Origin of the sequence: Pseudoalteromonas sp. NGC95 (assembly GCF_015864705.1) — a bacterium.
Classification (GTDB): domain Bacteria; phylum Pseudomonadota; class Gammaproteobacteria; order Enterobacterales; family Alteromonadaceae; genus Pseudoalteromonas; species Pseudoalteromonas arctica.
This window is the reverse complement of sequence record NZ_JADYWR010000014.1, coordinates 57,672-112,726: the sequence shown is the minus strand read 5'-3', so window position 1 is coordinate 112,726 and position 55,055 is coordinate 57,672. Positions and strand designations below refer to the sequence as shown.

Sequence of the window (55,055 nt, the reverse complement as noted above, 5' to 3'; positions counted from 1 at the left end):
GTATGTTCGTTAATCATAATGTGCCCTCAAACAAGATTTGAAGATCTGATCATGACATTGAGATTTAGTTCAAAAAAATCCCCGCTAATTTCTTAGCAGGGATTTGTGTATAAGAGACAGCCAATTGGCGCCTTTATTTTTTTGTGTTGTTATAAGCAGTTAGTAACTCTGATTGCTAAAGCAGTTTGCTTTTATGATATTGGTGATTATTTGTTGTGATGGTTTTATTTTTTCCATCGCTAAAAACTCATCAGGCTGATGCGCTTGGTTAATTGAGCCTGGGCCCATTACGATTGTTTCACAACCGAGTTGCTGGATAAACGGCGCTTCAGTGCAATAATTTACCGCGACCGCTTTTTGCCCCGCTATTTTTTCAGCCATTTTAACTAAAGCACTGTCGGTGCTACCACTAAATGCCGGGATTGGTTCATGTAAATCAATAACGCTCACCGCATTTGGGTATTGCTGATTTATCTCTTTTGTTGCATCAAGCACTAATGCTTGTAGTTCTTGTACACTTAAACCTGGTAATGGGCGCATGTCTATATGCATTTCACAGCAACCACAAATTCTATTCGCATTATCGCCACCATGAATATTACCTAAGTTTAATGTTGGATAAGGAATTTCAAAGTGATTTATTGAATACTTATGCTTTAATTGCTCTTTTAAGATCATCAATTTTGTAATCACTTTATGCATTACTTCAATGGCGTTAAGGCCACGTTCGGGATCTGAGCTATGCCCAGAGCGACCAACCACTCTTATTGCTGTACTCATATGGCCCTTGTGCATAAATACTGGCGTCATATCAGTAGGTTCGCCAATTATACAGCGTGCAGGTTTTAAATTAGGGTGATTACATATTTGCTGTGCACCTGCCATAGTTGTTTCTTCATCGGCAGTGGCGAGTATTAAAATAGGTTGAGTTTGCTGCTTTTCATCAAGTTCACTAATCGCTTGTAATACAAAAGCAAAAAAACCTTTCATATCAATGCTTCCTAGCCCGTACAATTTATTGTCGAGTTCGGTAAGTTTAAACGGATTGTGGTTCCAGCGGCTGTCATCAAAAGGCACTGTATCAGTGTGGCCCGCAAGCATTAAACCGCCATCGCCTTTTCCACGCTTTGCTAATAAATTAAAGCGGCCCTTACCTCCTTCTAATTCAATAATTTCACACGTAAAACCGAGTGTTTCGCACCACCTCGCAAGGAGTTCAATTACGTTTTTATTGCTCATACACAAGCTGTCTTCAATTGCACTAATAGAGGGGGCTGCAATCAATTGTTGATACATAGAAATAAACGAAGGCAAAGGCATAAAAAAATCCAAAATTATTATTCAATTTAATTGCATAACAATATAAAAGTATTTATGATGAATATCAATTCACTTTTTAAGCATAAATATATTAAAGTAAAGCTATGAAAATAATGCGACGATAATCTACAAATTCATTAAATTAAGTCTTAATTTAGCGTCTTAGCTAGTTTAAGCGAACAACATATATATTTAGCAGTAAATTTTAAAATAACGAGTAATCAATGAATGTAGTTATTATTGGCGCAAGCGGTTATAGCGGCGCAGAGTTAGCAAGCTTAGTTGCTAATCATCCAAACCTTACCTTAACAGGCTGTTATGTATCTGAGGGTAGCTTAGATAAAAATAAATTACTAAGTGATTTATACCCAGAGCACCTTGGCTTACTAGATTGTCCTTTACTTCCTCTTAGTGCATCAGCTTTTGATGACATTCAAAGTGATGCTGACTATGTGTGTTTATGTACCGATCACAAAGTAAGTGTTGATTTAGCGCCTCAATTTTTAGCTATGGGTAAAAAAGTATTTGATTTATCTGGTGGCTATCGCCTAGCAAATAATGATGATTACGTTACTTATTATGGTTTTGAGCATCAACACCCAGAGCTTTTAAATGAAGCGGCTTACGGTTTAGCTGAGTGGAACCATGATGCTATTGCTAACGCAAAGCTAATTGCTGTTGCAGGCTGTTACCCAACAGCGGCGCTCAATGCACTTAAACCGCTTAAACAAGCAGGCTTATTGAGCAGCGAAAGTATTATTATTAATGCCGTTTCGGGTGTTACGGGTGCCGGGCGTAAAGCTAGTGTAGGAACACATTTTTGTGAGGTATCGCTTGCACCTTATGGTTTGTTTAACCATCGCCACGGTCCTGAAATTGAACAACACCTTGGCCACAAAGTATTATTTACACCGCATCTAGGTAGCTTTGCGCGCGGTATTTTAGAAACTATTTATGTACAACTTAAGCCTGGCGTTACCAAGGAAAACGTTGCATCTGCTTATCAAGTGCTTGCTAACGAGCCATTAATTCGTTTGTTAGGCGATAAAATACCTTCAATTAAAGGTGTTGCTAAGCAACCATTTGTTGATATTGGTTGGCAGCAACAAGGCACGCAGTTAATTGTAATGTCTGCCATTGATAACTTATTAAAAGGCGCTGCTGGACAAGCTTTGCAGTGTATTAATATTTCTATGAATTTAGATCACACTACGGGCTTAAAAGGAGCGTTTTAAATGAGTAAAAAAACGTGGGTTATTAAACTCGGTGGTGCAGTACTTAATACAGAAAATGCAGCAAAAGCGTTATTTGACGTGCTAAGCGAGCAAAAAAATGATGAGTTTGTCATTGTTCATGGCGGTGGTTCTTTAGTAGATACATGGCTAAAGCAAGCGGGCTTTGCTAGTGCTAAACACCAAGGTTTACGTATTAGTCCAGCAGAGCAAATGCCTTATATAGTGGGTGCGCTTGCAGGTTGCGCTAATAAACAATTAATGACTCAAGCTATAAGCGCAGGGCATAAGCCTGTTGGCTTAAGTCTTTTTGAGGCGGGTGTGACTGCAACCCAAAAATTAAAAGCGCTTTGCTTAGTGGGTAAATGCACAAGTAACGACGATTCTATCATCAATGATTTACTTAGAATTTCTCGTTTACCTATTGTTAGCTCTATCGGCTTTGATGAACAAGGCTTGTGGTACAACGTAAATGCAGATGAAGCTGCAGCGGCTATTGCCAGTAATTTAAATGCAGAACTAATTTTTATGACGGATGTAGAAGCGGTACTTGACGCAAATAAACAACCGTTACATCAACTTGACACAAAACACATTGATACTTTAATTACAGATGGAGTAATTGTGGGCGGGATGGAGGTCAAAGTTAAGACCAGCCTTCACGCTGCCCAACATTTACGACGCGGTGTGTATATTTCCAGCTGGCAAAAGCCAGAAAATTTAACTGCTCTGCTGCAAGGCGAGCATGTCGGAACAAAGATTACACCATAGGTTTATTATGTTTGAGAATTTTTTAACGGGTTTAGAATTAGACCAAGAAGGCGCACTTAATTTATTAAAGTTAGCGCAAGATATAAAAGCAAAGCCAGAAAAATACAGCCAAGTATTATCGGGTAAATCAATCGTAACATTGTTTGAAAAGCAAAGTTTACGTACACGTTTATCGTTTGATATAGGTATTAATCGCCTTGGTGGTCATGCTGTTTATTTAGATCAGCAAAATGGCGCTATGGGTGCACGTGAATCAATTAAAGATTTTGCACTTAATATTTCTACTTGGGCCGACGGTATTGTGGCGCGTGTAAATCAGCACAGCACATTAACCACGTTAGGTGAATATTCATCGGTACCTGTGGTAAATAGCTTGTGTGACTTGTACCACCCGTGCCAAGCGCTTGCTGATTTTTTAACACTTCAAGAAGTACATGGCGATGTGAGTCAGCTTAAAGTAGCTTACTTAGGTGAGGGCAATAACGTGACTCATTCATTGATGTTACTTGCCGCAACGCTAGGTACTGACTTTGTTGCTGTAACACCAAAAGGGTGTTCGCCAGATTCACAAATACTTAAAAAAGCAGAGCAAATTGCAGCAATGAATGGCGCATCAGTCATGGTGAGCGATAGAGTTGAAGCTGCGGTTGGTGCAAACGTTGTATACGCAGATACATGGGTATCAATGGGTGATACAACGCCGCTTGAGCAAGTAAAAGAAAAATACATGCCTTATCAATTAAACCAGGCATTGCTAGATCAAACAGGTGCGACTACGGTATTACATTGCCAACCGGCACACCGTGAATTTGAAATTACCTCTGAGGTAATGGATGGTCCAGCATCAAAAATCATTCAACAAGCAGAGAATCGCATGCATGCGCAAAATGCTCTGCTAGTTACATTACTAAATCCAAATTTTGTTAAGGAACACCTATGAGTTCAATTAAAAAAGTCGTTTTAGCCTATTCTGGTGGTCTTGATACGTCGGCTATCGTGCCATGGTTAAAAGAAAACTACGGCTGTGAAGTAATCGCGTTTGTTGCAGATGTAGGTCAAGGCGCTGAAGAACTTGAAGGCGTAGAAGCTAAAGCAATTGCCTCTGGTGCATCTGAATGTTACGTAGTTGACTTAAAAGATGAAATGGTAAGTGATTACATTTACCCAACGCTTAAAACGGGCTCAATTTACGAAGGTACTTATTTATTAGGTACTTCTATGGCGCGCCCAATTATTGCTAAAGCACAAGTTGAAATTGCACGTAAAGTAGGTGCTGATGCACTTTCTCATGGTTGTACTGGTAAAGGTAATGACCAAGTTCGTTTTGAATCATGTTTTGCAGCACTAGCCCCTGATTTAAAAGTAATTGCGCCATGGCGTGAGTGGGACTTATCGAGCCGTGAATCATTACTTGATTACTTAGCAGAGCGTGACATTCCGTGTTCAGCATCTGCTACAAAAATTTATAGCCGTGATGCTAACGCATGGCATATTTCGCACGAAGGTGGTGAGCTTGAAGACCCATGGTGTCAACCAACTGAACAAGTATGGACTTGGACTAATTCTCCAGAGCAAGCACCAGATAAATCAGAACTAGTAACATTAAAAGTTGTTGAAGGCGAAGTGGTTGCTGTAAATGGCGTAGAGCTTAAACCTTATGATTGTTTGGTTAAATTAAACGATATTGCATCGCCTCATGGTGTTGGACGTGTTGATATTGTAGAAAACCGTTTAGTTGGCATGAAGTCACGCGGTTGTTATGAAACGCCAGGCGGCACAGTCATTATGGCAGCACTTCAAGCCATTGACGAGCTAGTGCTTGATAAAGCAAGCCGTAAGTGGAAAGAAGTACTCGGTGGTGAGTTTTCACATTTAGTATACGACGGCCGTTGGTTTACGCCTCTTAAAGATTCTATTTTAGCCGGTGCTGAAGCACTTTCTAAAGTGGCAACAGGTGAAGTGGTACTTAAGCTATACAAAGGCCAAGTAACTGCAGTTCAAAAGCAGTCACCAAATAGCTTATACAGCGAAGCATTTGCTACATTTGGCGAAGATGATGTGTACGACCAATCACACGCTGAAGGCTTTATTCGTTTATTCTCGCTTTCAAGCAGAATTTCAGCACTCGCTAAAAAGTAATTTATTACGCCCCTTATAAAAGGGGCACTACAGGGTTTGGAGAGATTTCATGGCATTATGGGGCGGACGTTTTTCTACGGGTCCAGATGAGGCGTTTAAGCAATTTAACGACTCTCTTCCCTTTGACTACCAGTTAGCAGAGCAAGATATTATTGGCTCTGTGGCATGGGCTGGTGCACTAGAGCAGGTAAGTGTACTTTCAAGTGACGAGCACACAAAATTAGTGGCTGCATTAAATGAGCTGCTTGAAGAAGTTAAAGCAGATCCACAAGCGGTAGCTACTTCAGGTGCAGAGGATATTCATTCACATGTTGAAGCAGCTCTAATTGAAAAAGTAGGTGATTTAGCTAAAAAATTACATACAGGCCGAAGCCGTAATGACCAAGTTGCCACCGACTTTAGATTATGGTGCCGTGATACGGCTGACCATTTACTAGATGCTATTGCACAGCTTAAAGGCGAGTTTGTAGCGCTTGCAGAGCGAGAGCTTGGCACAATATTACCAGGTTACACGCACTTACAGCGCGCACAACCAGTATTATTTAGCCACTGGTGTATGGCGTATGTAGAGATGCTAGAGCGTGATGAAAGCCGCCTGCAAGATGCTAAAGCGCGCATGAATTTTTGCCCATTAGGCAGTGGTGCATTAGCAGGTACAGCTTATCCGATTGATCGCCAAGCATTAGCACACGGATTAGGCTTTACAGCGGCTACAAAAAATAGCCTTGATGGCGTATCTGATCGTGATTTTGTGTTAGATCTTTTAAGTTGTGCGTCTATTTCGATGATTCACTTATCTCGTATGTCAGAGGATCTGATTTTTTATAATTCGGGTGAAGCCGGATTTATAGAGCTTGCTGATAACGTAACATCAGGCTCATCGCTCATGCCTCAGAAAAAAAATCCTGATGCACTCGAGCTTATTCGCGGTAAAACCGGACGTGTATTTGGTGCATTTAGCGCTATGATGATGACGTTAAAAGCGCTGCCACTTGCCTATAATAAAGATATGCAAGAAGACAAAGAAGGCCTGTTCGACGCTATGCCAACATGGCTTGCATGTATTCATATGGCGCAAGCATGTATTAAAGGCGTTAAAGTAAACGGTGATAAGACACTTGCTGCAGCAAAAGGAGGGCATGCAAACGCCACCGAACTTGCTGATTACTTAGTTGCTAAAGGTGTGCCATTTAGAGAAGGGCATCACATTGTAGGTGTACTTGTACAGCTTGCGATTAGCGAAGGTAAAACGCTTGAAGAGCTATCGCTTGAACAGTACAAATCAGTAAACACNAGCTATCGCTTGAACAGTACAAATCAGTAAACACTGTATTTGAAGACGATGTTTACCCAGTACTTGAAATTGATGCATGTATAAAAGCACGTAAAGCCCTTGGTGGGACGTCTATTGAACAAGTAACGAATGCTGTTAAAGAAGCCAAAAAAAAACAGCAAATAACGGTACGTGATGCAAATTTAGATGATGTAGAAGCAATTGCCACGCTTATACAGCATTGGGCAACGGTAGGTGAAAACCTGCCTCGTGCAAAAAGCGATATGGTGCACTCTATTAACGAGTTTGCAGTAACAGAAATAAATGGAAAAGTGTCGGGCTGTGCGTCGTTATACATTTACGATACCGGCCTTGCTGAAATACGCTCATTGGGTATAGACCCAAAAAGTAAAGTGTCGGGGCAGGGTAGACAGCTTGTAGATCATCTACTTACTAAAGCCAAAAAATTGGCACTTAACCGAGTTATTGTATTAACACGTGTACCAGATTTTTTTGAACAACAACGTTTTACTTTTTGTAGCAAAGACTCTTTGCCTGAAAAAGTAATGAAAGATTGTGAACTTTGCCTTCGTAAAGAAAATTGCGACGAAGTAGCAATGGAATATATTTTGAAGCTAAGTACACGTGCGGAGATCCCGTGTAAATACGTAGCTTAAACTCCCTGGATACAAAAAACGTACGGTTATCCCTGTGCGTTTTTTTATGTTTGTAGTAAACTGGTCGGAGCTGTTTGGTTTGATTATATAAATATGTTTTGAGTGAGTTTTAAGGTGTCAAAAAAAGTTGGCACATTGGTTGCTTTGTATAAAGTAGATAGCAAAATAGCTATCACTACTTTAAACAGGTGATGCATTTATCTACATAATAATGTGGTTAAAAGTTGCACCAAATATAATTAAAACTTTTATAAGGATCAATCACATGCAAGTTTCAGCTAATAGCCAAGTACAAATGCAAGCATACAACAAAACACAACAATTAAAGCCTGCAATGGAACAAACTGCTAGCCCTAAAACCCTGCAATCTGATACAGTAAGCTTCTCTCAAGAAGCGATGGCTGCTGCGAGTACTGATCTAGAACGTGGTGGTGTGATACTTTATCCCCCAAATAAACCAAAATAATTAATGAAGGTAATGAATGTTTTTAACTGAGTTTTTTGGTTTTTTTTCGCTATCAGCTTTTGCCTCGTGGGGTTTTTTGATGGCATTTTTTTTTAATGTTTTTGTTTTTTCATTAGGCATAAAAAGAAATACAACCTTATTGCTCAGTTCTTTCATTATGATGTTTTCTTATTCTACTTCAGACTATTTTTTCTCATGGTTATCAGTTGAAAGCTCACTTTATCTTGATTGGGCACTTTATGATTATGCTACTGTGGGTGCCTTATTATCAGTTTATTTACTATTAAAAAAAACAACTCCCTCATTTATGTATTTATTAATAGGCCTTATAGTTAATTCATTATTGAGTTTGTGTATGTACTTAGATATGTATGTTTACAATAACAGGGAACCTTGGTTTTTGTGGGATTTGTATACATTTTCAGTCAATATAATCGATCTTATAATGATTGTTATTTTGATTGTAGATAGAGACTTACTTGGTCTTCATAAGTTAAAAAACAAAACCCTCAGCTACTTCAAATCAAACGATACCGACAAAGTAACCTAGCTTAAATGTATGTTACTGAACCCCTAATGGTTTATATGCAAGCTTTCACTCAATGGGGCTTTTTAATGGCCTTCCTGTATTGTTTGGCCTCTACTATAAATAAAGAAAATAAGTCTCCTGTTTATTTATCTGCGCTTATGCTCTGCTCATATGTTTCTAGTGGTTATATAGACTTATTAGAAGGTTTATATTTAAACTCGGTGCTCTACGATTTTGTTACAATTTTAGCTTTGTTAATTTTAGAGTACTTTAAAGTACTTCACCGCTCTATAGCTTTTCACTTCATCATCTTTGCGTTAATAATAAATGCTGTGCTTACCTTAATATTACATTACGATCTATACGTCTTATATAACTATGAGCCTTGGTGGTATTGGAGTGTTTATTCTGTTGGCGTTAATATGTTCGATGTTTTAATGTTTCTGTCACTAGTATTCAATAAAAATACCATTTTTAAAAGAGGGGTTGCATTGAACTTTAAAAATTTGAAAAATATTGAATGAACTTTTAATTAGCCCAACAGTTTCTCTGTACATAGGTGCATTTGTACAATGGGGATTTCTTATGGCTTTTTTGTACTCCCTTGCTCATTCGATTAATAAGCCTAATAAAGAAAGAGTGTATTTGTCTTTGGTTATGAGTGTTTCATATTCGTTTAGTATATTTACAAATATGGATACGGTAACTTATCTAGATTTTTTGTTTTCCGATATTTTAACTCTCCTAGTTATTATTTCCCTTAGGCGGCTCTGGCATGATGGTATTGCCTATTTATATATTATAACTGGTTTAGCTATAAACTCAGCTCTACACTTTCTCATGCACTACGACATCTATATATCAAATAACACAAGCTACTGGTTTTGGAATGCTTACGCGATAGGGGTCAACGCTGCTGATTTTATAATGGTAGCTATATTTTTTATAAACAAAGATTTTTTATACTTGATGAAATTTAAAAATGGTTTGATTACTAGTTTGAAAAGGACAGTTGATGGCTGACATACTTTGGGCTCTAGTAGATTTAGGATATAACGTAGCAATACTATTTACATGGTTCTTCCTAATCGCATTTTTATATAACCTATCAGCGAGTATTAATAAAAATGATAAAAGTAGAACGCATCTTTCATTTATAATGATGGTCTCATATATATCTAGTCTTTTCATGGATCCACTTATTGAAAATCCTCACCTAAATTACTTCTATTATGATCTTGCTACTATTAGCGCCCTGATACTTTGGCGATTTATATATAAAAAATTAGTACCAATTGCTTTCTCCTATTTAATTGTAGGCCTTTTTATTAATGCATGTTTATTTTTAGGTATGCACTACGATATTGAAATTGCAGGTACTCTTTACTATTGGTGGTTTTGGACTGTTTATATTTTTGGAATGTATTTTGTCGACTTTACAATGGCATTGGTATTAATCATCAATAAGGATTTTTTAGGCTTAAACAAGCTTTTAAGATGTGTTAGAAAGTTAAGTTTAGATCGCTGAGGCAGTAAAGCTTAACTTAAAAGAAGAGTGATTTTGTGCCTTTATTTGATGTTGCCGTAATATGTAAAGCGGTATAATAATTTTTTATCTAGTGTTGGAGTAAAATGGTTGAGCTACTTTTAAATACAAATATCTCTTTTTATATAGGTATTTTTGTACAATGGGGCTTTTTGATGGCTTTTTTATATTCTTTAGCAAGTTCGATAAATAGCGCAGATAAAAGCATTGTTTGGCTATCTTTCATCATGGCACTTTCTTACTCTTCTAGTATGCTTATTGATATGGACGCGATTACTTACTTCGATTTTTTCTTATTCGATATTATTACTCTATTTGTTATTATTTTATCTGGTTTTTTTATAAAGATTAGCAGCGTATACATTTATTTATTATTTGGTTTAGGTATAAACACCTCACTATTTTTTGCAATGTATATAGATAATGATGTTATGCACCATTATGAATTTTGGTGGTTCTGGTGGGTGTACATAGTAGGTATAAATCTTACAGATTTGACCATGGTTTTAGTTTTCTTTATAGGTAAAGATGTTTTAAAACTTGCTTGGTTAGAAGGAAAGCTAAATAAAGTGTTTAATAAAGGGGCCTATTAGTAATAGATTTCAGTGCTAACAGGCCTTATTTATTATTAACTGGCACCACAGCCCAATTTAGTTTTTAGCGCTTTAACAATTACAGGGTCTACAAACTCGCTTACATCACCATTGTGGCGAGCTACTTCTTTAACGAGTGTTGATGAAATAAATGAATTTCGCTCTGCGGGTGTTAAAAATACACTTTCTAAGTCGGGGTTCAGGCGGCGGTTCATGTTAGCTAATTGAAATTCATAGTCAAAATCAGATACAGCTCTAATACCGCGAATAAGCACATTAGCATTGTGCTCGCGCGCAAGGTCAGCCAATAAACCAGAAAAACCAATCACCTTAACATTATCTATGTGGCTTAAAATAGAGTTTGCAAGCTCAACACGTTCTTCAAGGTTAAAGCAGGGTTTTTTACTTGGGTTATTAGCAACCGCAACTAATACAGTATCAAACATTTTAGCTGCACGTTGAATAAGGTCTGTGTGCCCATTAGTTAGTGGATCAAAGGTGCCAGGGTAAATTGCAATAACTTTCATAATGTTCACTATTTATTATTTTAGCGCTAGTTTAACAGTGTTTATGCCACAAAGCAGCCTAGCTAAAAAAGCATATAAACACTTACTTTCTTTAAACAGGTCAGTCCATGGTTGGAGTGTTTTAATGATTCATATTTGTTTATACTGTTTACCTCTTTTGAGTGTAATGTAGCCTATAGATAATTTGAGTATTAGCATATGAATACCAAGGATAAAATAATACACACCAGTATTTTGTTGTTTAACGAAAATGGTGAGCGTGCAATAACGACAAATCATATTGCATCAAACTTAGGGATGAGCCCGGGTAATCTTTATTATCATTTTAAAAATAAAGAAGACATTATCCGTCATATTTTTGCGCTGTATCGCGATCATTTAAATACTCACTTTAAACCTATTAATAAAGATGATGATGCATTTAATCATTTAACGGCTTACCTAGATTCGTTATTTGAGCTGATGTGGCGCTATCATTTTTTTTACGATAATCTCGGGGATATTCTCTCTAGAGATGCTGATTTAAAACAAGCTTATATTGATTTTCAGTTAGAGTTGTTAGAGCAAGTTCGTAAAATTATTTTAGGACTTCGCGACAGTGAAATGATTGCTATTGATGAGCAAGATGTCATTGATTTAGCACATACACTAAAGTTAACGGTTAGTTTTTGGACGCCTTATATTAAAGCCCGTAGGCCAAGTGGTACGCTTGCTGAGCAAGATATATATCATGGCATTTTAAAAGTACTTACATTATTTAGAGCGTACAGTACTGATAAAAGCATTGATAAAATGAACCTGCTACGTGAAAAATATACTGAATTAGCGCAACAAGCCCCAACAGTAGTTTAATCGATAGTAATAGGCTGTTTCCTAGGCGCTGAATTTTTTGCTATAATCCCGCGCCAAATGCCTGGGAGCGCGAATTCCCGCAGTCTAAGAGTGAACTATGCTTAAATTTATCGTCAAACTACATCCTGAAATAGCCATTAAAAGCCGTTCAGTCCGTAAACGCTTTACTAAAGTGTTAGAAAATAACATTAAAATTGTATTGCGCCGTGTTGACGAAAAAGTACAAGTAAGAAATAACTGGGATAACATTTCAGTTGTTACAAAGCTTGAAGACGCGCAAGTTCGCCTTGATTTTATCGATAGCCTTAAACGCATCCCTGGCATTGTTCAATTTATTGAAGTAACCGAAACACAATTCGAAACTCTTGATGATATTTATCAAAAAACCATCGCTTTAGTTGGTCATACTATTGTAGGTAAAACCTTTTGCGTTCGTGCTAAGCGCATAGGGCAACACGATTTTACCTCAACTGATTTAGAGCGTTATGTTGGTGGTGGATTAAATCAACATATTGAAGGCGCAAGCGTAAAGCTTAGCCGCCCAGAAGTAACAATACGCCTAGAAGTAAAAGACGATAAAGCTTACATTGTTTCTCATACGCATTTTGGTATGGCTGGTTTTCCTCTGCCAACTCAAGAAGATGTGCTTTCGCTTATGTCTGGTGGTTTTGACTCTGGCGTAGCAAGTTACCAAATGATTCGTAAAGGCGCACGCACACACTTTTTATTCTTTAATCTAGGTGGCGCAGCGCACGAAATTGGCGTTAAGCAAGCAAGCTACTACTTATGGAAAAAATACAGCTCTACACATAAAGTTAAATTTGTAACGGTTGATTTTGAACCTGTTGTTGCTGAAATTTTAGAAAACGTTGAAAACAGCCAAATGGGTGTTGTACTTAAACGTATGATGATGCGCGCAGGGAGTGTGGTTGCGCAAAAGTTAAACATTCAAGCACTTGTTACTGGCGAAAGTATTGGCCAAGTATCTAGTCAAACATTAGCGAATTTAAGCGTGATTGACCGTGTTACTGAAACGCTTATTTTACGCCCGCTTATTCAACACGATAAGCAAGAGATTATTAATATTGCTCGCCAAATTGGTACGGCTGAAATGGCAGAAACAATGCCTGAATACTGTGGTGTTATTTCTAAAAAGCCAACGGTTAAAGCCAAAATAGACGTTATTCTTGGTGAAGAAGAAAAGTTCGACTTTGATGTACTTGATACCGTTGTAAACAACGCACGTATAATGGACGTGCGTGATATTGACGTAGAAGCCAAACAAGAACTTAAAGAAGCTGAATCGGTTGCTGATTTGCCTGTAGGCTCTGTGGTAGTTGATATTCGCTCACCAGAGGAAGAAGAAGCTGCACCGCTTGCAATCGACGGTGTTGAAGTGGTTCATTTACCGTTCTTCCGTCTGGCGACTAAGTTTGGTGATTTACCAAAAGACACTGACTACTATTTATATTGTGATAGAGGCGTAATGAGCCAACTACAGGCACTTATGCTGCACGAACAAGGCTTTGAAACTGTAAAAGTTTACCGCCCATAAGGTTTGTCGTCTTAAAGTTAAGAATTAATATAAGCGTGGTTTATACCACGCTTTTTTTTGCCTGAATTTTGACAAACAACTCATCGTTGTAAGGTGTAGGAATACCGTGAAGTTTACCTTGTTGGCTAATATAGCCACATATAGCTGATATTTCAGTTTCTCTATTGTGAGCTATATCTTGCTGCATTGATGAGTAATTATTTGCGGTTAACTCCATTATTTTATAAGCGGTATTGAGAGCTTTAATTAATGGGATATTAAGCCCTTGTACCTTTGCTATATTGCATGCTTCAGTGAGTGCATTAAAAATTATAGCGTTGTACTTAGGTGCGCGTAACTCACCATTTTTTACATTACTTAAAGCGCTTAATGGGTTAATGGCAATATTTACGAGTAGTTTTTCAAAACGAAGCTGCTGAATGTTATTAGTAAACTTTAGGCTGGGTATCACTTTAAAAATATCAGCTATTGGCGCGCTATTTTGAAAAGCTAATTCATTACAAGCACCAATAACACTTTGTCCCTCACCAGTGTGCTGCACAATGTATTGGTTTGATTTAAAGCCCGCTATGCTTGTCGTTAAAAAGTAGAGTGCTTGGTGAGTGCTTAGCTGGCTATTTACCTCATCAACATTACCCATTCCGTTATGCGAAAGTATAACAGAGCAATGATTTGGTAAAAACGGCTTTATTTGCGTAAATGCATCAAGTACTTGAAAGGCTTTAACGGTAAATAAAACAACATCAAATTCAGCCGCTTTATTTAGCTGATTTAATGAAATAAATTGTGCGTCAATTTTTTTAGATGCACCCTTTCCTCGACTATAAAAGCGGGTATTTGTTGGGCTTTTGCGAGTTAAAACACTGACATTATGCGACGCGCTTAGAAAATAACCAAGTAACAAGCCAATAGCACCATCGCCGACAATTAAAATATTAGCCATATGGGTTCTTTTTTCGAGGTGTAAAAATTACTCTAAGTAAAAAGTAGCTTGCGGCACCTGCAAAATCAGCAAAAAAATCACCGAGTGATGCTTGCCTATATGGAAGTGCGTCTTGCATTATTTCTATAGAGGCGCCATAACCTGCCAATAAAAGTATTTGCGCATATAAAGGAAGCTTAAACGCTTTATCCATTATTATGGCTAGTATAAAAAAAATCCCAAAATGGGCGACTTTATCAACATGAGGAAATAAATTTACAACGCCACCTTTTATTTCTTTGGCAAATAAAAAGGTAAAAGCTACTATGCTGATTAAAAAAATTGCTTGATAAACACGCCTTGTCACGACAAATCCTAAAATCGCTTAAAAAAGAGGCGCAAGTATATCAAACTAATTTAATATCGCACCTGAACAAGATGCAGAAAAATGTAAAGATTTATAATTTTAGCGTTATAATTACCACATAAAATTAAGATTAAATAGTTAGGAGCAAACCAATGCCTTCATTTGATATTGTATCTGAAGTAGAAATGAACGAAGCTAAAAACGCAGTTGATAATGCAAATCGTGAGCTAGAGACTCGCTTTGACTTTAGAGGCGTTGATGCATCTATTGAGCTAAATGACAAAACAATTAAGCTTAAAGCTGAAGCAGACTCTCAGGTTATGCAATTATTTGATATTTTAGCTAACAAAATATCTAAGCGTGGTATGGATGTATCAAGCTTAGAGCTTCAAGATATTACCCGTGCAGGTAAAAATGTATTTCGTAACGTTGGCTTAAAGCAGGGTATCGAAAAGGACATGGCTAAAAAAGTAGTTAAAGCCATTAAAGACTCTAAAGTTAAAGTTCAAGCTGCTATCCAAGGCGAAGAAGTACGTGTAACGGGTAAAAAACGTGACGATCTTCAAGAGGCTATGCAAGTAGTGCGCAGTGCTGAGCTAGGTCAGCCTTTTCAGTTTAAAAATTTCCGCGATTAATTAATAAATAGTTTTAAATTAAGCATGCTTTAATCTGTTTATACTTACAGACAGATTGAAGCTACTTACTCTTTTTAAATATCTCACTATTATCCCTCTTTACTGCCTAGATACTCCCGTATGTATTAATCTCCTTTTTGATATTTAAGCTATTATATTTAATCACATGCAATTAAGTACTTCACACTAGAAGGTATTAAAATGAAACGTCATCAATTATTTTTGTTATTTGCTTTGCTTACATTTACCAAACTAAGCTTATCAAAAACAGTTGATATTGATGTACTGGTTGAAGATGGCTACTTTCCCATTATTATTAATGCGCAAAAAAAGCAGGGTTTTGCTCCTGAGTTTATTAAGATTTTAAACGGAGCACAGCAGGAGTTTAACTTCGTACTTAAGTCTCTACCTGTAAAAAGGCTTGCTTTGTCAGTTGAAAAAAATAATTTTGATGTTTTATTTTTAATGGCACTGCAATGGATCCCACAATCAGCGCAAGAGAATATTAAAAAAACCGAATTTTATACCATTACCAAAAATGAGCTTTATACGCTTAAAGAAAATACAAATGAGCAAGCTTACTTTGACGACATTACGTCATTAACAAAGGTTGGGGTTCTGGGGTACTCGTATCAATTTGCTGGATTTAATACAGATGCCGAATTTTTAAGTGAGGAACATCAAGTAAGTTTAACCATTGATGAATTCAATGTGGTTAAAATGCTGCTATTAAAGCGCGCGGAAGTAGGCGTTTTAAATAATATTGCTTACCAATATTTTAAAAATCAAAATACTTTTAATATGGATTTACTCTATAAAAGTAACGTACCAGATGCCGTTTATAAAACGCACTTTTTAGTTAACTCTAAATCAAATAAGATCACCAGTAATAAAATGGATGAAATACTAAGCTTACCTACTGCACAAATACAACTTCAGAAGCTACTTGATAAATATGGAGTTTCTTCAAACTATACTAGCCCCTAACTGCATTTTAAAGGTTTTTAGCTGTATAGACGTCCATTGACATTTGTAAACAAAATACTCACAATAGCGACATATTTTCAAGGTGCTTGCTAGCCACTTCATGTAATGATTTTTTTAGCAGGATAATCGGGAAGTTGGTGCGTTTTCTGATGACTACAAGCCCAACACTGCCCCCGCAACGGTAAAGTATTGCATATTTTGATGTGCTTACTGAGTCCGGAGACCGGCCTTGATGCAATCTTACTTACTTAAATCTTTGCGGTGGGCAAAGGTAGGGGACATCATGTTAAACAAAACAACTTTAGGCGTTGCTATTTCTGCTGCGCTTTCATTTTCTGTGTCTGGCGCAGAGCAATCAATTGAAAAAATAACCGTTACAGCTAATAAATTTGAGCAATCAATCAATGACGTTTTAGCAAGTGTAAATGTTATTGAGCGTGCAGAAATAGAAGCAAGCAACGTACGCGATTTACCAACCTTATTAAGCACGCGAGTTGGTTTTCAGGTTAATCCAAACGGTGGTTTTGGCCAAAATACAGGTGTGTCACTTCGTGGTACTGGCTCTGGCGATACGCTAATTCTGATTGACGGTGTACGTACAGGCTCAGCAACACTTGGTCAAAAAGCATTAAATAATGTCCCTTTAAATAGTATTGAACGCATTGAAATTATTAAGGGTTCTCGCGCGGCTGTTTACGGCTCTGATGCACTTGCTGGCGTAATTAACATTATAACGCGTGAATCAGATAACTTATCTGTGAGTGCTACGTTTGGTTCTGATTCTTACCAAAATTATCAAGTGGCAGGCTCTGTAAAATCAGGCGATATAACAACAGCATTTAATGCAGGCTTTGAAAAAACAGATAACTTTGATGCACTGCAAGGCGTAGCACCAGATGAAGATGGCTATGAAAATAAAAACCTTGGTTTTAAAGTAAATTATACTGATGCACACTACGGCGACTTTAAGTTATTAGGTCAATACAGTGAAGGCTATGCAGATTACGACAGTCGCTTTAGTCCAGCCACAAGTACTATGGAAACAGGTGATTTTAAAAACTATCAGCTTTCTGCAGGTTGGAGTAAAAACTACACTAACCAATCGCACAGTATTGATATTGCTATTTCAACAGATGATTCTCACGATACCTCAGCATTTGGTGTAAATGATTTTATAACGAAACGTGTGCAATTTGATTATAACGGTCAATATATATTATCTGAAGAGCTTAATATTAGCGGTGGTGTTAACTGGTACAACGATGATGTATCGCACAGTTCAACGCAGTATGATATGCAAGAGCGTGATGTATTAGCAGTATTTGTTGGGGCTTATTACAATGCTGAAAAAGTGTTAGCTAATTTAACAATTCGCCAAGACGATGATGAACAATTTGGCGACGAAACAACGTATACAGCCGCTGCGGGTTATCATTTATCTGAAGACGCCACGTTCCGCATAAGCCAAAGCACTGGTTTTAAAGCACCTACATTTAACGATTTATACTTTCCGGCTTTTCCTGGTTTTCCACCTTCATCTAATCCTGATTTAGAGCCTGAGAAATCATTAAATCAAGAGATTGGGTTAAATGTAGATTTTGATATAGCAAGTATTGACGTTGCTATTTTTAGAAATGATATTGAAGATAAGATATCTTTAGATTCTAACTTCTTTCCTATCAACTTAAATGAAGCACGCTACGAAGGGGTTGAATTTAGCTTATCTCAGCAGTTTTTTGGTTTTGATAGCAACCTTAACTTTGCTTACTTAAGCGCTGAAGACGAAGAAACGGGCGCAGAGTTGCGTAATGTTGCTAAACGTACTTTTAACTGGGAACTTGCAAAACAGTTTGGTGCTTTTGATGCAAGCTTAGACATGCAATACCGTAGCGACCGACAAGGTGCTGTGACGCGCTTAGGCTCTTATACACTCTGGAACCTAGCGGGTAATTATCAAGTAAATGAACATATTGAAGTTTCGCTTCGTGTAGAAAACTTATTTGATAAAGAATATAACGCTGTTGATTCAAATACTGATTTTACAACGGGTCAAGTGTATTACTACAACACGCCAGAGCGTCGCTTTTTTGCAGGCGCAAGCTACCAGTTTTAACGGTATTTATTAATATTAAAAAGCCCGACTTATGTCGGGCTTTTTAATGTGTAGCTAAGTTTAACTAATCAATTTAACTGCTCAAATTAGCTAGTCAACTAAGAACTCTTTAAATACGGTTTCAAATTTATGTAATTTAGGTGCTATTAAAATACTACAGTAACCCTGCTGTGGGTTTTCGTTATAGTAATCTTGATGATAATGCTCTGCTGGATAATACGTAGTGGCAGGGCTGACTTCTGTCACAATGGGCTCACTCACATGGCTTTGCAGTTGAGCTATCATTTCATTGGTTTGCTTTAGTTGGGCTTCATCGTGATAGTAAACAACGCTTCTATACTGTGTGCCTATATCGTTACCTTGGCGATTCAATTGTGTTGCATCATGCAAAGTGAAAAACATTGCTAAAAGTGTTTCAAAGCTAACTACAGTGGTATCAAATTCAATTTTAACAACCTCAACGTGCCCAGTTGTGCCAGAGCATACAGAATTATAGGTTGGGGTGTCGGTTTCGCCACCGGTATAGCCAGAACTCACATCTAATACGCCATTTACACGTCTAAATGCTGCATCTATACACCAAAAACAGCCGCCACCAAATGTTGCTACTTGCGTTGTTGAGCTCATAAGTATTCCTAAAATGTATATGGAGTTTAAAGGCGAGCATAAATTGTATGCGCCGCAACAACAAGGTTACGGCGCAATAAAGAGATTAGATCTCTTCGAAAGGCTTTTCAGCAGCTTGTTTATTCAGCTTTTGTTGTAAAAACTCAGGTGACTGTGTATTTTTCGATAGAGCATAATACGCAGCAGGTACAACAAAAAGAGTCAGCAGGGTAGATACAATAACCCCTGTAAACACAACTACACCAATTACCATACGGCTTTCAGCGCCGGGGCCTGAAGCAAAAACCAAGGGAACAGAGCTCATAACGGTTGTAAGTGAGGTCATTATTATTGGGCGAAGGCGCTGGGTAGCCGCTTGTAGTATTGCTTCACTAAACTCAACGCCTTTATCGCGTAATTGGTTAGTAAATTCCACAATCAAAATACCATTTTTAGCACTTAAGCCTATGAGCATGACAATACCTATTTGGCTGTAAATATTTAAGGTAAGCCCTGTAGCCCAAAGCCCAAACATAGCGCCCATTAAACCAAGCGGTACGGTAAGCATAATGACAAATGGGTGCATAAAGCTTTCAAACTGTGCAGCAAGCACCAAGAAGGTAACGGTGAGTGCAAGTATAAATACGTAGGTCATCGCTGATGCGCCTTCGTAATAAAGCTGCGATTCACCTTTGTAATCTACTGCGCCATCTATATCGTTTTCTTGCGCGGCTACTTCGTTTAAAAAGTTAAGCGCTTGCTCAAGTGTATAGCCATCAGCTAAGTTGGCGCTTAATGTAATTGCGCGCATACGGTTGTAACGGTTTAAGCGCGATGCTGTTGCTTCTTCTTTTAAGCTGATAAGGCTATCAAGTGGAACTAGTTCACCGCTTCGTGATTTAAGGTATATATTTGAAATATCAGTAGGATTGGTAAAATCTTCTTTTGTCCCTTTTAAAATCACATCGTATTCTTCACCGCGGTCAATAAAGGTCGTAACACGGCGCTGGCCAAGCATTGTTTCTAGTGTACGGCCTACATCAGATACCGAAACGCCTAAATCGGCAGCTTTGTTTTTATCTATGCTAACTAAAAACTGTGGGAAGGTTTCTTTGTAATCATGATCGATTCTTACTAAACCAGGGTTTTGCTCAGCACGCTTTATTATACGGTCACGCCAATCGGCCAGTTGAGCGTAATCATTACCTTGCAGTACAAACTCAATTGGGCGAGATGAGCCACCACCACCAATACCACGGCGCATAATGGCAAATGCACGAACATCGGTAACTTCTTGCATTTTACCGCTTATTTCGTCCATTACTTCCCAGGTTGAGCGTTTGCGTTTATCCCAATCGGCCATACCCACAATCGCAACACCGCCGCTGCCACCCCAGCCAGGCACTCGAACAAGTACGCGACTTAGCTCGCCGGCTTGCGAGTAAGGCATTAAGCGCTCTTCAATTTTAGCCATATTAGCGGCGTTATTTTCGTAACTTGCGCCTTCTGGGCCGCTCATCATAATAAAGAACGTGCCACGATCTTCTTTTGGCGTTAGCTCAGAAGGAACTTGTAAAAACAACGAGTAACTAACAAAGCCAGCTAATAATAGGCTCACCATTAAACCCCATTTACGGGTTATGTTGGTGGAAAGTGAATTACGGTAACTTACTTCAATTTTAGTAAACTGGCGGTCCATCCATTGGCTAAATTTATTTGGTTTGTCTGATATTTTAAGTACTTTAGAGCACAAGGCTGGTGCGAGAGTAAGTGCTGTAACACTTGAGAAAAATACGGCAGCACTTACCGCCATAGCAAACTCAGTAAATAATGCACCTATACGGCCATCCATAAATACTAATGGCACAAACACCGATATTAGTACAAGCGTGGTTGCTACTATAGCAAAACCTACTTCACGCGCGCCTCTAAATGCAGCTAGTAACGGCGGCTCACCCAGTTCAATACGACGGTGAATGTTTTCAAGCATTACAATGGCATCATCTACTACTAAACCAATGGCCAGTACTAAGGCAAGTAAAGTTAGTAAGTTAATTGAGTAGCCCATTGCCAACAAAAACATAAAGCTACCAACAAGTGCGACCGGTACGGTGACCGCAGGGATAAGCGTTGCTCGTATATTGCCTAAAAACAAAAATATAACGAGTACGACTAAACCCATAGAGATGGCAAGTGTGCTGTAAACTTCATTAATAGACTCTTTAATAAATACAGACGAATCGTAGCTGTCTTGAATTGTAGTGCCTTCAGGTAGGTTGCGTTTGATTTTTTCAAGTTCGCTGCGTGCGTTATCTACTACGGTTAGTGTGTTTGCTTTAGCTTGTTTTACAATACCTAAGCCAATCATATTACGCCCGTTACCACGAAATAAGCTTTCGTCATCGGCAGCTTCTAAACGTACATCGGCAACTTCACCTAAACGTACTAAGTAACCTTCATCACCACGTTTAATAACGAGGTTTTTAAAATCGCGCTGATCTTTATAACTACGTGCAGTACGCACGGTAAAGTCACGATCTATAGATTCTATTTCGCCAGCCGGTAGTTCAACATTTTCTGTACGCAGTGTATTTTCTATATCGCTTGAGGTAATACCCCGTGCAGCCATTGCTTGGCGGTTTAGCCAAATTTTCATGGCGTATTGGCGCTCACCACCAATACGTACGTTAGACACACCATCTACTACGGCTAAGCGGTCAACAATAAAACGCTGCGCGTAATCAGATAACTGTAACGAGTCCATTGTTTCGCTGTTTAATACAAACCAGGCGATTGGGCTTTCATCACTATTTGATTTAGATACTTCTGGCGGGCGTACCTGATCGGGCAAACTATCAAGTGCACGTGCTACACGTTCGCGTACATCGTTAGATGCTGCATCTATGTCGCGGTTAATATCAAACTCAATGGTAATGTTTGAACGTCCATTACGACTCGATGAGTTAATACTTTTAATACCTTCAATACCTGAAATTCGATTTTCTATTATTTGCGTTATTTTGGTTTCTATAATTTCGGCAGAAGCACCTGTGTATTCAGTGCTGATATTTACAATCGGCGTTTCAATATCCGGGTATTCACGAAGTGGCAGCATAGTAAACGCAACCAGTCCAAAAGTAAGAAGCAGTAAATTAATTACAATGGCAAAAACGGGGCGCTTGACGCTAGTATCTGTAATTTTCACGTATTACCCCTTTACGCTTACTTTACTTCCAGAGCGAATTTTTATTAGCCCCTCAGTAACAATTTGCTCGCCATCAGTTAGGCCCTCGTCGATAGCAACCCAGCCATTATTTCTGCTAGCAACATGCACTTCAATTTTATTAGCTATCCCATCTTGAATTTGAAAAACAAAGTGTTTGTCTTGCAAAGGTATAACCGCTTTTTCTGGCACCATTAAAGCTTGGTTGCTGCTTAGCTCAAGTGCTGTATTTAGTAACATACCAGGGCGAAGTAATCCTGATTTATTGGCAAAACTTGCTGTAACTTCAACACTGCGAGTAACCGAATCAATACGCGAGCTAATATGCGTTACCTTGCCGTTAAATGTTTGTCCTGGGTAGGCATCGTTTTGCGTAAGCACTTTCATGCCTATATTTAATTGTGCTAAATATTTTTCAGGTACTTTAAAGTCAACTTTAATAATACTAATATCATCAAGTGTTGTGATTATTGTTGTATTACTTACGTAAGCACCTATTGATATTTCACGCTTACCTAACAGGCCTGAAAAGGGCGCACTAATAGTCATTTCGTTTAATTTAGTTTTAGCGCTTTCTAGTTGGGCCTCTGTTGCATCAACACGAGATAACTGCTCTTCAAGTAACGACTTTGCCGTCGATTGCGAACGTGAAAGTTCGGTTAGGCGATCTAACTGACGTTGTTCTTCACGTAAGTTAATGCCAAGCTCTTTAACGGCAAGCTGTTCTTGTTGGCTCTGTAACTGTACTAACTTTTGCCCTTTACTGACTAAGTCGCCGTCTTTAAAATATATATCTGTGACATAATCGTTTTGCGCACTTTTTATATAGATTGCTTGGTTTGCACGCGCGCTACCGATCGCTTCTATCATCACTGCGTTTTCCTGAGAAGTAACAGTATGAGCTGTTACTTGAGTAGACATTTGTGATAAATCGGCCTGTTCGCCGTGGCTAGCGGGTAGATATAAATAAACGCTAAATATTAGAAGTAACGTAATAATAAATGGAAAAAGTGCTTTACCTGATTGTCTTGAGTACATTGATTTCATACCTGAAAATGAATTGTAAGTATTGTACGAAATAAGACCGGGAAAAGACGGTTATGTGTCTCATAAATTTGTGCGTTAAGCGTAAAAGTAAATAAGATTTATTCATTGTTCCTATTTTGTTGAGGAAAAAGCGGTAATGTATGAAATTTAAAACCACCTGTAACTTATGTATAACAACAAGAAAGGTCATAATTTGGGCTGTTATTATGCTTGTTTTTTATATGGTGTTTTACCAATATGGATAAATCTAACAATGCCATTAAGTTTCGGGCACAAGGTGCGCGAAACGCAATTGAAGTGCTTGTTGCAGGTGCAATTGGTTTAGTTTTTATTATGTTGTTTAATTTACTGAGGCCGGGTGAGATTAGCATACTTGAAATATTTTTAGTGAGCTTGTGTATTGCCGCTATTTTTATTGGATATTTAAAAACTCAAGAGCCATATCATAGCCTTATATTAAATGAGTCTGAGCTCGTTTATTGCCATAAATACGGAGCTTGGTGTATGCCTCATAGTAACTTTCATCACAGTGGTATACCCAAAGTAGAAGATGGCTTTGATTACTTAGAATTAAATGCGGTTGGTATAAAGGTAAACGACATAGATGACTTTTTAACAAGCATAGCGCCTCGAATTGCAGGGAAATTATTAATAGAGCAGCGTAATTTGTTTATGCAAGTTGTTCAAAAACATTGCAAAAATGGCAATTGCCCATCAGAATGGCTAATAGAAGATACACATTACACATCCCATAAAGGGATAAGCTATACTGGTCTTATAGCTATGTTTGCTAACAGGACTAAGCACCTTCAACTGTTAACCGGTTACGATTTATTATTACCAGCCAGTGTGTTAGATAGAGATATCTGGGCATTTAGTGCTAACTTAAATAAGTGGAAGCGCGAGCCTAGTCAGTTTATAGCGTCGCAAATTAATAATTAAGCTGCGACTGTAGGAAAGAAAAATGAGTCAAGAGAGAGCCTTTTTAAAAAGTGGTCGAAACACCATAATACATAAAGATAAAAAGCATGATTTAGTGATTGTAAACTCTGAAATTCATCCTAAAATTAAAGTGACTCAACATGGCTTAGAGCCATTTAAAGAAGAGTTACCTAAAAACCGCCGTGATGCAAAAGATCGCTATTTAGAAATAGTCTATGTTGGAAGCCCAGATGTATTTGGCGAAGAAAAACAATTACTATTTATTCAAGCTTTAGATGGGCGTGAATACAAAGTAGATTACAGTAAAATCGGTACGAAGTTGTTTGTACGCATTCATCAAGATACATATATGTAGTACTTAAATGGCATCTTTATTGCTAGTAATTACACTATAGTAATTATTTGACATAATAAGGTGCTGCGTATGAAAGCGTTTGCTTTAATCCCCCTCATTTCTTGTGGTTTGCTGAGTGCGTGTGGAGGAGATGGCGGTGATAGCGATAATACAGTTGTAGAAACATCTGTTAATGCTGGAACCGATTTACAAATTATCGAAAAAACTGAATTTACCATCACAGCACAAGGTTCCCCCGCTGATGGTACGTTTTCATGGCAACAAGTTAGCGGCCCAAGCTTAGAAGGTTTTCCGCTTGATGGTGCTGAGCAAACATTGACAGCCCCTGACGTAAAAACTGATAGTGAAATAATCTTAAGAGTAAGCTATCAAAGCACCGGTAGTAGCGCTGTTAGTGACGACATTTCTATTTCAGTGAGCTCTAATAATCAACTTCCTCTTGCTGTTGTTACCCAAACATCTCCTGAAACACTTCCTTCTGTATACAAAGATACAGTTACTTTGAGCGCTCTTGAGTCGAGCGATCCTGATGATAATGGCCAAATTGATAGTTACTTGTGGCAACTGCTATCAGGTCCTGATTTAGATATTGCTAGCTTTAATGAGTCAACTCTTAGCTTTTCTCATCCTTTACTAGAAAGTAACGTAAATTTGTCTTGGCAGCTAACAGTCACTGATGATGAAGGCGGTGAGGCGAGTACTCAATATTCGATGACGCTTAACAAAACAAATGAGTTGGTGGATGCAAATGCAGGTGCTGATCAAAATATTGAGGAGTTTGAACAAGTAACACTTGATGCAACGAATAGCGAAACTGTTACCGATACCTATCAGTGTAAATGGCAACAACTTACCGGTAATAGCGAAACATTAAGTAATAGCAACCAATGTACAACGACATTTTTTGCCTCTGATGTAGATACCGAGACCACATTGAGCTTTGAAGTAACGGTAACCGACTCAAAAGGACGTACCGATACAGATTCTTTATTTGTTGATGTATCACCAAAAGCGCTTGGGCTTATAAACGATAGTGGTGTTGGTGAGTGTTACAACAATACACAACGCATTAACTGTGAAAGCGATGATTTTCCAGAGCAAGATGCAGAGCTCGGACGCGATAGCTATGCAAATCGTTTAGATAAGGTTGGCAAAGGTAATTTAGCGTTTGATTACACTAAACTTAATCAGTTTGCTGATGAAGTTGGTGATGATAGTAGTGACTTTACCTGTATACGCGATAATGTTACAGGGCTTGTATGGGAAGTAAAAACTGAATCCTCTGGAGTATTGCCAAATACAAGTTTGCGTGAAGGGCAAAATCATTACTTTTGGGATTTGGGCGATACTACTTTTACCGATACCAGTACAGCCAATTCAACTTGTCCGGATGATACCAGTTGCGGCGTGCAAAGCTATATAAACGAAGTGAATAGCTTAGATTTCTGTGGTGGTACAAACTGGCGCTTACCAACTTATAACGAGCTTTTAGGTTTAATTGATTACGGGAAACAAGGGCAAAGAGTGCTAATAGACGAATCGTTATTTCCTTATATTCCTCAATCAGGTGATATAGAAAATGTGGATTTACCGTATTGGACCTCGCAAACTGCAGCCGATGGTACAAGTTTATCGCAAGCGTATATTATAGATATGAGTAATGGTAACGATCTTGCTTATCCAAAAGAAAATACTGCGTATGTTCGTTTAGTTAGAAGCCGTTAGGAGAAAATAATGAAATTAAAATTACTCTATGTACTAGCAACTATAAGCTTGAGCTTTAATATTGCAGCGGCGCAAACGTGCTACGACGGTGCAGATACCACAACGCCGACAGATAGATTTACTATAAATACAGATGGCACAGTGTCAGATACCGAAACTGGCCTTATGTGGCAACGTTGTAGTTATGGGCAAATTTATAATACAGAGACGCAGCTTTGCGAAGGCTCTACACCTTCTCTTACTTGGCAAGAAGCACTACGCGGTGCTAAAAATGATACAACTGCAGCTTACGATGATTGGCAAATGCCTAACATTAAAGAGTTGGCGAGTATTTTAGAGCACAGTTGCACCGAGCCGAGCATTAATGAAGAGGTGTTTTTTGGTACTAAGCTTCAAAACTATTGGTCAAATACATCGGGTGTGAGCACGATGAGCTCTGCATGGGTTTATCAATTTGATAGTGGGCTGAATAGCTTGCACGCCAAAACTAGTAATGTGTATTTACGGTTAGTTCGCTACGAAGAATAAAGTACTTACTAAGATTAGACCGATGAAAGTGCAGCCTTAAAACCGCTGCATTTTTTTGTTTTACATAAATTTACGTTATTTCAATAATAAAGCGCTTACAACGTTGTCAGTTAGTGCGTTTTTTTGCCATTATAGGCCGTGATTTAATTACGAAGGAACATCACGGTGTATTTAAGCTATTTTGGCCTGAATGAAAAACCTTTTTCAATTTCGCCCAACCCTCATTACTTATTTTTAAGTGAACGACATAAAGAAGCCTTAGCACACCTTACCTATGGATTAGGTGAAGACGGTGGTTTTGTATTATTAACAGGCGAAGTGGGTACTGGTAAAACTACAATTACCCGCAGTATGTTAGAGCAGTTACCTGAAAACACGCAAGTAGCGATGATCCATAACCCAGCACTTTCAGAGCTAGAGTTATTGGCTAGTATTTGTGATGAGCTCAACATTAGTTACGATGCTAATAATGCGACGCTTAAAAGTCTTACCGATATTATAAAAAAGCACTTAGAGACCAATAATAAATCGGGTGGGCACACCATACTTATAATTGATGAAGCGCAGTTACTTGCCCCTAATGTGCTTGAACAATTACGCTTGCTAACAAATATAGAAACCGATCATAAAAAATTATTACAAATAGTATTGGTTGGTCAACCTGAGCTACAAGAGCTTTTAAAGCGCAATGAATTAAGGCAACTCGCCCAGAGAATAACAGCTCGTTACCATTTATTACCACTTACGCAAGGCCAAACAGTTGCTTACATAAAGCATCGGTTACATGTTGCAGGATGTGATAAAGGAATTTTTTCGATGGATGCCATGCAAGCTGTTCATCAATTAACCGGTGGTGTGCCACGATTAATGAACTTGGTATGTGAGCGAGCTTTGGTAGGCACTTTTGCAAAGCAGCAGTTGATAGTTGATAGCGATATAATAAAAAAATCAGCACATGAGTCATTACCCATGGATTTTGTAGCGCCAGTTAATGAGGCCAACAAAGCAACGTCATTTGTACCATATAGCCTTGCATTCGTTGCTTTATTTGCCGTAGGCATTGGGCTTTCATTTATTTTATAGTTAGGTAAGTTATGTCTTATTTATTAGATGCGCTAAAGCAGTCGCAGCAATCAGATATGAGTGCTGAGCAATACGACTTACAATCAGAGCAGTTAAAGCAACAGCAAGCACTAAAGCGTTATAGACGATTAGCGTTAGTATTTGGTACAAGCTTAGCTGCTTTTATTGCGGTAGCTGGTGGGTTTACTACTGGTAAGTGGTTTCAAGGTACTACTTTATTAAACACATCGGAACCCGCTGTAATTAAGGTGGTTGAAAGCGAAAAATCGTCACCTAAAGAACAAGTTAAAGAGGTAGATGCCGCAGTTGAAAAGCAGCAAATAGCTAAGTTAGAACCCGCTAAAATAGCTCCAAATAATACTGCAACGATTGAAGGACAACTTGTACATGTGCAAACACCTAATGGTGTACAGCAAATGTTATTAACGCCTAATGGGCAATATATTCCTATGCCATCGAGTCCGGTCACGAGCGCAACGGGTTATAATCAGCAGAACGTGCAACAAGTAATGCCAGTTCAAAATTATAATCAGCCAGTATTTAATCCACAAAATAATTACAATCCAAATAATACACAGAACGCTTCGGTATTTGGGCAAAGTCAAAATACAGCATCAGCTCAACTAGATATGAGTAAATATAAAGTGCTAGGTAAGCCAATTAATGGTAACAACCAATCTCAACAGATGAGCGATCCTGAGCTTGAACAGGTGCCTACAACACTTAAAAATGCGTTTGCGCAAGCTATACAAGACGTCGAAAAAAATCAGGATTATGAAGTTACCCATGCATCAAAAACGTCATCACGTGTTGAGCCTGTAGAATTACTACCAGATGGTTTGCAATCAATGTTGCCTAGTATTAAATATCAAGCACATATTTATTCATCGAGTGCTGACAAACGTTGGATCAAGCTAAATGGCCGAGAGTTACATGAAGGAGAGAGCATAGGTGCTTTAACTGTAAGAGAGATTACACCTGAGCAAAGTGTACTTGATTTTGATGGTTATGAGTTTAGCTTAAAGGCTTTGCAAGACTGGCCGCAGTAAACGTTTAGCTATTATGTTGAGAGCTCGGTAGAATGTTGAGCTCTCAATATTACTTAGGGTAATATTGAGTTTTTATAAAAGCGTTCTAAATCAATATTATATTCTTTAGGTTTCACCGCTGATTCAAGGGTATCTAAGGTTTTTTTATTAGATAAATCGATATCTTTTATCTCTGTATAGCGACTATGTTTAGCGCTGTAAAATGTTTTAACGATAGGCTTTAGTGGTGTACTGGGATTACTCTCGGTCACTAAACCAACTTTTTGACTCGATAATCTGACGAGCGTTCCTACCGGATGAATACCAATACATTGAATAAACTTATTAAGCAGCACGGGATCGAAGCTATCTGGGCATCCGTCTTTTAGTATTTTAAACGCTTTTATTGGCTCCATGCCTGCTTTGTAAACACGTTCTGCGGTAAGTGCATCGTACACATCTACAATTGATGCCATACGTACGTACTGACCTATTTCATCGCCCTTTTTACCAAACGGATAGCCTTTACCATCAAGCCTTTCATGATGCATACCTGCAATATCAACCGCAACACCCGTTAAGCCGGCTTCTTCTAATATTTCTTTACTGAAAAGCGAGTGCATTTTCATTATTTTAAATTCATCATCGGTAAAGCGACCCGGCTTATTGAGTATTTCATCAGGGATTTTTATCTTACCAATGTCGTGTAAAAGTGCGCCGGTAGTCAGTTCAACGATAATGTTTTTTTCTATACCTAAATGCTTAGCGAAAATCCCCATTAATATCGATACATTAATAGAGTGCTCAAGTAGGTAAGCATCTTTTTGGCGCATTTGGGTAAGGCAGGCTAGGGCATCTTGGTTTCTAAAAACAGAGTCCATAAAGCCACTTGCCAGCTCTTTGAATGGTGCAATATCTATATCGCGGCCTGCTTTAATATCTTTAAATGCTTTTATTTGCAGTGTTTTAGCTTCGTCATACAGTTTTTTTGCCTTTCCCATTTCTTGTTCGGCACTGTGTGTTTTTTGCCAAGGGTCACGCTTTATTCTTGTTGCAGGTACAGCAATAGGAGCTTTTTCAGGGACTGAGTCAATGAGGGTTTTATCAGGGTCGATTTCTACTTCTAAAATACCTGCTTTTATTAGGTTATTAATACCAGCCTGAGTTTTAACCCAGCCTTGATTTTTAATTTTAATACTGCCAGTTTGTCTAGTAACGCTTTGCACAAACATACCAGGCAGTAACTGACCAACAGGAATTATTTTCAAATTTATTACTTCTATTGTTAATCTTTCATTAAGCTAACAAATATATACGTTACTACCTAATAAAAAAGGCACTTTTCAGTGCCTTTTTTATTTTTTAGTTAAAAAGCATTAGCTTAATTATTCATCATCTTCAACAAGCGTCATTAGTGATGTGTTACCACCTGATGCTGTTGTATCAATACTGATTGTTTTTTCAGTAATAAGACGTTTGATTAATGTATCGTAATACTCAGAGCTAATTACCGGTAAAATAGCACCTTTACGCTGTGCAAGCTGTTGGCTAAAGTAGCCCAAGCGAGACGAGCGAGCAGCAACTACCGCACCGGCTAAATGAGGGTGCGCCAAAATAGCTTGTAACTGGTTAGGTTTAGCTACTTGGAAAACACCTTCTGCAACACCTGTAGAGATAAATTTATCTTTAAAGGCAACGGCTTCATCATAAAACAGCTCAGACGCTACAGTAATTACCGTATTACCTGCGGCAATAGCAGTGATGATAGACAATGCCCAGAAGTTAAATGATGTGCTCTTATCTGCATAACACACTACACAACCACGTGCTTCTAGATGAAGTGTATTAGACTCACCCGTTGGCCCAGGCAGGGTAGTAAACTTACGCATGTGCTTTTCAAGGCGGTTAAGTTGTGCACGTGCTTCTGATAATGTTAATGCTAAGTCGTCTGCTAAATCGTCGATAATTTCTACCGTCGCGATTTTAGCAAGCAACTGACGTACAGCCGAAACACGGTCGTTTAGTGGTGTTGCACGCCAGATTTTTTCATCGCGCATTGAGTTGGCCATTAGCTTTTTAACTTGCTCATTCGCACCGCTGTAGTGGTGTAAATCAAGCTCGTCAGGCGTTAGGTTAGTCATTTGTACGTTATCTGGTGATGCTTTTTCTTTTACTAAACGTTGTAGGTAGTTAGGGCCACCGGCTTTAGGGCCAGTACCTGATAAACCACGGCCACCAAACGGTTGCACACCAACAATGGCACCAATCATGTTTCGGTTAATGTAAACATTACCCGCACGTGACATTTTAGCAAGGTACTCACAGCGCTCTTCAATACGTGAATGAACACCCATTGTCAGACCATAGCCCGTGTTATTTATTTGATCCATCACATCATCAAGTTCATTCGATTTAAAGCGAACAATATGAACACATGGGCCAAATACTTCACGTTTAAGTACTGATAAGTCTTTAATTTCGTATAAACGAGGAGCAAAAAAGTATGCGCCATTTTGAGTATTATCAGGAATTTTACATTCGTAATGAAGTATAGAATTACCTTTTAAGTACTCAACGTGTTCATTTAAGTTTTTAAGTGCTTTTTCATCAATTACCGGACCAACATCAGTTGATAGTAACGATGGGTCGCCAATGTGTAACTCAGCTAGAGCACCTTTAAGCATTTCGATAATGCCATCAGCTACGTCATCTTGAATGAATAAAACACGAAGAGCAGAACAACGTTGGCCAGCACTTTGAAAACCAGAACTGATCACATCGTCAACTACTTGCTCAGGAAGCGCCGTTGAGTCAACAATCATACAGTTTTGGCCACCTGTTTCTGCAATTAACGGTACTTGAATATCGTTACGTGCAGCAAGTGTTTGAGAAATTAATGTGCCTGTTTCAGTAGAACCTGTAAACATAACCGCTTGAATGCGCTCATCAGGAACAATTGTTTTACCTACTTCTGAGCCGCGAGCGATAACCGGTTGAACAACGTGCTCAGGTAAACCAACAGATAGCATTAGTTCAATGGCACGAAGGGCGATTAAACTTGTTTGCTCAGCAGGCTTAGCAATTACAGTGTTACCTGTAACAATCGCAGCAGCAACTTGACCTAAGAATATTGCAAGCGGGAAGTTCCACGGGCTAATACATAAAATAACGCCACGGGCTTCAAAACGCTCATCTTTAGATAACTCTTCAGCGCGCGCTGCGTAGTAACGACAAAAATCAACCGCTTCACGCACTTCATCAATACCATCTTGCGCTACTTTACCCGCTTCTTTAATACAGATAGCGACTAGTTCATCATGATGACGCTCTAAAATGTCAGCAACGCGGCGCAGTAAATTAGCACGCTCTTTTACTGGTGTTTGTGACCATGATTCAAGTGCCGCTTCAGCGTTAGCCAGTAATACTTTCATCTCTTCGCCAGTTTGTAACTTAACGTGGCCGATGATTTCTTTGTGATTTGCTGGGTTTTTAACAGCCAATGAGCCTTCTGGTACTTGGCTTTGCTCAATTAAGTGCTCGTTAAACCATGTTTCAAGATTCTCTTTGAAAGGGGTAATAACATTAATATCGGTTAAATCCATGCCTTTAGAGTTAGCACGTTCTTCACCGTATAAATCAATTGGCATTTTTATTTGCGTATTGTACTTATTACGCAAGCCTTGCAATGTTTCTACAGGGTCTGGTAGTAATGATTCAACAGGTTTTGTTGTATCTACAATCGCGTTCACAAATGATGAGTTAGCACCATTTTCTAACAAACGACGAACAAGGTAAGCAAGTAGGTCTTCGTGTTGACCAACTGGGGCATATACACGGCATTGAATTTTTTCTTCGTTAACGATTTGGTCGAATAATGATTCACCCATACCGTGCAAACGTTGAAATTCAAAACCTGTGTTATCGCCTTTCGCTACTTCTAAAATAGTCGCGGCAGTGTAAGCGTTATGTGTAGCAAATTGTGGATAAAGTACGTCGCGCGCTTCAAGCATTTTAATTGCACATGCTTTGTAAGAAACATCGGTTGTTGCTTTACGAGTAAATACAGGGAAATGCTCTAAACCATCTTGTTGTGTGGTTTTGATTTCAGTATCCCAGTACGCGCCCTTAACTAAACGTACCATCATTTTACGACCAACACGGGTTGCAAGGTCTGTTAGCCATTCAATTACAAAAATAGCGCGTTTTTGGTACGCTTGAACTGCTAAGCCAAATCCTTGCCAATCACCAAGATCTTCATCACTAAATACCGCTTCAATTACATCTAATGAAATATCTAAACGGTCAGCTTCTTCAGCATCAACGGTAAAGCCGATATCGTATTTCTTAGCAGCAAGCGCAAGCTCTTTTAACTTTGGTACAATTTCTTCCATCACACGGTCTTTATGAGTGAACTCATAACGTGGATGAATAGCAGAAAGCTTAACTGAAATACCAGGGCTCTTAATTGGACCACGACCATTTGCCGCTTTACCAATCGAGTGTATAGCATTCATGTAGCTGTCAAAGTAACGCTTCGCATCTTTCATTGTGCGCGCGCCTTCGCCTAGCATATCGTAAGAATATACATAACCTTTTTGCTCTGTATCGGCAGCACGTTCAATTGCTTCGTCAATGGTACGACCCATAACGAATTGCTTACCCATAATTTTCATAGCAAAATTTACAGACTTACGAATAACTGGCTCACCTAAACGACCAATGGTCTTTTTAAGCATGCCGAACTGTTGTTCTTTCGTTTTGTCTGTGTAGTTAACCATTTTACCGGTAACTAATAATCCCCAAGAAGACGCGTTTACGAATAAAGAATCGCTGCTGCCCAAATGAGAGCTCCAATCACCTTTCGCTAACTTGTCACGAATCAGTACATCTTGAGTTGCTTTGTCTGGTACGCGAAGCAGCGCTTCGGCCAAACACATTAATACAACGCCTTCTTCACTAGAGAGTGAAAATTCATTTAAAAGCGCATCAACACCGCCTTGCCCATCTTGCTCTTTACGAATGTTTAAAACAATCTGGCGGGCTCTTTCCCAGGCACGACTTCGTGCTTTTACGCCTACTTCTGCAAGCGGTAAAATATGATCAATAACCGCATTTTCATCTATGCGGTAGAAGTCACGGATTCTTTGTCTAATAGGACAAATCGTTGTTAAATCGCCGTTGAATAACATAAGCAACCCTCAGGAGTGTTAAGAATTAAAGTAAAATTAATTACCAATAAATTACCAGTGATATTGTGAGTGCATTCTAATTAAATTTCAGCAGAATATGCTGGTTAAATTTCGCGTTTTACGATAATTTACAGGGCATAAATTTAACTTATCCGCATAAAATTCTGTTATGACAATTCCAAATAGATTACGCATGCTAGATCGTATTGATTTAGCCATACTAGACGTTCTGCAAAAGAACGGCAGAATTTCAAATGTTAACCTCGCAAAACAGGTTAATTTGAGTGCAAGCCCGTGTCTTGATCGTGTAAAACGATTAGAGCAAGAAGGCTATATCGAAGGCTACTACGCTAAGCTTAGCGAAGCAAAGCTTAATCAAAGCTTAGTAGCACATGTTCAAGTGTCGCTTGTTGCTTCAAATACAGCAGTATTTAAGGTATTTAGAGAGCATATACTAAGAATACAACAAGTCGTTGAATGCGACATGGTGGCAGGCGGTTATGATTATTTATTAAAAATCCGCGTGTCTAATATGGAAGAATATAGACAAGTTCTTGGCGACTTAGTCGATATTCCCGGCGTGGGCACTCATCATACTTATATGGTGATCGAAAAGATTAAAAAAGACGAAGGGCTGCTAATCGACGTTTAAGCTTTTCTTAAGTAATAAAAAACCGCAATTGCGGTTTTTTATTTTAGTAGATAAAGGCTATACCAAATAGTTAGTACATCACCTTATACATAATTTATTACGACCTTCCGACTTCGCTCTATATAAAGCCGTATCAGCCGCGCATATTAATGCCTCAGATGTTCTGTACTGATTATCGTATTCACATGCTAAACCCTGACTTACACTTATTTTTACATTCGCAGGTAAACCGAGATCTCTAAAATTAATGTTGAGTATTTTTTCTTGAATACGCTTAGCAATCATTTGTGCATTTGAAATGTGCGAACGAGGCAGCACAACAGCAAACTCCTCACCACCATAGCGTGCTACTAAACTGTCTTTAGATGGTAAGCACTCTTCAATTGTACTAGCGACTTTTTGAAGGCACTTATCACCTTTTACATGGCCAAAGTTATCGTTAAATAATTTAAAGTAATCAATATCAATAAGTATAAAGCTAAGAGGCTGCTTGTTAACTATGCACTCTTGCCAATTTTTAATGATGGTTTTTTCTAAAGTACAGCGATTAGCAATACCAGTGAGATGATCAAGTCTGGCTACGTTTTCCAGTACTTTATATTTTTTAACGTGCTTTGAAATATCATGCATTATACAAATAAAAAGTGGGGTACTTGAGACTAGCGATTCGGGTAAACATGATATAGATAACTCAACATCTAAACAGTTACCATTGTTTTTTCTTATTTTAACTTCTTTCGGACCATGATTGAGTGGTGTTTGATAGTTGTTTTTCCAACTTTCAAACATGTATTGATAGTCATCGCGATACTGTTCTTGTAAACAATCTTGCCATTTTTTACCTATTAATGAGTCAGACGTAACATTAAAAAAACGAGCTGCAACGGGATTTACTGATTCAAACACTCCATCTGCATTAACAATAAAAATAGCATCGGCCATGACATTAGTGACATTAATAATTGCGCTTATTTTTTCATTGTTAACGGTATTAGAAATGCTGCTGATTAATGCAGATACAGCGTTGTCGGTGTTGTTTGCTCTGCTATTTTCATTATTGTTAGACATGGTGTTGCTCATTTTTATTGTTAATGAAACTTTATGTCTAGCAGTTTATTTAATTTATGTTTTTTAAACCTTTCGGTAACCTTCTTTTTTAATTTGTTGATTTTATTTGTTTTTATTGAAGTGTGTCAATGCTTAGCTAAAAGGTAGTTAGGTTATAAATAAATTGCACAGGGGAAATTATGCTTGTGCAATTTAAAATCAATAATTAATTTTTGTCTTTATTTATAACTTGTGGGTCAGGGCTTGAATAAGGTTTATCATTACACTCAACGTTAAATATTAAACATGCAGTGCCTGAGTTTTTTGCTGTATCGGTGACGGTGATTGCTTGGCGGTTATCACTAAGTTCATAACTGAAATCTTGGGCACATGTTCCGATTTTATTAGTAATTGTAGCCCCCGTGAAAAAAAAGCCTAGCCCAACTGTTACAGGAGTTAAAGTGTAAGTACCTGCAGTTTCGGCTCTTACTGTATCGCCGCCGTCAACGGCTTTACCATTTTCTGTATAGCTAAAAACGGCCTCTTTTTTATCGTTAAACTCAATATGTACTTGAAAATCGACTTTTTCTAAGGTGGTATTCATGTTATTTCCTTTGTATTTATAGTTTAAAGTCAGTAATGCCTAGTTTTATCAGGCTTGCTGTTATTGCTGGTATTTCGTTTGCTCGGTTTAAGCAGGTATATGCTTGTACCTGCGGGTACTTTACGTGAATACTTTGGTTTATTTTTACTGTTTGAGTAATAGCTTTAAGCGCATTTACGCAAAATTGCTCTCGCTGTTCGCTGGTCGAAGCTAATTTAGCTTTGAGCAGGTTTATATTTATGGGAGCTAAGTTATCTCTATTCTTCATTTTATTGGTTATGTAACGTTTATATTCGCCATCATTCTCAAGGGTTGTTAATAACTCTTGCGCTTTAAGAGGGAAGTTTCTGTCAATAAAATAGCGAGCCAGACTAATTTGTGTATTAATAGAATTGATACTATTAAAACCTTGTGATTTTAAGAAGCTAATAATTTTTCCTATTCTTGAATCTACTTTTTTGTCATAAGACAACATTATTAATTGCGCTAAAGAGCGATAATACATATGTTGAAATTCATTATTTTCTGGATCTTGCTTTAAAGCCTCATTTATATTTTCATTCGCAAAGCGAGCTTTTAAATAGGCCATTTTTTTATCAGGTAAATAGCTTAGTAAATAGCCTTGTTGCATATATATTTGCTGACATATAAAAAAGACTCGCGTCATCAGGGTAGTGATTAGCCACCTTTTTGACCACAGCAACTGCATTGTCCAATATATACACTGCAGTGTTGAAGTTACCAAGCATACCTTCAGTTTTTGCAAGCCAACTAAGGGTATCTGCTTTATCACGCAATAAGTTTTTATTGTTGGGCTTTAGCACAAGCGCTTCGTTTTTAAGAGTAAGTGATTCGGTAAAGCTCTGTTTTGCCGCTTTATAATTAAATTGTTTTAAATACAAAGATCCCCGCGAATTATGTGAATACGACAACTCCATAATGGAATTAAAATCATTCGCTGCTAATGAATACATGGTTTCGCTATATATATGGTACTTTTTAAATAATGGCTCAGTGGCAGCGTAATCACTTTTATCATAATGAAGCTGGCCTAACCAAAAGGCATTGGCACCCGCAAGCGTTAGTAATTCTATATTGTTAGGCTGTATTTTTAATAATGCCTCAAGGCGGGTGCGGGCGTTTTCAAAGGCGGTAAAGGCTTCATCGGTTTTACCCCGTGAATAAGCTACTTCACCCATTGCTTCGAGGGTTTGTGCGTACTGGAAACGGTTGTTAAATTGTGCTTTATCATCGCTAAAGCTAAAGAGTGAACCTGATTCGTCTGTTTGATTTGTAAAATATTCAAGTGCTTTATTACTAATACCATCAAGTAAGTCCATACGCTTTACGCTACGCAGTTTGTCGGCAAAGTCACCCACCATAAACCCCAGTAAGCTTTCGGCCTCAAGCTGTTTTTTTTGCGCATGTTGCTGGGCCTTAAAACTAGTAAAGCTCATTAATAACGCGGTGAATGTAAGTAAGCACAATAAAGCAACGGTCACTCGTTTTACTCTTATTTTTGCTTTTGTTTTTTTAATAGAGCTTTTGATAAGAGCGTGCTCGTTATCATCTAATTTAAACAGTTTGTCGTTAAGTAATAGCTGCGCTTCTTGTAGCGGTTTACCTGGCGCTAGGAGGTAAGCACTACTTTTACCTTCATCTATCCAATTTTGCGCTTGGTGTTGTAAACGACTTTTTATTGCTAAGGCATCTTTATGGTCATTAATCCATTGTTTTGCGCGCGGCCATTGACGTAATAATGCCTCGTGAGCAAGGCTAAAGCAGGCTTCTTGGTTTTGTAAATGCGATACAAATAAACGGCTATCGACCATGGCTTGCACAAGCTCTTTTTGGCTTGTGTTCGTTAATATTTGCCAGCGGGCAGCGCGGCTCGTAATGGTTTTACCATCTGGGTTTAAAGTGATCAGTTGTGATAATACGCTTTTTAGTTGCTGCTGTTGCTCATTACTAAGGTCAATAAATATATCTTCTGCTTTTTTGCCTATGGCGCCCTCAATACCCCCGAGTTTTGTGTAAACACTGTGCAGTAGCTCGTTACTATCACTGCGCTGCAAGTACAGCTCTTGCAATGTGTATTGCAGCATGGGTAATGCATCGGGGTTATTAGCTGTATCGGCGCACAATATTTCATCCAGTGGTGTTTGGGTTTGTGGGTCATTGGAGAACGTTAAATTAGCGGTTAGCGCTGGCAGGCGAATAATTTGTTGGAGCTCTTGGCGGTTTGGCGGTGTTAAATCGTAGTGGGCGCCATGAGCTTTGCCTGCCATTAGACTTGGTTGTTCAACCACTAAAGGGTAAAAGTCGTTACGACACGCACTAAATACAATCACAGTTTTAGAGGTTGCTAAGCGCTCAATAACCGATAAAAAATGGCTGTGGTGTTTTAAGTTGTGTAGAGGCTTTGCTAAGTGCAATTTGTATGGCGTTGATTACGCCATCGATTGCCAGTTCTAGTTGCTCTGCCAGTGTTTGCGCGCTTAATCCTTCAAACACAGGCTGGGCATTTATATCCCAATCAAGTAATGCAGAAGCTAAATCTAAAAAAAGTCTATTTTTATGAACATCTGCAAAGTCGATCTGGGTGTAGGAAATAACCCCGATGCCATTATAGCCTCGCTCATCTAGCAGTTTTGGTAAAATTCCAGCATTAACAAGCGAGGATTTACCTGTACCGCTAGGGCCAAGTATTAAGCAAAAAGCACGACCGTAATTTACCTGGCTAGATATCCTTTCCAGCAGGGTAGCTATGGATTGGGTGCGGCCAAAAAAAACGTGGGTATCATTTGGGTCATATGCACGCAGGCCTAAAAAAGGGGATCCTCCTTGCCATGTACTTTTAGTGCTTGGGATAGGATCAGCTAATGGAAAAGATAATTTTGCAATAATGCGGTAGCCACGTTTACGGATAGTCTCAATATAATGTGGTTCATTGGCTTTATCACCGAGCGCTTTTCTTAACTGAGTGATAGTTTTATGTAAAGGATTATCGCCAATATCAGTATTTTTCCAGCATTTATCGAGCAATTCATCGCTGCTTACAATGTCGCCATTTTGTTGACACAAATGCAATAAAACATCCATCGCTTTGGGCTCTAACTGTTTGGCTTTACCAGTGAGCTGAATTGAGTTAGTTGAAGGTGTTACTTGCCAATCGCCTAGGTAGAAGGGGTTGCGCATCATAATTACTCATTATTGTTTTTTTATTATTAAAATTAAGTGCGTATTGGTATTTATTAACACTATTTATATGGCAAATAAATCTATAACACAACTATTTGAGTTTATTCTGAGGAGAGGGGATAGGAAAGAATGAGCTTGCAGATATGCAAGCTCAATATAAAAATAAATTAGCTTTCTAAATCGGCTTTGTTAATTGTAATGACGCGTTGAGGGAATGGGATTTCAATATCAGCGTTATTAATTGCTTTATAAACACCGCCATTAATAGCCAGCTTGGTTTCAATAATTTTAGTGGTAGGTACCCAATATCGGTAGCTTATTGTAACACCGCTATCGGCAAAGCGTTCAATACCCACTTGTGATAACGGATTTTGTGCGACTAATTCGTGTGCTTTAAGTACGTCTTCAATAAGGCTAATCGCATTATCAGAGCAAGCACTATAGGCTATGTCTATTTCACCTTTGACCAATGAGTAACTAAATGAGTTATGAAGTATTTCACCTACTATATGCTTATTTGGAATGGTGATTTCTACTTTTTCTTCATTGATTAAAATAGTGTAGCCAAGCTCAATTGTTTTAACTTGGCCGCTTACATTTTTAACTTCAATAGTATCACCAACAACAAAAGGTCGAGTGGCTATAATGGCAAGGCCCGCACCATAGTTAGAAAGCATTCCTTGCAGCGCTAAACCAGCACCTAAAGATGCAGCACCAATGGCTGCTACAAATGGCGTAACGCTGATACCTATTTTGCCAAGTGCAATAATTATAACCATTACAATTAGCAGTACTTTTACCACGCTACTGACAAAGTTAGTAAGCGTAATGTCAACGTTATGACGGGTCATTAACGCGGCTACAAATTTGGCAAGCTTTTGTGCTATCCACAAACCAATGAGGACGATAAAAATAGCGCCAACAATTTGCATACTGTAGGTAACCATATACTCAGTAAGCATGGTGTAATATTTTTCAAACTGTTCGATTTCAGAACTGATCATAAAGCGCTCTATGTTAGGGCTATGTTGTATTTTTCCAACTATAGCAAAATGTTGACTAAAAATGGATATAACAGCGGCACTATAATTGCTGTTAATAAAGCACTTAGCGCCATTGCAACTGAGGAGTAAGCGCCTACTTTTGGATGCTCAGCAATAGCAGCAGCAGTCCCAATTGCATGACAAGCTGTGCCCATTGCAACACCTTGAGATTCGTGATTAAAAATATTAATGAGTTTAAAAAGCATAAAGCCAAATAAAGCGCCTAGTAAACCAATAAAAATAACTAAAGCCGCAGCAAGAGAGCTAATCCCCCCTAATGAGTCAGTAACAATTAAAGATATTGGGGTTGTGACACTGAGTGCGGCAACAGATGCACTTAGCTGCGCAGGCGCATTAAATAATATGCTTAGCAAAAATGCCACAACGGTTGCGTTAACAATACCTAAGCTACATGTTGCGACTATGAGTAATAGATTTTTTCGTACGTGTGTAAACTGCTGATATAAAGGAAGTGCTAAAGCTACAATCGCGGGCTCTAATAACCAGCTTAGTAATTTGCTGTGCGAGGCAAATTGCGCATAAGGCAGATTTAGGTCAATTAGTAATAAAGCGATAATACTAATACTTAAAAATACGGGGTTAGTGAGCGATTTAAATACGCTGTTTTTTATACTTTGGTTTACGGCTCTTAGTGCTAAAAACAATACAATAATAAAAGGAATACTTAGCCACCATAAATTAGGCTGTAGCTCTGAAATAGCGGAAAAAGTAAAATCAGTCATTATTTTCTCTTCCCTTAAAGTACGCAATTACACTGCTAACAAGCAACAAGGTAGTTATAGGGACTAGCACCACAACTGAGGCTAAAAATGCCCAGTGCGACCTTATAAGGCCGAGATGTTCAATAAATCCCACACCCGCAGGAATGAAAAAGATAGGCATAATATTTAAAATAGGGGAGGCGCATGGTTTTACATGTTGCTCTTTTACAATACCCGACAAGAGTAAAACTAATAAAATAACCATAGCGAGTAACGGTGCAGGAAAGCTTCCACCAATAAAGTGCATAATGAGTTTAGCGCAGGCTAAACATAGTAAAATAATAGCGCTACTGAGCAGATATTTCATCAAAGTGGCTCACAGAAAAGATAAGAGCTTAACTTTAACAAATCAAACTCTTTTATGCATTGTGCAATAGTCTACCAGTGCTTTGTATTTGCGTAGGTTATATTCGCTTTTCCTTTTGCTTTAGCAATTGCTTTTTTAGTGTTTGGGTTTAACAATAAGCGAATTTGGCTGAAGGTTTCTTTAGCGAGTATTTTTCGTTGGTTTGGTTTATAGCTAAGTTGTGTAATGCGTTTAATTGCAGCGAGCGTATCTGGTGAACGCTCAAGTAATGTATCGAGCATGTTTTGCGTTGCTTGGTGAGTATCATCGGTAAGTTTAGTAACCAAACCTAGCTCATTTGCTTGTTGTGCAGTGATTGGGTTTGCGTGGCTTGCAAGCCAAAGTGCTTGGTCGCGCTTAACTAAACCGCTCATCATTACATTTGCGCCCATATCGGGGCACAATCCCCAACGCGCTTCCATAATGGCAAGTTTGGCATCAATATGAACAACTCTGTAATCTGCCCCCAAAGCTATTTGCAAACCCCCCCCTAAACAGTTGCCATCAATTTGTGCAATAACGGGCACACTCAGTGACTGCCAGCCTAATACTACTTTTTGCGCTAAATTTTGATTGCCTGGTAACCATTTAAGCAATAATTTTATAATATTCAATGGTGCCGCCATTACGGCTGATATATCAAGCCCTGCACAAAAATGCTCGCCATCGCCCTTTATTACCACAGCACGAATACTGCGATCTCTTTTTATATTTTTAATGACTTTGTTTAGCTCTACAAACATTTCAAAACTTAATGCATTTTGTTTTTTTGCTCTGCTAAGCGTGACGGTTGCAATGCCATTTTGTTTTTCTAGTTTTATCATTACACACTCCTCTGACCTGTTGCTTGAGCTTATGTTGTTATAGGAATTAAGTAAAGTGACGGTATTTTTTAAATAAATGGAATTTATTGCTAAAGCCGTAGTCTTAAAGGATTGGTTTTAGATGAGAAAAAGCTAAACAATTCGAACCTAAGATAATAAAAATATTTTACGTTGTTATTTTAACTTAAATAATAAAAGTAATCTTTATATTCAATAGGTTAGGTGAGTTGTTATTTGTCGTTTTAGTTGTATGCTGAATAAAGCATGACTCGGTTACAAAAAAGTCAGTGTTTTACGCTTTTTTTTATCAAAATGATGATGAGATTTGATAATATAGCGCAACTTAAAAGCTTAAGGTTAAGCACATATGTCGGGTCCACGTTTATATACGGTAGAAGAAGCTACTCACCAAGCTTATGATATTTTTTTAGAGTTAGCGCCAAATAACTTGAGTGAAAAAGATGTTGAAGACTTTAATGAGTTTAGAGAAGACCTAGGCTTTATTGAAGAAGACGAGCCAGATGACCAGTGGCAAGACTTTGTAGCCCTTGAAATAGAGCCTGAGCACTTTATTCAGGTGTTGGTTGGTTTAGAATTTGAAAACGATGATGTTTTGTTTGCTAAAATTTTGATTAGTCGTGATAAAGATGCTCCGTTTTGTCATATTTTATGGAAAGAAACTGAATAAGCAATACGGCTTATTTTTATAATTGTGTGCAGAGAGAGTATTGTGCGTAAGTATTTATTTTTAATTTTTTTAATAATTAGCAGCCCAAGTTGGGCCGTTGATCCATTTGAAGATTTTCATGAATATGGCAAGCTCTCTGATGAAGAAATTCATGAGTTACACAAAGGTGACATGTTCTACGGTGATACTGAATTTGGCTTTATTCTAAGTAAAGGTAACACCAATTCGACCAGTTTTAAGCTCAAAGGTAATTTATACCAAGACTTTGAAAAGTGGCGTAACCAATTTAAAATAGACTCTCTTTATAAGCGTGATGAGAACGATGAAAGCGGTGGCACTGATGTTACAGCTAATCGTATTTTTGTATCAGCGCAAGGTAACTATAAAGTTGGTGTTAAAAACTCCTCATTTTTTATTTACGGTGATTACGAAGAAGATGAGTTTAGTGGACTTGATTTTAAAAGTACGGTGGCGACAGGCTATGGTGCACGTGTATATCAAGGCTCTAAAAACAAAGTAGATATTGATATAGGACCTGGTTTATACCGTTCAGTAGCCGATGAAGATTCGGATGTGAGCGAAGATGAAATTAATAAAACCGGTTATTTAGTACGTGTTGCAATGCAGTGGGAACGTTTGGTTTCTAAGCGTACTCGTTTTAATCAAGATGTGAGTATAGAGCAGTCGCTCTCAGGTCTTAATTCTCGCTTAAAATCGGAAACCGCACTAATAAGCCAAGTGATTGGTGCGGTATCACTCAAATTTACCTACATGTATCGTTATAATTCAAAACCCGAAGATGATAAACTCAAGTTTGACTCAGAGCTGAGTGCTACATTGGTGTACAGCTTTTAAGTATTTATTTAATTTAGAGAATATTATGTATCAGCATAAACAGTATGCGGTGTTTATCTTTTTTGTATTAGCGTGGATAGGCGGTTTTGTAGCGCTTGCATGGAACTTGTTAGGCGCTGATGGACCTTTAATTATATTTGCTGGGATTTTAGTGCTGGTGGGCTTTTTGTTCCATGGTCTAACAGTAAAAGTAGATGATAAAAAAATTAGCTGGGCGTTTGGCCCAGGCGTTGCAGGGCAAAGTATTGAGCTTGGCGAAGTAGTAGAAGCTAAGGCAGTTCAAAACTCTTACAGACACGGTATTGGTATGCGAATTACTCACGATGGTTGGGTGTATACAGTATCTGGCTTTAGTGCAATACAGCTAACGCTTAAAGATGGCACTTTGTATCGAGTTGGCACAAACGATCAAAAAGGTTTACTCGCCGCTCTAAAAGAAAAGAATGTATCAATCGCGCTGTCTAGTAAGGCAAAAACTGAAACGGTTAAGCGCAACAATATGATATAAAAAAAGCGCCCTAGGCGCTTTTTTCTTGGTTTAACAGTGTATTAGTGGTCGTGACCACACCCACCTTCACCATGTACATGACCATGAGTGAGTTCTTCTTCGGTTGCATCACGTACTTCTAGTATCTCTACATCAAAGTTAAGTGTTATGCCTGCAAGTGGGTTATTACCATCTACAATAACTTCTTCATCTTGGATATCGATGATCATTACTGATTGGTCACCATCATCTGTTGATGCACGAAATTGCATGCCGACTTCAATTTCCATACCTTCAAACATCGACTTAGGTACAGCTTGCATTAGGTTATCGTGGCGTTCGCCATAACCTTCATCAGGTTCAACTTTTACGCTAAGTGTGTCGCCTGGTTGTTTGCCTTGCAAAGCATTTTCTAGGCCTGAAATTAAGTAGCCTGTGCCAATGATAAAGTGTAGTGGCTCACCACCGAACGAATTATCAATGCTATTGCCATCATTATCCATTACCGAATAATGCATTTTTACCACTTTGTTTGCCGCAACGATCATAGTCATTCCTATTTATTCATCTTCAAGAGAGTAGGGTAGAGGCAGAATGCTTAGCTCCACCTGAGGTGTGTGTTTTGCACGAAGTACCTGAGTTACATCAGTATCGTTTGGCAACACAACGAGGCCTGTTAATTTATTTGTTTGTTCATTAAAGCTTTGTGCAATAAGTTTACCCGCACGGCGCCAATTTTCGCCTAATTGGGTTTCTAAATCGGGCTCTGAAAGTATCCCTTCGCTTTGACCTGAGACTATATACATTGCACGCTTATTTTTACCTAGGTACTTCATGCGAGCCACAGTTTCTTGACCGGTATAACACCCTTTTTTAAAGCTTATACCGTCAATAGCATGTAGGTTTACCATTTGAGGAACATACTCGCCAATTGCATCTGCACTTAACTGAGGTTCACCTGCAAGCATAGATGCTTGTTGCCAAGGAGCTTCGTTATCAAGTGTAGATACGTCATCAGGCATACTAAACTGGCTATCGACCATCAATAAAACACGGTTATCAGCTAATTTTAGTGCTTTACCGCTTTCAAAGTCACACGCGCTCGCATCACCTTCAAAGTTAATATCAAGTTGTGCGAGTACATCCGATAAATCATCACCAATGAGACCAATTAATCGCTTTGAACATGCACTAATGTCAACTTTTGCAAATACGGCATACTTTTTTAGCTCAGCTAACGATTTTTCTACTTCGTTTTCGCTGCCTGTAAGGTAGTAGCTGTCTTGATAAGAAAATAATTTAAATACGCCCCAAAGTTTACCTTTAGCGCTGCAATGGCCAGCCCACAAATAATTACTGCTGGTTAATTTATTTAGATCTTGAGTGATTTGCCCGTGTAAATAAGATAATTTATCAGCACCGCAGAGGCTAATAAGTTGATGAGATAACGGACATGCATAAACGCTCGACATAAAAACCTTCTTTGCAATATAAATGAAGTGACATAATAACGCAGTTGTTACGTATGGTACAGACAAGCGCTTATTGGTGCGGGTTTATTCTTTAATGAGAGATTAATAGCTGCTAAATAGGCTTGTGTTTGTTAAACTCGAGTCAATTAAGTATGAGGTTTAAAATGGTTGAAATTCATAGTAAAGCACGTATTCGTTGGGCTTGCCGTCGTGGCATGTTAGAGCTTGATGTTTTGTTTATGCCGTTTGTTGAAGAAGCATACGACTCTTTAAGCGCAGAGCAACAGGCTATTTTTCAGCGTTTGCTAACAGAAGAAGACCCTGACTTATTTGCATGGTTTATGGGTCATCAAGAATGTAAAGATGAGCAGTTAAACGGTATGGTTTCGCTGATCTTAGACCGAGTTCGTGTATAGGTTTACAGTTACTAATAATAACGCTGACCACAAACCTATTGTGGTCTTTTTTTGCATGCTCAGTTTAATATTATGTTTATTTTTAGATTCGCTACTAGCTATGCTTTTTTGTCTGATAATTAATATATTAGCTGGCTTTTTAGTGTGGCAAAAAGTGTTGGCAATTCATCCAAACCATGGCGTTATAATTCTAGAACCCAAGCTATTTAGGTTTGAGGGCGAGGGTTTAAAAATTCAGGGTGAAATTAGTAAAAAAAGCCGTTTTTATGGCAATAATATATGGCTACACATTAAAGGTTTTAGTAACAACCATTGGCTTATAATTTCAGCCAATGGTGTTAATGAACAAAGCTATGCGCGTCTAAAACGTGCTACTTTAAGCGCGATTAATTGCGTTTTGGAGTCAAAATAGTCGGTGTTGGATTTTCATTTTGTTCAGGGTAATCAATAGTATAATGCAGGCCTCTGCTTTCTTTTCGTTCCATTGCACTTCTAATAATGAGTTCTGACACCTGTACTAAGTTACGAAGCTCAAGCAAGTTATTACTTACTCTAAAGTTTGCATAATAATCGTGTATTTCTTGCTGCAGCAACTCAACCCTATGCAGTGCACGTTCTAAGCGTTTAGTAGAGCGTACAATACCTACATAATCCCACATAAATAAACGTAGTTCATGCCAATTATGGGTAATAACAATTTCTTCATCAGAGTTACTAACACGGCTTTCATCCCAATGAGGTAGAGCCATTGGCTCTGGTGCATGTTCAATTTTACTTAAAATATCTTTAGCTGCAGCGTGGGCAAATACAATACATTCCAATAATGAATTACTTGCCATACGGTTTGCACCATGTAGGCCTGTGTAAGCGACTTCGCCAACAGCATACAAGTTATCGAGATCTGTTTTACCGTTAAAGTCGGTCATTACGCCACCACAAGTGTAATGCGCAGCAGGTACAACTGGGATTGCTTCTTTTGTTATATCAAGCCCTACACTTAGGCATTTTGCGTAAATAGTAGGAAAGTGCTCAATAATAAAGTCTTTATCTTTGTGGCTAATATCTAAATAAACACAATTAGCACCTAAACGCTTCATTTCAAAATCGATTGCGCGTGCCACTATATCGCGTGGAGCAAGTTCTTCACGACTGTCAAAATCTTTCATAAAACGAGTGCCATCAGGTCGTTTTAAATAAGCCCCTTCACCGCGCATAGCTTCTGTAATTAAAAAGTTTTGTAGCTCTGGATGATAAAGGCTCGTTGGATGAAATTGATTAAATTCCATATTGGCAACTTTACAGCCTGCGCGCCATGCCATTGCAATGCCATCACCACTTGATACATCTGGATTAGATGTATACAAATACACTTTGCTTGCGCCACCAGTGGCAAGAGCAACAAATTTAGCTGAAATGGTTTCTACCTTTTTAGCTTTTTTGTTCCACACATACATACCTTCAATGTGTGAGCCTGTTTTTCCGGCGCTTTTATCTGTAATTAAATCAATAGCATTGTATTGCTCTAAGAGCGTTATATTCTTATGAATTTTAACTTGGCTAATAAGCGTGGTTTGCACAGCTTTGCCAGTAGCATCGGCTGCATGCAAAATACGACGATGGCTGTGACCGCCTTCACGTGTTAAATGAAAACGCTCTTTTCCTTTGCTATCAAACTCCATATCAAAGGGAACACCTTGGTCGATTAACCACTGTAGGCAATCGTGAGCATTGCTGGCAGTATAATGAACAGCGTCTCTGTCGCATAAACCGCCGCCCGCATCGAGTGTATCTTCAACATGAGATTCTATGCTGTCGTTTTGTTTATCAAATACAGCTGCTATACCACCTTGAGCATATAAAGTAGAACCTTCTGTAAGCGCTCCTTTACTGATCACGGTAACGTTACAATAATTAGCTAGAGATAATGCAAGTGATAAGCCTGCTGCGCCGCTACCTATAATAGCGACATCTGCAATGTGATGTTTATTTTGGTTCATGTCAGAGGTACTTTGCGGTTACAATGCTCGTATAGAGCAATATTTGTTTTTAATATCTGTAGTTGTACCATATTTGTCATACTACTACGTAGTGATTTTAAAGGCTTAGCGCCGTTATTTATCATCTATTTTATAAAAAAATAATATTAAGCAGAACTTTTTATTCATAAAGAGGTCAGAGTATTTGTGAACAATGACGACAATATGAATAACAAGCAAAAATCAGACATAGGAGTACCGGCTCGAATGAGCGAGCAGGAATTAGATTTAGTGCTAGTAAAAAGGGTCCAGCAAGGAGATAAAAACGCCTTCAACCTATTAGTAAAGAAGTATCAAAACAAAATTGCAGGTTTGATCTCACGTTATGTATCAAACCAAGGCGATATTGCTGATGTAGCACAAGAGGCTTTTATTAAAGCTTACCGTGCACTTCCAAACTTTAGAGGTGACAGCGCCTTTTACACGTGGTTATACCGTATTGCCGTTAATTGTGCTAAAAATTACTTAGTAGCCCAGGGGCGTAAGCCGCCAGCAAATGATATAGACGCTGAAGATGCCGAGTTTTATGATTGTGCAGATTCAATGCGATCTAATGCATCTCCTGAAAACCTACTTTTAAGCGAAGAAGTACGCGCTGTTATTTTTAATACGATTGATAGTTTGCCTGAAGATCTTAAAACCGCAATCACCCTTAGAGAAATCGAAGGGATGAGCTATGAAGAAATAGCAGTGGTAATGGATTGCCCGGTCGGGACTGTGCGTTCGCGTATATTTCGTGCCCGTGAAGCAATAGATAACAAATTAAACCCATTAATAGGCGAGTCTTAGTATGACAAAAGCACACCTTAACAAGTTAGATAACGAAGCGTTATCGGCATTACTTGATGGCGAGCAACATCTGACTGATGCAAAAATTGCAGAGCAAGATGTAACTACGTTTGGCCGTTATGCGTTAATTGGTGATGCGATGCGTGCTCAAAAAAATAATAACGACATACATATTGATATTAGCGATCGCGTTGCATTAGCACTTGAAAGCGAGCCTGTTTATGCTGACTTTAGTCAGTCAAAAACACAGCCTCAAGCAATCACTGAGACGGTACAAGATAATAAAGTAGTGGCTTTTAATTGGCGCAAGCCAGTTGCTCAACTAGCAATTGCAGCCAGTGTGGCAATGTTTGCTATTGTGGGAGTTAATACGCTTCCTCAAAGTAACAACGAGCAACAAAGCGAAATTCCATTACTACAAACCACACCGCTGACAGGTATGGCGTCGCCAGTAAGTTACTCATCTGAGCCTGCGCTTGAAAATGCAGAGCAAGGTTTACGTGAATTACAGCAACAACGTATTGGTGCATTAGTTCTTGAGCATCAACGCCAAGCACGAGTTGCGAATTCTTTAGAAACAGCGCAAACTAATACCAAAGCGTCTGAGGAAAAAAACTAATTAAATGAAAGTAATCACTTTTGTTCTGTCGTTGGTAGTAAGCTTTAATGCATTTGCCAACGACACAAACCCTGCCAAAGATTTATTACTAAAAATGGCTAATGCCGTTCACACCCGTAATTTTGACGCTTCGTTTGTGGTTGTCAAAGGTAAAACAATGGAACCCTACCGATGGGTGCATGCTTTACAAGGTGACACAGAACTTGAGCATTTAAGTTTACTTAACGGTGCTGGGCTTGAAATGGTCCGTATTGACAACCAAGTTACTTATTTTGAACCTCAGTCAGAACCATACTCCCTAAAAACAGATTCAATAGCGGGTCCAATCCCTGAAGTACTTTTTAAAGATATAGATCGCTTAAGCGCGCACTATGATTTTGTACTAGGCGGGAAAGGTCGTATTGCTGGGCGTGCTGCACAACTAGTTCGCATAGAATCTAAAGACGAGTATAAATATAATTATTGGATTTGGCTGGATATGGAGTCGTCGTTGTTACTAAAAGCCGCGTACGTTAACCATGAAGGTGAGGCCTTAGAGCAGTTACAGCTTACTCACATTAGTGTGACAGAGCAGCCAGCAGGTATGTTACTTGAAGTCCTCAATCGAAACTTTCCAACGCCTTTACCAAACGATGCACTTATAAACGAAGACAGTACAGCGACTAACTGGCAAATTAGTTGGTTACCGGATGGCTTTGAATTACTAAAATCAGACAGACATAAGCTCGATTTAAATAACGAATTAACAGACTATTACTTGTTCTCTGATGGTTTTGTTGAAATTTCGGTATTTATTCAGCGTCCATTACCGGGTAAGCGTTTAAGTGGTGCACTAACCTCTGGTGCAACGACAGTATATGTGCATAATGGCGGTAATTTTGATGTATCGGTTGTTGGTAATGTACCGAGTATGACCGCAAAAGCGATTGCTGAGTCAGTTACCCGCTCATTATAAACGATTCGTAAGGATTGTTATGATTGAACAAACCCTCACTGTTGTGGCCCTCGATGGCCACATTGCTCATTTAGAAGCACAACAAAAACAAGCTTGTGAAGGCTGCAATGGTCGTTGCGGCTCACAAGTGTTTGGTAAGCTGTTTGGCACTGCAAAAAAAACCTTCCCTTATAAATTTGAATCCTCTGTTGAAGTAGGACAAAAGGTAACCTTGTCACTTGATGATAGTCACGTCGTTAAGCATGCATTTGCGGTATACATGCTACCACTGCTTTTAAGTCTGGTTTTTGCACTGATTGCAGCGCAATTATTTATGTCTTCCGAAGGTTGGCAAATTTTAGCTGCAGCTTTAGGTGGTGTTACTGGTTTCTTTATAGCTAAAACTCGCGTGAAATCGCTAAAGCACGATATAAAAGTTATAAAAATTCACCCAATTAGTATCCCTTTAACTCAAATAGATGGTGATTGACGCCAATTAAATGTAAAATTGCCGTTTTATACCAAAGTAACTTGGAAATACAGGGAATAGTGGTTTTTTAAATTATTTTATCTAGCTGAATAACAATAAGTTAAATAAATTTAACTTATTGTTATTCAATAAATAAAATGGTTTTAATCAATATTAAAAAGCATTCGTGATGTTTGTAATTTACAAACTGAGCTTATGGCATCCTACAGCAAGTATTTTCAAGTCACTTAGGTATTCATATTTAGTCCATTAAAATAGAAGTATAGAATCCAGTTTATGAAGCATATCCGTAATTTTTCGATCATCGCCCATATTGACCATGGTAAATCGACCCTTTCAGATCGTTTGATCCAAGTTTGTGGCGGTTTAACCGACCGTGAAATGCAAAAACAAGTTTTGGATTCAATGGATATTGAGCGCGAACGTGGTATTACCATTAAAGCGCAAAGTGTAACGTTGAATTACAAAGCGAACGATGGCGAAACTTATCAACTTAATTTCATTGATACTCCAGGACACGTTGATTTTACATATGAAGTATCGCGTTCTTTAGCTGCATGTGAAGGTGCACTACTCGTTGTCGATGCAGGCCAAGGCGTTGAAGCACAAACATTAGCTAACTGTTACACCGCTATTGAAATGGAATTAGAAGTAATTCCAGTACTTAACAAAATCGATTTACCGCAAGCGGATCCTTTGCGCGTTGCAGAAGAAATTGAAGAAATTATTGGTATTGATGCCCTTGATGCAGTGCAATGTAGCGCTAAAACGGGTGTAGGTATTGCCGAAGTTCTTGAAATGATTGTTAGAGATGTTCCGCCGCCAGTAGGCGATACAGATGGACCTCTACAAGCACTTATTATCGATTCTTGGTTTGACCCATACCAAGGCGTTGTATCATTAGTGCGTATTAAGCACGGTGAATTACGCACTGGCGACAAAATAAAAATAATGTCGAATGAGCATATACATACTGCCGACCAAGTGGGTGTGTTTACACCTAAGCAAACTAACACCGGTATTTTAAGAACAGGTGAAGTAGGGTTTGTTATTGCTGGCATCAAAGAGATACATGGTGCGCCAGTAGGCGATACTATAACTCATCAAAAAAATGCGGCTCCACTTCGTTTACCTGGTTTTCAAAAAATTAAGCCTCAGGTTTATGCAGGTATGTTCCCAATTGCATCTGATGAGTATGAATCATTTCGTGATGCGCTTAATAAATTAAGCTTAAACGATGCGTCGTTATTCTTTGAACCAGAGAATTCAACTGCATTAGGTTTTGGTTTCCGCTGTGGCTTTTTAGGTATGCTACACATGGAAATCATTCAAGAGCGTTTAGAGCGTGAATACGATATTGATTTAATTACAACGGCACCTACGGTAATCTATGAGATAGTTACTAAAGAAGGTACATTCCAGATTGATAACCCGTCTGATTTACCTGCAGTAAACGATATTTTAGAAATTCGTGAGCCGATTGTTGAAGCTAATATTTTGGTACCACAAGAATACTTAGGTAATGTTATTACTTTGTGTATTGAAAAACGCGGTAGCCAAACAAAAATGACCTATCACGGAAAGCAAGTAGCTGTTACGTACGAGCTACCTATGGCTGAAGTGGTAATGGACTTTTTTGATAAATTAAAATCAACAAGCCGTGGTTTTGCATCGCTTGATTATAACTTTAAACACTTTCAAACATCAGATATGGTGCGTGTTGATATTTTAATCAATAGTGAGCGTGTTGACGCACTTGCGATTATTGTTCACCGCGATGGTGCTCAGTCTCGTGGTCGTCAGTTAGCTGATGCATTAAAAGAGCTTATTCCTCGTCAAATGTTTGATATTGCGATTCAAGCAGCGATTGGACAACACGTTATTGCACGTACTACGGTAAAACAGTTACGTAAAAACGTAATTGCTAAGTGTTACGGTGGCGATGTGAGTCGTAAGAAAAAGCTACTTAAAAAGCAAAAAGATGGTAAAAAACGTATGAAGCAAGTAGGTAATGTTGAAGTGCCTCAAGAAGCGTTTTTAGCTATTTTAAAAGTTGGTAAATAAAAACAAAGGATTATAAATGGCTGGTTATTTTTCAGTTTTATTGGTGCTATTAACCTTAGGCTCAGGCTTAATATGGTTAATAGATCACTTAATGTATGCACCTAAAAGACAGGAGCGCTTAGCGATAGCGCAAACGTCTGCTGGAGCTCCGTTAGATGAAGAAACTGCGGCATTAATTGCACCAGAACCAGTACTAACAGAAACAGCAAAGTCGATTTTCCCGATGATTGCAGCAATTACTATTTTTAGATCATTTATTTTTGAACCGTTTCAAATTCCATCTGGTTCAATGATGCCTACACTGTTAGTGGGTGACTTTATTTTAGTACAAAAGTATTCATATGGAATAAAAGACCCAGTTTGGCGCACTCAGTTAGTTGATATCGGTGAGCCTGAACGTGGTGATATTGTTGTTTTTAAATACCCTTTAGATGAAAGTGTTGACTATATTAAACGTACGATTGGTTTACCTGGCGATAAAATTGTTTATCGTGATAAACGTTTATATATTCAGCCAAACTGTAAAGAAGGCGAAACCCAACAGGGTGAGCTTTTATGTAATGAATTCAATAAAATTGATTTTAAACTAATTAATGATAACGAATTTAAACAAGGCCCAATGCCTCTAGCTCGTGTGAATGAAAATTTAACAACAGTTACGCATGATATATTAATCAACCCACAAGCGCCTGAAAGAAAAGGGCGTTACTATCAGCAACCGGGCACGCCTTCTGATGAATGGACTGTTCCTGCTGATCATTATTTTATGATGGGTGATAACCGCGACAACAGCCAAGATGGTCGCTTTTGGGGCTTTGTACCAAAAGAAAACTTGGTGGGTAAAGCTGTCTTTATATGGATGAGTTTTGAATTTGAGAATGGCCCTGATGATATTTTACCAGGATGGGTTCCAACTGGTGTTCGCTTTGAACGCCTAGGTAATATTCAGTAACGATGAAAAAAAATGTAACAGAATTATATAAAAAAATTGGCTATGAATTCGCTGATCAAGGTTTACTTGAACAAGCAATGACGCACCGCAGCCACAAAGGCCAACATAATGAGCGACTAGAATTTTTAGGCGACTCGATTTTAAGCTTTGTGATTGCCAATGCACTTTATGCCAAATTCCCTAAAGCGCGTGAAGGCGATTTAAGTCGCATGCGTTCAACACTTGTGCGTGGTCAAACACTTGCTGAGTTTGGTCTTGAATTTGGTCTAGGCGATTATTTACGCTTAGGGCCGGGCGAGCTTAAAAGTGGCGGTTTTCGTCGCGAGTCAACGCTTGCTGATGCAGTAGAAGCTATTATAGGCGCTGCATTTTTAGATTCAGGTATCGACAGTTGTGGCGATCTTATATTGGCGTGGTACCAATCACGTTTGGATGCTATTTCACCAGGGCTTAACCAGAAAGATCCTAAAACCCTGCTGCAAGAGTATTTACAAGCCCGTAAATTATCGTTACCGGGCTACACA

At 38.5% G+C, this 55,055-nt stretch carries 50 protein-coding genes, 2 pseudogenes and 1 riboswitch (1 of these 53 only partly in view); of the genes and pseudogenes, 33 read left to right on the top strand and 19 right to left on the bottom strand.

Annotated features, from left to right (window positions below):
- Positions 1-159 precede the first annotated feature (159 nt).
- The gene (gene argE / locus I6E70_RS13820) at positions 160-1,320 is read right to left on the bottom strand and encodes an acetylornithine deacetylase (protein ID WP_197188942.1); all 1,161 of its coding nucleotides are present in this window, start codon (positions 1,318-1,320) and stop codon (positions 160-162) included.
- 224 nt (positions 1,321-1,544) lie between these two features.
- Between argE and argC the strand changes: the two genes are divergently transcribed.
- The 9 genes and pseudogenes from argC to I6E70_RS13775 all read left to right on the top strand — a co-directional run bounded on the left by argC (position 1,545) and on the right by I6E70_RS13775 (position 10,546).
- Positions 1,545-2,555: an N-acetyl-gamma-glutamyl-phosphate reductase gene (gene argC, locus I6E70_RS13815; RefSeq protein WP_007581649.1), complete on the top strand. Its 1,011-nt coding sequence runs from the start codon at positions 1,545-1,547 to the stop codon at positions 2,553-2,555.
- On the top strand, positions 2,556-3,323 hold the full coding sequence (argB, locus tag I6E70_RS13810; protein ID WP_165727586.1) for an acetylglutamate kinase: 768 nt from the start codon (positions 2,556-2,558) through the stop codon (positions 3,321-3,323).
- 7 nt (positions 3,324-3,330) lie between these two features.
- Positions 3,331-4,263, top strand: coding sequence for an ornithine carbamoyltransferase (locus tag I6E70_RS13805; protein WP_024592295.1), 933 nt, complete (start codon positions 3,331-3,333; stop codon positions 4,261-4,263).
- Positions 4,260-5,462 carry an argininosuccinate synthase gene (locus I6E70_RS13800; RefSeq protein WP_007581653.1) on the top strand — a complete coding sequence of 401 codons (1,203 nt, stop codon included), beginning with the start codon at positions 4,260-4,262 and terminating at the stop codon, positions 5,460-5,462. The genes I6E70_RS13805 and I6E70_RS13800 overlap by 4 nt, the downstream gene beginning before the upstream one ends.
- Positions 5,463-5,511: 49 nt before the next feature.
- A pseudogene (argH, locus tag I6E70_RS13795) lies at positions 5,512-7,412 on the top strand (argininosuccinate lyase).
- 265 nt (positions 7,413-7,677) lie between these two features.
- On the top strand, positions 7,678-7,878 hold the full coding sequence (locus I6E70_RS13790) for a hypothetical protein (protein WP_197188941.1): 201 nt from the start codon (positions 7,678-7,680) through the stop codon (positions 7,876-7,878).
- A 16-nt stretch (positions 7,879-7,894) separates the two neighbouring features.
- Positions 7,895-8,428, top strand: coding sequence for a hypothetical protein (locus tag I6E70_RS13785; RefSeq protein WP_197188940.1), 534 nt, complete (start codon positions 7,895-7,897; stop codon positions 8,426-8,428).
- A gap of 994 nt (positions 8,429-9,422) precedes the next feature.
- Positions 9,423-9,935: a hypothetical protein gene (locus I6E70_RS13780; protein WP_033026433.1), complete on the top strand. Its 513-nt coding sequence runs from the start codon at positions 9,423-9,425 to the stop codon at positions 9,933-9,935.
- 104 nt (positions 9,936-10,039) lie between these two features.
- Complete coding sequence (locus I6E70_RS13775; protein ID WP_197188939.1) at positions 10,040-10,546, top strand: hypothetical protein; 507 nt, start codon at positions 10,040-10,042, stop codon at positions 10,544-10,546.
- Between the two features lie 35 nt (positions 10,547-10,581).
- On the opposite strand, the gene coaD is transcribed toward I6E70_RS13775, so the two are convergent.
- On the bottom strand, positions 10,582-11,073 hold the full coding sequence (gene coaD / locus I6E70_RS13770) for a pantetheine-phosphate adenylyltransferase (RefSeq protein WP_024609006.1): 492 nt from the start codon (positions 11,071-11,073) through the stop codon (positions 10,582-10,584).
- Positions 11,074-11,271: 198 nt separating this feature from the next.
- Here coaD and I6E70_RS13765 point away from each other — a divergent pair, with 198 nt between their 5' ends.
- Both I6E70_RS13765 and thiI read left to right on the top strand, forming a co-directional pair.
- Positions 11,272-11,925 (top strand): TetR/AcrR family transcriptional regulator, encoded by a 654-nt coding sequence (locus I6E70_RS13765; RefSeq protein ID WP_007581663.1) that lies wholly within the window; start codon positions 11,272-11,274, stop codon positions 11,923-11,925.
- A 97-nt stretch (positions 11,926-12,022) separates the two neighbouring features.
- Positions 12,023-13,480 carry a tRNA uracil 4-sulfurtransferase ThiI gene (gene thiI / locus I6E70_RS13760; RefSeq protein ID WP_101164302.1) on the top strand — a complete coding sequence of 486 codons (1,458 nt, stop codon included), beginning with the start codon at positions 12,023-12,025 and terminating at the stop codon, positions 13,478-13,480.
- Between the two features lie 40 nt (positions 13,481-13,520).
- Here thiI and I6E70_RS13755 read toward each other — a convergent pair whose 3' ends face one another.
- The gene (locus I6E70_RS13755) at positions 13,521-14,423 is read right to left on the bottom strand and encodes a ketopantoate reductase family protein (protein WP_197188938.1); all 903 of its coding nucleotides are present in this window, start codon (positions 14,421-14,423) and stop codon (positions 13,521-13,523) included.
- On the bottom strand, positions 14,416-14,769 hold the full coding sequence (locus I6E70_RS13750) for a VanZ family protein (RefSeq protein WP_007581666.1): 354 nt from the start codon (positions 14,767-14,769) through the stop codon (positions 14,416-14,418). Before I6E70_RS13750 ends, I6E70_RS13755 begins: the two co-directional genes overlap by 8 nt.
- Positions 14,770-14,921: 152 nt before the next feature.
- Between I6E70_RS13750 and I6E70_RS13745 the strand changes: the two genes are divergently transcribed.
- From I6E70_RS13745 to I6E70_RS13735, 3 genes are all read left to right on the top strand, one after another.
- Entirely contained in the window at positions 14,922-15,404 is a 483-nt protein-coding gene (locus tag I6E70_RS13745; RefSeq protein WP_007377833.1) for a YajQ family cyclic di-GMP-binding protein, read from the top strand.
- Between the two features lie 201 nt (positions 15,405-15,605).
- Positions 15,606-16,391, top strand: a complete 786-nt coding sequence (locus I6E70_RS13740; protein ID WP_197188937.1) for an ABC transporter substrate-binding protein — start codon at positions 15,606-15,608, stop codon at positions 16,389-16,391.
- A 63-nt stretch (positions 16,392-16,454) separates the two neighbouring features.
- Positions 16,455-16,637: riboswitch (cobalamin riboswitch) on the top strand.
- Positions 16,638-16,674: 37 nt separating this feature from the next.
- Positions 16,675-18,504 (top strand): TonB-dependent receptor domain-containing protein, encoded by a 1,830-nt coding sequence (locus I6E70_RS13735; protein ID WP_165727574.1) that lies wholly within the window; start codon positions 16,675-16,677, stop codon positions 18,502-18,504.
- 90 nt (positions 18,505-18,594) lie between these two features.
- Here the strand turns inward: I6E70_RS13735 and msrA are convergent, their stop codons facing one another.
- The 3 genes from msrA to I6E70_RS13720 all read right to left on the bottom strand — a co-directional run bounded on the left by msrA (position 18,595) and on the right by I6E70_RS13720 (position 23,371).
- A complete protein-coding gene (msrA, locus tag I6E70_RS13730) occupies positions 18,595-19,131 on the bottom strand; it encodes a peptide-methionine (S)-S-oxide reductase MsrA (protein ID WP_197188936.1) in 537 nt (178 codons plus the stop codon).
- Positions 19,132-19,216: 85 nt separating this feature from the next.
- The gene (locus I6E70_RS13725; protein WP_197188935.1) at positions 19,217-22,315 is read right to left on the bottom strand and encodes an efflux RND transporter permease subunit; all 3,099 of its coding nucleotides are present in this window, start codon (positions 22,313-22,315) and stop codon (positions 19,217-19,219) included.
- A gap of 3 nt (positions 22,316-22,318) precedes the next feature.
- A complete protein-coding gene (locus I6E70_RS13720; RefSeq protein ID WP_197188934.1) occupies positions 22,319-23,371 on the bottom strand; it encodes an efflux RND transporter periplasmic adaptor subunit in 1,053 nt (350 codons plus the stop codon).
- A gap of 246 nt (positions 23,372-23,617) precedes the next feature.
- Here I6E70_RS13720 and I6E70_RS13715 point away from each other — a divergent pair, with 246 nt between their 5' ends.
- The 6 genes from I6E70_RS13715 (at position 23,618) to I6E70_RS13690 (ending at position 29,062) form a co-directional block, all read left to right on the top strand.
- On the top strand, positions 23,618-24,322 hold the full coding sequence (locus I6E70_RS13715) for a DUF2982 domain-containing protein (protein ID WP_101217563.1): 705 nt from the start codon (positions 23,618-23,620) through the stop codon (positions 24,320-24,322).
- 22 nt (positions 24,323-24,344) lie between these two features.
- Positions 24,345-24,677 carry a hypothetical protein gene (locus I6E70_RS13710; RefSeq protein ID WP_007581673.1) on the top strand — a complete coding sequence of 111 codons (333 nt, stop codon included), beginning with the start codon at positions 24,345-24,347 and terminating at the stop codon, positions 24,675-24,677.
- A gap of 69 nt (positions 24,678-24,746) precedes the next feature.
- On the top strand, positions 24,747-26,402 hold the full coding sequence (locus I6E70_RS13705; protein WP_197188933.1) for an Lcl C-terminal domain-containing protein: 1,656 nt from the start codon (positions 24,747-24,749) through the stop codon (positions 26,400-26,402).
- A gap of 9 nt (positions 26,403-26,411) precedes the next feature.
- Positions 26,412-26,930, top strand: coding sequence for an Lcl C-terminal domain-containing protein (locus tag I6E70_RS13700; protein ID WP_197188932.1), 519 nt, complete (start codon positions 26,412-26,414; stop codon positions 26,928-26,930).
- 165 nt (positions 26,931-27,095) lie between these two features.
- Positions 27,096-28,013, top strand: coding sequence for an ExeA family protein (locus tag I6E70_RS13695; protein WP_024592309.1), 918 nt, complete (start codon positions 27,096-27,098; stop codon positions 28,011-28,013).
- 11 nt (positions 28,014-28,024) lie between these two features.
- On the top strand, positions 28,025-29,062 hold the full coding sequence (locus I6E70_RS13690) for a general secretion pathway protein GspB (protein WP_197188931.1): 1,038 nt from the start codon (positions 28,025-28,027) through the stop codon (positions 29,060-29,062).
- Positions 29,063-29,115: 53 nt separating this feature from the next.
- Here the strand turns inward: I6E70_RS13690 and I6E70_RS13685 are convergent, their stop codons facing one another.
- Together I6E70_RS13685 and putA are read right to left on the bottom strand one after the other, a co-directional pair.
- The gene (locus I6E70_RS13685) at positions 29,116-30,309 is read right to left on the bottom strand and encodes an HD-GYP domain-containing protein (protein ID WP_197188930.1); all 1,194 of its coding nucleotides are present in this window, start codon (positions 30,307-30,309) and stop codon (positions 29,116-29,118) included.
- Positions 30,310-30,426: 117 nt separating this feature from the next.
- Positions 30,427-34,230: a bifunctional proline dehydrogenase/L-glutamate gamma-semialdehyde dehydrogenase PutA gene (gene putA, locus I6E70_RS13680; protein WP_010553201.1), complete on the bottom strand. Its 3,804-nt coding sequence runs from the start codon at positions 34,228-34,230 to the stop codon at positions 30,427-30,429.
- A 169-nt stretch (positions 34,231-34,399) separates the two neighbouring features.
- Here putA and I6E70_RS13675 point away from each other — a divergent pair, with 169 nt between their 5' ends.
- Positions 34,400-34,882 carry a winged helix-turn-helix transcriptional regulator gene (locus I6E70_RS13675; protein ID WP_024598591.1) on the top strand — a complete coding sequence of 161 codons (483 nt, stop codon included), beginning with the start codon at positions 34,400-34,402 and terminating at the stop codon, positions 34,880-34,882.
- Between the two features lie 78 nt (positions 34,883-34,960).
- Here the strand turns inward: I6E70_RS13675 and I6E70_RS13670 are convergent, their stop codons facing one another.
- The 7 genes and pseudogenes from I6E70_RS13670 to I6E70_RS13640 form a co-directional block, all read right to left on the bottom strand.
- Complete coding sequence (locus tag I6E70_RS13670) at positions 34,961-35,950, bottom strand: sensor domain-containing diguanylate cyclase (protein WP_197188929.1); 990 nt, start codon at positions 35,948-35,950, stop codon at positions 34,961-34,963.
- Between the two features lie 205 nt (positions 35,951-36,155).
- A complete protein-coding gene (locus I6E70_RS13665) occupies positions 36,156-36,533 on the bottom strand; it encodes a DP-EP family protein (RefSeq protein WP_197188928.1) in 378 nt (125 codons plus the stop codon).
- Between the two features lie 16 nt (positions 36,534-36,549).
- Positions 36,550-39,734 (bottom strand): annotated as a pseudogene (locus I6E70_RS13660) (nSTAND1 domain-containing NTPase).
- A 167-nt stretch (positions 39,735-39,901) separates the two neighbouring features.
- On the bottom strand, positions 39,902-40,738 hold the full coding sequence (locus tag I6E70_RS13655) for a mechanosensitive ion channel family protein (protein ID WP_002958733.1): 837 nt from the start codon (positions 40,736-40,738) through the stop codon (positions 39,902-39,904).
- 38 nt (positions 40,739-40,776) lie between these two features.
- Complete coding sequence (locus tag I6E70_RS13650) at positions 40,777-41,520, bottom strand: LrgB family protein (protein ID WP_197188927.1); 744 nt, start codon at positions 41,518-41,520, stop codon at positions 40,777-40,779.
- Positions 41,513-41,866, bottom strand: a complete 354-nt coding sequence (locus tag I6E70_RS13645; RefSeq protein WP_197188926.1) for a CidA/LrgA family protein — start codon at positions 41,864-41,866, stop codon at positions 41,513-41,515. The genes I6E70_RS13650 and I6E70_RS13645 overlap by 8 nt, the downstream gene beginning before the upstream one ends.
- Before the next feature lie 71 nt (positions 41,867-41,937).
- Positions 41,938-42,729, bottom strand: coding sequence for a crotonase/enoyl-CoA hydratase family protein (locus I6E70_RS13640; RefSeq protein WP_197188925.1), 792 nt, complete (start codon positions 42,727-42,729; stop codon positions 41,938-41,940).
- 367 nt (positions 42,730-43,096) lie between these two features.
- Between I6E70_RS13640 and I6E70_RS13635 the strand changes: the two genes are divergently transcribed.
- From I6E70_RS13635 to I6E70_RS13625, 3 genes are read left to right on the top strand one after another with little or no spacing between them, the layout of a single operon-like run.
- Entirely contained in the window at positions 43,097-43,417 is a 321-nt protein-coding gene (locus tag I6E70_RS13635) for an HI1450 family dsDNA-mimic protein (protein ID WP_007581697.1), read from the top strand.
- 42 nt (positions 43,418-43,459) lie between these two features.
- Entirely contained in the window at positions 43,460-44,272 is an 813-nt protein-coding gene (locus I6E70_RS13630; protein WP_197110895.1) for a DUF481 domain-containing protein, read from the top strand.
- Positions 44,273-44,297: 25 nt separating this feature from the next.
- The gene (locus I6E70_RS13625; protein ID WP_197110897.1) at positions 44,298-44,780 is read left to right on the top strand and encodes a hypothetical protein; all 483 of its coding nucleotides are present in this window, start codon (positions 44,298-44,300) and stop codon (positions 44,778-44,780) included.
- Between the two features lie 41 nt (positions 44,781-44,821).
- On the opposite strand, the gene I6E70_RS13620 is transcribed toward I6E70_RS13625, so the two are convergent.
- Together I6E70_RS13620 and ygfZ are read right to left on the bottom strand one after the other, a co-directional pair.
- Positions 44,822-45,307 carry an FKBP-type peptidyl-prolyl cis-trans isomerase gene (locus I6E70_RS13620; protein WP_007581704.1) on the bottom strand — a complete coding sequence of 162 codons (486 nt, stop codon included), beginning with the start codon at positions 45,305-45,307 and terminating at the stop codon, positions 44,822-44,824.
- 12 nt (positions 45,308-45,319) lie between these two features.
- Positions 45,320-46,231, bottom strand: a complete 912-nt coding sequence (gene ygfZ, locus I6E70_RS13615; RefSeq protein ID WP_010553210.1) for a CAF17-like 4Fe-4S cluster assembly/insertion protein YgfZ — start codon at positions 46,229-46,231, stop codon at positions 45,320-45,322.
- A gap of 164 nt (positions 46,232-46,395) precedes the next feature.
- Between ygfZ and I6E70_RS13610 the strand changes: the two genes are divergently transcribed.
- Entirely contained in the window at positions 46,396-46,647 is a 252-nt protein-coding gene (locus I6E70_RS13610; RefSeq protein ID WP_007581709.1) for an FAD assembly factor SdhE, read from the top strand.
- Positions 46,648-46,702: 55 nt separating this feature from the next.
- Entirely contained in the window at positions 46,703-47,059 is a 357-nt protein-coding gene (locus I6E70_RS20710) for a hypothetical protein (RefSeq protein ID WP_007581712.1), read from the top strand.
- Here I6E70_RS20710 and nadB read toward each other — a convergent pair.
- Positions 47,034-48,644: an L-aspartate oxidase gene (gene nadB / locus I6E70_RS13605; RefSeq protein ID WP_007581714.1), complete on the bottom strand. Its 1,611-nt coding sequence runs from the start codon at positions 48,642-48,644 to the stop codon at positions 47,034-47,036. The two genes, I6E70_RS20710 and nadB, sit on opposite strands and share 26 nt — an antisense overlap.
- A gap of 246 nt (positions 48,645-48,890) precedes the next feature.
- Between nadB and rpoE the strand changes: the two genes are divergently transcribed.
- The 7 genes from rpoE to rnc form a co-directional block, all read left to right on the top strand.
- Positions 48,891-49,472, top strand: a complete 582-nt coding sequence (gene rpoE / locus I6E70_RS13600) for an RNA polymerase sigma factor RpoE (RefSeq protein ID WP_002958721.1) — start codon at positions 48,891-48,893, stop codon at positions 49,470-49,472.
- A gap of 1 nt (position 49,473) precedes the next feature.
- Entirely contained in the window at positions 49,474-50,091 is a 618-nt protein-coding gene (locus I6E70_RS13595) for a sigma-E factor negative regulatory protein (protein WP_007581717.1), read from the top strand.
- Between the two features lie 4 nt (positions 50,092-50,095).
- Complete coding sequence (locus tag I6E70_RS13590; RefSeq protein WP_121954201.1) at positions 50,096-51,046, top strand: MucB/RseB C-terminal domain-containing protein; 951 nt, start codon at positions 50,096-50,098, stop codon at positions 51,044-51,046.
- Between the two features lie 19 nt (positions 51,047-51,065).
- The gene (locus I6E70_RS13585; protein ID WP_024609022.1) at positions 51,066-51,515 is read left to right on the top strand and encodes a SoxR reducing system RseC family protein; all 450 of its coding nucleotides are present in this window, start codon (positions 51,066-51,068) and stop codon (positions 51,513-51,515) included.
- Positions 51,516-51,791: 276 nt separating this feature from the next.
- A complete protein-coding gene (gene lepA, locus I6E70_RS13580; protein ID WP_007581724.1) occupies positions 51,792-53,579 on the top strand; it encodes a translation elongation factor 4 in 1,788 nt (595 codons plus the stop codon).
- A 16-nt stretch (positions 53,580-53,595) separates the two neighbouring features.
- A complete protein-coding gene (gene lepB, locus I6E70_RS13575) occupies positions 53,596-54,531 on the top strand; it encodes a signal peptidase I (RefSeq protein WP_007581726.1) in 936 nt (311 codons plus the stop codon).
- A gap of 2 nt (positions 54,532-54,533) precedes the next feature.
- Positions 54,534-55,055: the 5' portion of a ribonuclease III gene (rnc, locus tag I6E70_RS13570; RefSeq protein WP_007581728.1), read on the top strand. It continues 156 nt past the right edge of the window; only the first 522 of its 678 coding nucleotides appear in the window; it begins with the start codon at positions 54,534-54,536; its stop codon lies beyond the right edge, outside the window.

Coding starts and splice junctions, on each gene's coding strand:
- argB (WP_165727586.1), top strand. CDS start 2,556: ATGAGTAAAAAAACGTGGGTTATTAAACTCGGTGGTGCAGTACTTAAT.
- I6E70_RS13585 (WP_024609022.1), top strand. CDS start 51,066: ATGATTGAACAAACCCTCACTGTTGTGGCCCTCGATGGCCACATTGCT.
- I6E70_RS13640 (WP_197188925.1), bottom strand. CDS start 42,729: ATGATAAAACTAGAAAAACAAAATGGCATTGCAACCGTCACGCTTAGC.
- nadB (WP_007581714.1), bottom strand. CDS start 48,644: ATGAACCAAAATAAACATCACATTGCAGATGTCGCTATTATAGGTAGC.
- I6E70_RS13805 (WP_024592295.1), top strand. CDS start 3,331: ATGTTTGAGAATTTTTTAACGGGTTTAGAATTAGACCAAGAAGGCGCA.
- I6E70_RS13715 (WP_101217563.1), top strand. CDS start 23,618: ATGGATAAATCTAACAATGCCATTAAGTTTCGGGCACAAGGTGCGCGA.
- I6E70_RS13670 (WP_197188929.1), bottom strand. CDS start 35,950: ATGTCTAACAATAATGAAAATAGCAGAGCAAACAACACCGACAACGCT.
- I6E70_RS13675 (WP_024598591.1), top strand. CDS start 34,400: ATGACAATTCCAAATAGATTACGCATGCTAGATCGTATTGATTTAGCC.
- argE (WP_197188942.1), bottom strand. CDS start 1,320: ATGCCTTTGCCTTCGTTTATTTCTATGTATCAACAATTGATTGCAGCC.
- I6E70_RS13595 (WP_007581717.1), top strand. CDS start 49,474: ATGACAAAAGCACACCTTAACAAGTTAGATAACGAAGCGTTATCGGCA.
- I6E70_RS13650 (WP_197188927.1), bottom strand. CDS start 41,520: ATGACTGATTTTACTTTTTCCGCTATTTCAGAGCTACAGCCTAATTTA.
- lepB (WP_007581726.1), top strand. CDS start 53,596: ATGGCTGGTTATTTTTCAGTTTTATTGGTGCTATTAACCTTAGGCTCA.
- thiI (WP_101164302.1), top strand. CDS start 12,023: ATGCTTAAATTTATCGTCAAACTACATCCTGAAATAGCCATTAAAAGC.
- coaD (WP_024609006.1), bottom strand. CDS start 11,073: ATGAAAGTTATTGCAATTTACCCTGGCACCTTTGATCCACTAACTAAT.
- I6E70_RS13635 (WP_007581697.1), top strand. CDS start 43,097: ATGTCGGGTCCACGTTTATATACGGTAGAAGAAGCTACTCACCAAGCT.
- I6E70_RS13785 (WP_197188940.1), top strand. CDS start 7,895: ATGTTTTTAACTGAGTTTTTTGGTTTTTTTTCGCTATCAGCTTTTGCC.
- I6E70_RS13625 (WP_197110897.1), top strand. CDS start 44,298: ATGTATCAGCATAAACAGTATGCGGTGTTTATCTTTTTTGTATTAGCG.
- I6E70_RS13735 (WP_165727574.1), top strand. CDS start 16,675: ATGTTAAACAAAACAACTTTAGGCGTTGCTATTTCTGCTGCGCTTTCA.
- msrA (WP_197188936.1), bottom strand. CDS start 19,131: ATGAGCTCAACAACGCAAGTAGCAACATTTGGTGGCGGCTGTTTTTGG.
- I6E70_RS13610 (WP_007581709.1), top strand. CDS start 46,396: ATGGTTGAAATTCATAGTAAAGCACGTATTCGTTGGGCTTGCCGTCGT.
- I6E70_RS13740 (WP_197188937.1), top strand. CDS start 15,606: ATGAAACGTCATCAATTATTTTTGTTATTTGCTTTGCTTACATTTACC.
- I6E70_RS13765 (WP_007581663.1), top strand. CDS start 11,272: ATGAATACCAAGGATAAAATAATACACACCAGTATTTTGTTGTTTAAC.
- I6E70_RS13690 (WP_197188931.1), top strand. CDS start 28,025: ATGTCTTATTTATTAGATGCGCTAAAGCAGTCGCAGCAATCAGATATG.
- I6E70_RS13710 (WP_007581673.1), top strand. CDS start 24,345: ATGAGTCAAGAGAGAGCCTTTTTAAAAAGTGGTCGAAACACCATAATA.
- I6E70_RS13645 (WP_197188926.1), bottom strand. CDS start 41,866: ATGAAATATCTGCTCAGTAGCGCTATTATTTTACTATGTTTAGCCTGC.
- I6E70_RS13745 (WP_007377833.1), top strand. CDS start 14,922: ATGCCTTCATTTGATATTGTATCTGAAGTAGAAATGAACGAAGCTAAA.
- I6E70_RS20710 (WP_007581712.1), top strand. CDS start 46,703: ATGCTCAGTTTAATATTATGTTTATTTTTAGATTCGCTACTAGCTATG.
- I6E70_RS13720 (WP_197188934.1), bottom strand. CDS start 23,371: ATGTACTCAAGACAATCAGGTAAAGCACTTTTTCCATTTATTATTACG.
- ygfZ (WP_010553210.1), bottom strand. CDS start 46,231: ATGTCGAGCGTTTATGCATGTCCGTTATCTCATCAACTTATTAGCCTC.
- I6E70_RS13775 (WP_197188939.1), top strand. CDS start 10,040: ATGGTTGAGCTACTTTTAAATACAAATATCTCTTTTTATATAGGTATT.
- argC (WP_007581649.1), top strand. CDS start 1,545: ATGAATGTAGTTATTATTGGCGCAAGCGGTTATAGCGGCGCAGAGTTA.
- lepA (WP_007581724.1), top strand. CDS start 51,792: ATGAAGCATATCCGTAATTTTTCGATCATCGCCCATATTGACCATGGT.
- I6E70_RS13655 (WP_002958733.1), bottom strand. CDS start 40,738: ATGATCAGTTCTGAAATCGAACAGTTTGAAAAATATTACACCATGCTT.
- I6E70_RS13790 (WP_197188941.1), top strand. CDS start 7,678: ATGCAAGTTTCAGCTAATAGCCAAGTACAAATGCAAGCATACAACAAA.
- rpoE (WP_002958721.1), top strand. CDS start 48,891: ATGAGCGAGCAGGAATTAGATTTAGTGCTAGTAAAAAGGGTCCAGCAA.
- I6E70_RS13800 (WP_007581653.1), top strand. CDS start 4,260: ATGAGTTCAATTAAAAAAGTCGTTTTAGCCTATTCTGGTGGTCTTGAT.
- I6E70_RS13780 (WP_033026433.1), top strand. CDS start 9,423: ATGGCTGACATACTTTGGGCTCTAGTAGATTTAGGATATAACGTAGCA.
- putA (WP_010553201.1), bottom strand. CDS start 34,230: ATGTTATTCAACGGCGATTTAACAACGATTTGTCCTATTAGACAAAGA.
- I6E70_RS13705 (WP_197188933.1), top strand. CDS start 24,747: ATGAAAGCGTTTGCTTTAATCCCCCTCATTTCTTGTGGTTTGCTGAGT.
- I6E70_RS13755 (WP_197188938.1), bottom strand. CDS start 14,423: ATGGCTAATATTTTAATTGTCGGCGATGGTGCTATTGGCTTGTTACTT.
- I6E70_RS13665 (WP_197188928.1), bottom strand. CDS start 36,533: ATGAATACCACCTTAGAAAAAGTCGATTTTCAAGTACATATTGAGTTT.
- I6E70_RS13700 (WP_197188932.1), top strand. CDS start 26,412: ATGAAATTAAAATTACTCTATGTACTAGCAACTATAAGCTTGAGCTTT.
- I6E70_RS13590 (WP_121954201.1), top strand. CDS start 50,096: ATGAAAGTAATCACTTTTGTTCTGTCGTTGGTAGTAAGCTTTAATGCA.
- I6E70_RS13620 (WP_007581704.1), bottom strand. CDS start 45,307: ATGATCGTTGCGGCAAACAAAGTGGTAAAAATGCATTATTCGGTAATG.